The 49,827-nt window shown below is 61.0% G+C and carries 53 protein-coding genes and 3 tRNA genes; 43 read left to right on the top strand and 13 right to left on the bottom strand.

Annotated elements, in window-relative coordinates; genetic code table 11:
* The coding region (locus VEZ38_RS05645) for a CopD family protein (RefSeq protein ID WP_324892369.1) at positions 1 to 299 on the top strand (299 nt) is incomplete at its 5' end.
* Here the strand turns inward: VEZ38_RS05645 and VEZ38_RS05640 are convergent.
* The gene (locus tag VEZ38_RS05640) at positions 296 to 709 is read right to left on the bottom strand and encodes a hypothetical protein (RefSeq protein WP_324892368.1); all 414 of its coding nucleotides are present in this window, start codon (positions 707 to 709) and stop codon (positions 296 to 298) included. The genes VEZ38_RS05645 and VEZ38_RS05640 overlap by 4 nt on opposite strands.
* Positions 710 to 800: 91 nt before the next feature.
* On the opposite strand from VEZ38_RS05640, the gene VEZ38_RS05635 reads away from it, so the two are divergent.
* Positions 801 to 1,550 (top strand): hypothetical protein, encoded by a 750-nt coding sequence (locus tag VEZ38_RS05635; protein ID WP_324892367.1) that lies wholly within the window; start codon positions 801 to 803, stop codon positions 1,548 to 1,550.
* A 73-nt stretch (positions 1,551 to 1,623) separates the two neighbouring features.
* Here the strand turns inward: VEZ38_RS05635 and VEZ38_RS05630 are convergent, their stop codons facing one another.
* The 4 genes from VEZ38_RS05630 to VEZ38_RS05615 are packed head-to-tail and all read right to left on the bottom strand — an operon-like array spanning position 1,624 to position 6,655.
* The gene (locus tag VEZ38_RS05630; RefSeq protein ID WP_324892366.1) at positions 1,624 to 2,349 is read right to left on the bottom strand and encodes a hypothetical protein; all 726 of its coding nucleotides are present in this window, start codon (positions 2,347 to 2,349) and stop codon (positions 1,624 to 1,626) included.
* A complete protein-coding gene (locus VEZ38_RS05625; protein ID WP_324892365.1) occupies positions 2,346 to 6,014 on the bottom strand; it encodes a copper oxidase in 3,669 nt (1,222 codons plus the stop codon). Before VEZ38_RS05625 ends, VEZ38_RS05630 begins: the two co-directional genes overlap by 4 nt.
* 16 nt (positions 6,015 to 6,030) lie before the next feature.
* Positions 6,031 to 6,345, bottom strand: coding sequence for a hypothetical protein (locus VEZ38_RS05620; protein ID WP_324892364.1), 315 nt, complete (start codon positions 6,343 to 6,345; stop codon positions 6,031 to 6,033).
* Between the two features lie 16 nt (positions 6,346 to 6,361).
* Positions 6,362 to 6,655, bottom strand: coding sequence for a hypothetical protein (locus tag VEZ38_RS05615; protein WP_324892363.1), 294 nt, complete (start codon positions 6,653 to 6,655; stop codon positions 6,362 to 6,364).
* A 202-nt stretch (positions 6,656 to 6,857) separates the two neighbouring features.
* Between VEZ38_RS05615 and VEZ38_RS05610 the strand changes: the two genes are divergently transcribed.
* The 14 genes from VEZ38_RS05610 (at position 6,858) to VEZ38_RS05545 (ending at position 21,704) form a co-directional block, all read left to right on the top strand.
* Positions 6,858 to 7,526, top strand: a complete 669-nt coding sequence (locus VEZ38_RS05610; RefSeq protein WP_324892362.1) for a hypothetical protein — start codon at positions 6,858 to 6,860, stop codon at positions 7,524 to 7,526.
* A gap of 164 nt (positions 7,527 to 7,690) precedes the next feature.
* A complete protein-coding gene (locus VEZ38_RS05605) occupies positions 7,691 to 8,827 on the top strand; it encodes a glycosyltransferase family 4 protein (RefSeq protein ID WP_324892361.1) in 1,137 nt (378 codons plus the stop codon).
* Positions 8,828 to 8,914: 87 nt separating this feature from the next.
* Positions 8,915 to 9,550, top strand: coding sequence for a molybdenum cofactor guanylyltransferase (gene mobA, locus VEZ38_RS05600; RefSeq protein WP_324892360.1), 636 nt, complete (start codon positions 8,915 to 8,917; stop codon positions 9,548 to 9,550).
* 101 nt (positions 9,551 to 9,651) lie between these two features.
* A complete protein-coding gene (locus tag VEZ38_RS05595) occupies positions 9,652 to 9,894 on the top strand; it encodes a MoaD/ThiS family protein (RefSeq protein ID WP_324892359.1) in 243 nt (80 codons plus the stop codon).
* Positions 9,891 to 11,186 carry a gephyrin-like molybdotransferase Glp gene (gene glp, locus VEZ38_RS05590; RefSeq protein WP_324892358.1) on the top strand — a complete coding sequence of 432 codons (1,296 nt, stop codon included), beginning with the start codon at positions 9,891 to 9,893 and terminating at the stop codon, positions 11,184 to 11,186. Before VEZ38_RS05595 ends, glp begins: the two co-directional genes overlap by 4 nt.
* Positions 11,183 to 11,722, top strand: coding sequence for a molybdopterin-guanine dinucleotide biosynthesis protein B (gene mobB / locus VEZ38_RS05585; protein WP_324892357.1), 540 nt, complete (start codon positions 11,183 to 11,185; stop codon positions 11,720 to 11,722). Before glp ends, mobB begins: the two co-directional genes overlap by 4 nt.
* Positions 11,723 to 11,985: 263 nt before the next feature.
* Positions 11,986 to 12,819 (top strand): 5-dehydro-4-deoxy-D-glucuronate isomerase, encoded by an 834-nt coding sequence (gene kduI, locus VEZ38_RS05580; RefSeq protein WP_324892356.1) that lies wholly within the window; start codon positions 11,986 to 11,988, stop codon positions 12,817 to 12,819.
* 9 nt (positions 12,820 to 12,828) lie between these two features.
* On the top strand, positions 12,829 to 13,608 hold the full coding sequence (locus VEZ38_RS05575; protein WP_324892355.1) for a DeoR/GlpR family DNA-binding transcription regulator: 780 nt from the start codon (positions 12,829 to 12,831) through the stop codon (positions 13,606 to 13,608).
* Complete coding sequence (gene kduD / locus VEZ38_RS05570; protein WP_324892354.1) at positions 13,605 to 14,363, top strand: 2-dehydro-3-deoxy-D-gluconate 5-dehydrogenase KduD; 759 nt, start codon at positions 13,605 to 13,607, stop codon at positions 14,361 to 14,363. The genes VEZ38_RS05575 and kduD overlap by 4 nt, the downstream gene beginning before the upstream one ends.
* A 157-nt stretch (positions 14,364 to 14,520) precedes the next feature.
* On the top strand, positions 14,521 to 15,267 hold the full coding sequence (locus tag VEZ38_RS05565) for an ABC transporter ATP-binding protein (protein ID WP_324892353.1): 747 nt from the start codon (positions 14,521 to 14,523) through the stop codon (positions 15,265 to 15,267).
* Positions 15,227 to 16,327, top strand: a complete 1,101-nt coding sequence (locus VEZ38_RS05560) for an efflux RND transporter periplasmic adaptor subunit (protein WP_324892352.1) — start codon at positions 15,227 to 15,229, stop codon at positions 16,325 to 16,327. Before VEZ38_RS05565 ends, VEZ38_RS05560 begins: the two co-directional genes overlap by 41 nt.
* Positions 16,327 to 19,269: an ABC transporter permease gene (locus VEZ38_RS05555; protein WP_324892351.1), complete on the top strand. Its 2,943-nt coding sequence runs from the start codon at positions 16,327 to 16,329 to the stop codon at positions 19,267 to 19,269. Before VEZ38_RS05560 ends, VEZ38_RS05555 begins: the two co-directional genes overlap by 1 nt.
* 3 nt (positions 19,270 to 19,272) lie before the next feature.
* Positions 19,273 to 20,166 carry an ATP-binding cassette domain-containing protein gene (locus tag VEZ38_RS05550; protein ID WP_324892350.1) on the top strand — a complete coding sequence of 298 codons (894 nt, stop codon included), beginning with the start codon at positions 19,273 to 19,275 and terminating at the stop codon, positions 20,164 to 20,166.
* A complete protein-coding gene (locus VEZ38_RS05545; protein ID WP_324892349.1) occupies positions 20,163 to 21,704 on the top strand; it encodes an ABC transporter substrate-binding protein in 1,542 nt (513 codons plus the stop codon). The genes VEZ38_RS05550 and VEZ38_RS05545 overlap by 4 nt, the downstream gene beginning before the upstream one ends.
* An 89-nt stretch (positions 21,705 to 21,793) precedes the next feature.
* On the opposite strand, the gene VEZ38_RS05540 is transcribed toward VEZ38_RS05545, so the two are convergent.
* Complete coding sequence (locus VEZ38_RS05540; RefSeq protein WP_324892348.1) at positions 21,794 to 22,312, bottom strand: 2'-5' RNA ligase family protein; 519 nt, start codon at positions 22,310 to 22,312, stop codon at positions 21,794 to 21,796.
* A 113-nt stretch (positions 22,313 to 22,425) separates the two neighbouring features.
* On the opposite strand from VEZ38_RS05540, the gene VEZ38_RS05535 reads away from it, so the two are divergent.
* From VEZ38_RS05535 to VEZ38_RS05520, 4 genes are all read left to right on the top strand, one after another.
* Positions 22,426 to 22,974, top strand: coding sequence for a phosphatidylglycerophosphatase A (locus VEZ38_RS05535; RefSeq protein ID WP_324892347.1), 549 nt, complete (start codon positions 22,426 to 22,428; stop codon positions 22,972 to 22,974).
* Positions 22,975 to 23,054: 80 nt separating this feature from the next.
* Positions 23,055 to 23,219: a hypothetical protein gene (locus VEZ38_RS05530; RefSeq protein ID WP_324892346.1), complete on the top strand. Its 165-nt coding sequence runs from the start codon at positions 23,055 to 23,057 to the stop codon at positions 23,217 to 23,219.
* Positions 23,220 to 23,282: 63 nt separating this feature from the next.
* Positions 23,283 to 23,359, top strand: a tRNA-Met gene (locus VEZ38_RS05525).
* A 12-nt stretch (positions 23,360 to 23,371) separates the two neighbouring features.
* Positions 23,372 to 23,445 (top strand) — tRNA-Ile (locus tag VEZ38_RS05520).
* A gap of 476 nt (positions 23,446 to 23,921) precedes the next feature.
* Here the strand turns inward: VEZ38_RS05520 and VEZ38_RS05515 are convergent.
* From VEZ38_RS05515 to VEZ38_RS05505, 3 genes are read right to left on the bottom strand one after another with little or no spacing between them, the layout of a single operon-like run.
* Complete coding sequence (locus VEZ38_RS05515) at positions 23,922 to 24,077, bottom strand: hypothetical protein (protein ID WP_324892345.1); 156 nt, start codon at positions 24,075 to 24,077, stop codon at positions 23,922 to 23,924.
* Positions 24,078 to 24,116: 39 nt separating this feature from the next.
* Positions 24,117 to 24,305, bottom strand: coding sequence for a hypothetical protein (locus tag VEZ38_RS05510; RefSeq protein WP_324892344.1), 189 nt, complete (start codon positions 24,303 to 24,305; stop codon positions 24,117 to 24,119).
* Positions 24,306 to 24,341: 36 nt separating this feature from the next.
* Positions 24,342 to 24,563: a hypothetical protein gene (locus VEZ38_RS05505; protein ID WP_324892343.1), complete on the bottom strand. Its 222-nt coding sequence runs from the start codon at positions 24,561 to 24,563 to the stop codon at positions 24,342 to 24,344.
* A gap of 109 nt (positions 24,564 to 24,672) precedes the next feature.
* On the opposite strand from VEZ38_RS05505, the gene VEZ38_RS05500 reads away from it, so the two are divergent.
* The gene (locus VEZ38_RS05500; RefSeq protein ID WP_324892342.1) at positions 24,673 to 25,080 is read left to right on the top strand and encodes a thiol-disulfide oxidoreductase DCC family protein; all 408 of its coding nucleotides are present in this window, start codon (positions 24,673 to 24,675) and stop codon (positions 25,078 to 25,080) included.
* A gap of 73 nt (positions 25,081 to 25,153) precedes the next feature.
* On the opposite strand, the gene VEZ38_RS05495 is transcribed toward VEZ38_RS05500, so the two are convergent.
* Together VEZ38_RS05495 and VEZ38_RS05490 are read right to left on the bottom strand one after the other, a co-directional pair.
* Positions 25,154 to 26,197, bottom strand: coding sequence for an S-layer homology domain-containing protein (locus VEZ38_RS05495; protein WP_324892341.1), 1,044 nt, complete (start codon positions 26,195 to 26,197; stop codon positions 25,154 to 25,156).
* 80 nt (positions 26,198 to 26,277) lie between these two features.
* Positions 26,278 to 27,279, bottom strand: a complete 1,002-nt coding sequence (locus VEZ38_RS05490) for an S-layer homology domain-containing protein (RefSeq protein WP_324892340.1) — start codon at positions 27,277 to 27,279, stop codon at positions 26,278 to 26,280.
* A 92-nt stretch (positions 27,280 to 27,371) separates the two neighbouring features.
* On the opposite strand from VEZ38_RS05490, the gene VEZ38_RS05485 reads away from it, so the two are divergent.
* The 3 genes from VEZ38_RS05485 to VEZ38_RS05475 all read left to right on the top strand — a co-directional run bounded on the left by VEZ38_RS05485 (position 27,372) and on the right by VEZ38_RS05475 (position 30,155).
* Positions 27,372 to 28,751, top strand: a complete 1,380-nt coding sequence (locus tag VEZ38_RS05485; protein WP_324892339.1) for a Na+/H+ antiporter NhaC family protein — start codon at positions 27,372 to 27,374, stop codon at positions 28,749 to 28,751.
* Positions 28,752 to 28,924: 173 nt separating this feature from the next.
* Positions 28,925 to 28,997: transfer RNA gene (locus tag VEZ38_RS05480), tRNA-Val, on the top strand.
* A 279-nt stretch (positions 28,998 to 29,276) separates the two neighbouring features.
* On the top strand, positions 29,277 to 30,155 hold the full coding sequence (locus tag VEZ38_RS05475) for an EamA family transporter (protein WP_324892338.1): 879 nt from the start codon (positions 29,277 to 29,279) through the stop codon (positions 30,153 to 30,155).
* A 178-nt stretch (positions 30,156 to 30,333) separates the two neighbouring features.
* Here the strand turns inward: VEZ38_RS05475 and VEZ38_RS05470 are convergent, their stop codons facing one another.
* The gene (locus tag VEZ38_RS05470) at positions 30,334 to 30,498 is read right to left on the bottom strand and encodes an aspartyl-phosphate phosphatase Spo0E family protein (protein ID WP_324892337.1); all 165 of its coding nucleotides are present in this window, start codon (positions 30,496 to 30,498) and stop codon (positions 30,334 to 30,336) included.
* 275 nt (positions 30,499 to 30,773) lie between these two features.
* Between VEZ38_RS05470 and VEZ38_RS05465 the strand changes: the two genes are divergently transcribed.
* The 18 genes from VEZ38_RS05465 to VEZ38_RS05380 all read left to right on the top strand — a co-directional run bounded on the left by VEZ38_RS05465 (position 30,774) and on the right by VEZ38_RS05380 (position 48,625).
* Entirely contained in the window at positions 30,774 to 31,337 is a 564-nt protein-coding gene (locus VEZ38_RS05465; protein ID WP_324892336.1) for an XRE family transcriptional regulator, read from the top strand.
* 135 nt (positions 31,338 to 31,472) lie between these two features.
* Positions 31,473 to 32,453, top strand: a complete 981-nt coding sequence (locus VEZ38_RS05460) for a Gfo/Idh/MocA family oxidoreductase (RefSeq protein WP_324892335.1) — start codon at positions 31,473 to 31,475, stop codon at positions 32,451 to 32,453.
* 5 nt (positions 32,454 to 32,458) lie between these two features.
* Entirely contained in the window at positions 32,459 to 33,223 is a 765-nt protein-coding gene (locus VEZ38_RS05455) for a sugar phosphate isomerase/epimerase (protein ID WP_324892334.1), read from the top strand.
* An 11-nt stretch (positions 33,224 to 33,234) separates the two neighbouring features.
* On the top strand, positions 33,235 to 34,212 hold the full coding sequence (locus VEZ38_RS05450) for a Gfo/Idh/MocA family oxidoreductase (protein ID WP_324892333.1): 978 nt from the start codon (positions 33,235 to 33,237) through the stop codon (positions 34,210 to 34,212).
* A gap of 12 nt (positions 34,213 to 34,224) precedes the next feature.
* A complete protein-coding gene (locus tag VEZ38_RS05445) occupies positions 34,225 to 35,091 on the top strand; it encodes a TIM barrel protein (protein ID WP_324892332.1) in 867 nt (288 codons plus the stop codon).
* A gap of 33 nt (positions 35,092 to 35,124) precedes the next feature.
* Positions 35,125 to 35,487 carry a cupin domain-containing protein gene (locus tag VEZ38_RS05440; protein WP_324892331.1) on the top strand — a complete coding sequence of 121 codons (363 nt, stop codon included), beginning with the start codon at positions 35,125 to 35,127 and terminating at the stop codon, positions 35,485 to 35,487.
* Positions 35,488 to 35,525: 38 nt separating this feature from the next.
* The gene (locus VEZ38_RS05435) at positions 35,526 to 36,764 is read left to right on the top strand and encodes a Tm-1-like ATP-binding domain-containing protein (protein WP_324892330.1); all 1,239 of its coding nucleotides are present in this window, start codon (positions 35,526 to 35,528) and stop codon (positions 36,762 to 36,764) included.
* Positions 36,761 to 37,585 carry a phosphoenolpyruvate hydrolase family protein gene (locus VEZ38_RS05430; RefSeq protein WP_324892329.1) on the top strand — a complete coding sequence of 275 codons (825 nt, stop codon included), beginning with the start codon at positions 36,761 to 36,763 and terminating at the stop codon, positions 37,583 to 37,585. The genes VEZ38_RS05435 and VEZ38_RS05430 overlap by 4 nt, the downstream gene beginning before the upstream one ends.
* A gap of 264 nt (positions 37,586 to 37,849) precedes the next feature.
* Positions 37,850 to 39,604, top strand: a complete 1,755-nt coding sequence (locus VEZ38_RS05425) for a sensor histidine kinase (protein WP_324892328.1) — start codon at positions 37,850 to 37,852, stop codon at positions 39,602 to 39,604.
* Between the two features lie 16 nt (positions 39,605 to 39,620).
* Positions 39,621 to 41,264 carry a response regulator gene (locus VEZ38_RS05420; RefSeq protein ID WP_324892327.1) on the top strand — a complete coding sequence of 548 codons (1,644 nt, stop codon included), beginning with the start codon at positions 39,621 to 39,623 and terminating at the stop codon, positions 41,262 to 41,264.
* Between the two features lie 102 nt (positions 41,265 to 41,366).
* Positions 41,367 to 43,103 (top strand): extracellular solute-binding protein, encoded by a 1,737-nt coding sequence (locus VEZ38_RS05415; protein WP_324892326.1) that lies wholly within the window; start codon positions 41,367 to 41,369, stop codon positions 43,101 to 43,103.
* A 72-nt stretch (positions 43,104 to 43,175) separates the two neighbouring features.
* Positions 43,176 to 44,075 carry an ABC transporter permease gene (locus VEZ38_RS05410; RefSeq protein ID WP_324892325.1) on the top strand — a complete coding sequence of 300 codons (900 nt, stop codon included), beginning with the start codon at positions 43,176 to 43,178 and terminating at the stop codon, positions 44,073 to 44,075.
* A 21-nt stretch (positions 44,076 to 44,096) separates the two neighbouring features.
* Positions 44,097 to 44,984: a carbohydrate ABC transporter permease gene (locus tag VEZ38_RS05405; RefSeq protein WP_324892324.1), complete on the top strand. Its 888-nt coding sequence runs from the start codon at positions 44,097 to 44,099 to the stop codon at positions 44,982 to 44,984.
* 225 nt (positions 44,985 to 45,209) lie between these two features.
* On the top strand, positions 45,210 to 45,494 hold the full coding sequence (locus VEZ38_RS05400; RefSeq protein ID WP_324892323.1) for a hypothetical protein: 285 nt from the start codon (positions 45,210 to 45,212) through the stop codon (positions 45,492 to 45,494).
* Between the two features lie 130 nt (positions 45,495 to 45,624).
* Positions 45,625 to 46,629, top strand: coding sequence for an HD-GYP domain-containing protein (locus tag VEZ38_RS05395; RefSeq protein ID WP_324892322.1), 1,005 nt, complete (start codon positions 45,625 to 45,627; stop codon positions 46,627 to 46,629).
* A gap of 118 nt (positions 46,630 to 46,747) precedes the next feature.
* Entirely contained in the window at positions 46,748 to 47,119 is a 372-nt protein-coding gene (locus tag VEZ38_RS05390) for a hypothetical protein (RefSeq protein WP_324892321.1), read from the top strand.
* Positions 47,120 to 47,169: 50 nt separating this feature from the next.
* The gene (locus VEZ38_RS05385; RefSeq protein ID WP_324892320.1) at positions 47,170 to 47,730 is read left to right on the top strand and encodes a hypothetical protein; all 561 of its coding nucleotides are present in this window, start codon (positions 47,170 to 47,172) and stop codon (positions 47,728 to 47,730) included.
* A 127-nt stretch (positions 47,731 to 47,857) separates the two neighbouring features.
* Positions 47,858 to 48,625, top strand: coding sequence for a stalk domain-containing protein (locus VEZ38_RS05380; protein WP_324892319.1), 768 nt, complete (start codon positions 47,858 to 47,860; stop codon positions 48,623 to 48,625).
* Between the two features lie 43 nt (positions 48,626 to 48,668).
* On the opposite strand, the gene VEZ38_RS05375 is transcribed toward VEZ38_RS05380, so the two are convergent.
* Positions 48,669 to 49,493 carry an AraC family transcriptional regulator gene (locus tag VEZ38_RS05375; RefSeq protein ID WP_324892318.1) on the bottom strand — a complete coding sequence of 275 codons (825 nt, stop codon included), beginning with the start codon at positions 49,491 to 49,493 and terminating at the stop codon, positions 48,669 to 48,671.
* A 148-nt stretch (positions 49,494 to 49,641) separates the two neighbouring features.
* Here VEZ38_RS05375 and VEZ38_RS05370 point away from each other — a divergent pair.
* Positions 49,642 to 49,827 (top strand): hypothetical protein (locus tag VEZ38_RS05370; protein ID WP_324892317.1); only part of this gene is annotated, 186 nt, incomplete at its 3' end.

The following is a 49,827-nucleotide window of genomic DNA, read 5'->3' as shown; positions in this document are numbered from 1 at the left end:
GAGCGGCCTTGATTTGTATGGGCGTGTTGTGGGCGACGGGAACGGCGAAGACGTTGCTCGTCGCCGACCCGGGGACGATCGGAGCTTCCGTCTGGGGCGCTCTGCTGCTGGCGAAGGCCGCGTTGGTCGCAGGGGCGACGGCGATCGCCGCGACGATGCGCGCTCGTCTGCGCCGAGGAGCGCCGGGAGCGCCGGGGGTGCCGGGGGTGCCGGGCAAGGGCTGGCTGACGGCGGACTTCGCCGCGGCGGCCGCCATTGCGGCGATCGCCGCCGCGATGGCGCTTTCGTCCCCTTATTAGGAGCGCACGGAGTAGCACAAGAGGGAGAAACCGCCGTAAACGAGGACGGTGCAGAGCGCGATCGTCAAGTCGGGGTCGCTCGCCATAACGCCGAGCATCGGCCCCATCAGGCCGCTCATCACGCCGCTCGTCACGCCGGTCAGGAACGTCTGGTAATCGACCATGGCGCCGAAGAGGCCCCCGGCCACAGCGGCCGCCGCGGCGCTTAGGAGGGCCATCTCCGTGAAGGCAAGCGGGTAGAGCGTCCCGAGCAGCGCGCCGACCGAGATCCCCAAGACGCCGGCGGAGGTCATGGCCATATTCATGCCGAGATGGTATCCGATCAGCAATCGCCTTAAATATAGGAATCGGTATGCGGCCCCCGCCGCGACCGAATAGCTGATTAACAGCACCCAAGCCAGCGAAATCATAAGCGGAACGACCTCCCTTCCTTCCGATTTAATTCAACGTATGTTCGGGGTCGAACGCGTATGTCTATGACGGAATGGGGGAGGTTCGGACATGGAGAAGGAATTCACGCATCGGCTGAAGGATCAGGAAGGACTGACGTCGCCGGCAAGCAAACTGCCGTCCTTCGAGTTAAAGATGCTGCAACAGCACATCCACGGCGCGAATTTGCAGCGGCTCGGCGACAGCCTGCCGCATCGAAGGAAAGAGTTGATGTTAATTCGGTTTCTTAAGCACCGCCGGAATCAGCCGGTGGAGGTTTTTTATCGGGCAGGGGGCGAGCTGCAAGGCGTCATCGGGAAGGTTCACGCGATCGGCCGCGATTTCGCGGCGCTGACCACGCTCCGGGAGCGGATTTGGATTCCGTATGAGGCGATCGAATCCGCGCAGACGCCTTACGGGGTGCCGGAAGTATCGGGCTCGCATCAACACGTCCTTCTCGACGATGCGCTTCGCAGCCGGCTGCTGACGAATTTCGGGCGAACCGTCGCCGGACAGGAAGCGCTGCGGAGGCAGTTCTTCGAAGAGTCGTTGTGGGCGAACCTGAAGGACTGGAGGGGGACGCGAGTGCGGGCGGTGACGGACGGGGGAACCTACGTCGGCCGCATCGCAACGGCGACGCCGAAAGACATTACGTTAGTGCGGGGGTTCTGGGCATCGTTCCGCCGGACCCGTACGATCCCTCTTCGGGAGCTTCGCTGTCTTCGCACCGTTCGCGCGGCTTCCGCGCTCGTTCAGCTCGGCGAACGGCTCGCAGCGCTGGCGCGCCCCCGGGGGACGCCCGGTTCGCGGAAAGAACCATAGCGGCGTGAAGCAAAACAAGGAAGGGGCCGCGCGCGCAGCCCCTTCCTTGTGTGTCTCTTTTTCGTGCGTCCCCTTACTCCTCGTTCGACTTATGTCGGTTGCCCGAATCCGCGTGCACGACAATGACGCATGCCTCGTGCAACGAGACGTCCTTGCACTCGCGTTCCGCGCCGGTTTCGATACGGACGGCGTGCTCCTTCGCGTCTACAAGAACGCCTCGGACGTGCGGTTCCGACCGTTCCGTGCGGATCGCGACGCGGCAGCCGACGTATTGCAGCAGCTGGAGGAAGAGCGGAATGCCGAGGAACCGGTTCAGCAGCTCGGGTCGGCACGCCACCGTCTCGCCGAAATGCAGGACCAGCTGCATACGCAGGCAAGGATCGATCCCGCGCAAATCGTCCTCGTCCTCCCTCGGATTGGCATCGTGATGCTGCAGCGAGCAAATCCGCCCGTACGGGACGAGCAGCCGTTCCCCGACGGCATCCAACTGGATGAAATCCTTCCCGGCGGTCGTCAGCAGGCCGACAACCTCGCACTTGCCGGAAGGGTCATGCTCGGCCGCCGCCTCCGCAGGCTTGCAGTCGACTTCGACTCTGACGAGCGCCCCGCGCAGCGATGCGAAGTGCAGGCGCAGCTGGGCCAAATTTTCGTCGTCTCGCGGGTTGCCGAGCGCTCGCAGCAGCCGGTTCGCTTCCTCGATGCAAGCCCGAAGCCGCTCCAGCGCTTCCGGCGGCAGCCGGCCGTTCGGCGACCGGTAGCGAACGTTCTCCGCAGCGCGTTTTTCCTTCCGGCGCGTCATGGCTCGCACGCCTCCCGAACGTCTTGGCTCAGAGGCGCCAGCAGCGGGGTGTATTCGTCCAAGACGCGGAAGATGCCCCACACGCCAAGCTCGACGTCCCATCGAATGAGACCGGATCGGTACATGTAGTCGCCGGGAATCCCGAACATGCTGCCTGCGCCGAAATCCAAATAAAGATCGTCCGCGGTTCCGACCGAGATCGAATTGCGCACGGAGAGATGCCGCGAGTTCATATCGTCGGCCACGCGCTGCCAATGATGGCCGTGAAGCACGAAGGTGTGCGCCCTCGCCCGGTCGGCCGGGCAGACGAGACGGAAGACGATCGGGTCGCCGGGGTACGCAAGAAAGACGGGCGTCGCCGGATCCCCGTGGACCTTCGAACTGAACACCTTCGAGATATCCGGCTCTCGAAGCAGCCGGTGCCGGAACCGCTCCGACCGATAGTTGAAGCCTCGGCTGCCTTGGTCTTCGAAATCTTCGAGCTCGTCGACCGGCTCCTGAAAGACGGGCTCGGGATCGATAATGAGCCGGCCTTCCTTGTCGACGAGCCGAATCCCGTCTTGCATCGCGAGCACGAACTCCCGATATTCGCCGAGCAGCGGATTCGAGACGATGATCTGGCTGCCGGTCCGCACCTCCTCCCGCGTAACCGGGTCGAGGTATTTCGAGCCTCTGGGGGAGCCGACGAATACCCCGAACGCTCCGTGATGGCGATGGTTGCGCAGATCCGCCATGTCCCACAGGTTGCAAGCGCCCACTTCTACGTCGACATACCAACGATACGTAATGCATTCGCCCGGGCCGACGGTCTGATCGGGGTTGAAACCGACCGTCGCGCCGTCGGAGCCGTTCACGTCGTACAGCAGCAGCTGCGGGTGGAGCGAGATGCGATTCGATACCGGGAACGGCGTCTCGACGGGGACGAACGGATAACCATGGACGACGTCGTCCCGCAACGGCTCGAACAGGTGGTTGTACAGCGTAACTTCGATCAGCTCGCCTACGTTGCCTCGCAGGATCAGCGGCTCCGGATTCAGGGCGCCGGAGCGGATCGCCTCCACATCCTCCGCGAGCGCGAAGACGATGCCGTGAGGGTCGTGGTCGCCCGCCTCGTTATAGATAATCGGCGTCTGCATCGCGACGACCTCGTATTTGCGAACGGGCGCGTCCGCCGGAGCCGGGCAACCGGGATGCTCCGCGCGGGGCGGCGCTTCGCCGGTCGTCCGCGGCAGCGGCGTCGTCCGCGCCGGCGGGGGCGGTTGATCCCGCAGCGGCTTCAAGTGCGGCACCTCGCTCCCGTAGGTGCGAATCAGCCCCCAGAGCCCCAACCAAAGGTCGTCGACCGAGCCGAAGTGGTACAGCATATCGAAGTCGCCTTGACCGTCGATAAAGAACTCCAACGTATAATGCTCGGAGATGCCGATATGCTGGAACTGGATGAGGTCGGAGTCCAAATCCCGGCGCTCCTCGAACCAACGCTGTCGATGCAGGTTAAAGGAGTGCGACTCCTCGTGCGCGCCGTCCAGCAGCCGGATCCGAACGGAATCGCCGTTGTAGGTTTCCAGCATCGGCGTGACCGGGTCGCCGTGCATGTAGGAGCTAAAGACGTACGCGGGGTCGCAATCCGGCTTCCCGACGCGGAATTGCAGCGGCTCGTTCCGGTAGTTGATTCCCATGACGCCCGGATCCTCCTGGGAGCTGGGGAAGGGCGGCGGGTTCAGCGGGCACCCGTCCTTGTCGTACAGCAGCGCGAAGTCGTGTACGAACATCGTCAACTCCCGGAAGTCGGGGATGAGCGGGTTGGAGATGACGGCCTTCGTTCCGCATCGAATCGGCTTTTGCGTATACGGGTCCAGGTGCTTGGAGCCCCGCGGTTCGATGTTGATGGCGGCGAACACTCCGTGCTGCTGATGGGAATTCGCGAACATGTGGTCATGAAAGAACGTGCCGCGAAGCTCGACCTCGGAGTACCACTGGTAGGTGATCGTCTCGCCTGGCAGCACGGACGAATCGTAATTCCAGCCGACGTTGGCCCCATCGGACACGAGCGGATCGAACTTGACGAAGTGCACGTGCATCCCTGCCTCATAGGTGCGCTCCACGAGCTGGAACGCGTTGCCGCCGATCGTCTCAGGCAGCTTGTTCGTAAAGTGCAGGGTGACCCGCTCTCCCGCATTGGCGAAAATGACCAACGGCTCGGGCGACTTGCGCCCGGCCAGCACGTCCGCTTCGTCTTCGGCCAAGACGTACAACCGCCCTTGCGGATCGTGCCACCCCTCCTTGTTATAGACGATCGGCGTCTGAATCAGCGAGACGTGATATACCCGCTCGGGCGTCCCTATATCGGGGGCCGGATTGACGAATACTGCGCCGGGACGGGCGTTCGGCGCAAACTGGTTGATCTCCAGCTGCGTCGACTTCCGTCCTCCTTTAATTCCCAATGGAGGTCGAGGCGCCTTAAAGCCGACGATGCCCGGGATGAAGTTCGGAAAACCGGGCAATTCCCGCGTCGGCGCCGGCGGAGCCGGGCGGTCGGGCAGCGGCCGCAGCGGCTTGATCGGCGTCCCGTTCGGATAACACTGCCTGCCGTCCTGCAGCGTGTTGAACACGCGATGGAGTCCCCACATGCCTTCGTTGAAATGCGGGTACAGATGGCAATGAATGATCGCGTCCCCGAAAGCTCCTTGCAGGCTGCCCGCCCCGTAGAGCGGGGAAGCGGTGAAAGACGCCTGCGGCCCGATCGACAGCGAATCGACGACGTCCGAATCTTCGTCTTCTTGTTCGGCGAGCCATTGATGCACGTGATAGTGAAACACGTGCGTCTCCTTGACCCCACCGTGGATGACCCGAATCTTGACCGGATCTCCGACGTAGGACTTTAAGATCGGCGTGGCCGGGTCCCCGAACACCCAGGAATCGTGATGCACCTCTTCGCCTTCGCAATCCGGACAGACGACCCCTTCCTGCAAGAGGCGCATCCGATTTCGCATCGGCTCCGCCCGATAATTTATGGCGTGCGTAGCCTCGGGTTGGAGCGTATGCGGGTTGAGCGGTCGATCTCCGGTTAAGTCGTCCACTTCCATCTCGTCGTGAAAAAACCATGCATACTCCCGGTAAGACGGCAGCAACGGGTTATGCACGTCCGCATACAAACCGCTGCGAAGCGGACAGCCCGTCTCCGGATCGGTCCACCACGAGCCGCGAGGCTCCGCGATCAATGCGCCGAACAGTCCGTGGACATTGCTTCCCGCTTCGCTGGACAGCGTGTTCCCGAGGTCGGTGAACAGATAAATCCCTTCGTACAGAAGCTTCCACCGATACCGGACCGTCCCGCCGGGCGGGCAGGGCGGGGCGACCGAGCTCTCGTTGCAGCCGACCCATGCGCCGTCCGACGTCTGCACGTCGTATTCGGCTTTAACGATATGCATCGATGAGGCGAACGGAAGCTTGTTTTCGAACAGCACCTCGACCGTATCGCCGGCGTTGGCCCGAATCGTGAGCGGTTCGACCAAATCGACGGTGGAGAAGGGGTTGTCTGCCACGAGCTTGCAGACCAAATCCTCGTTTTCCTTGAGTACGTACATCATCCCGTTCGGATCGTGCTCGCCGTAATTGTTGACGACGATGCGAATCGGAATGGCCGCGATATGAAAAAACCGATGCACGTCCGTCCCCCCTTTCTTACCCTCGAATATCCGGGATGACGTGATGGCCGTCTTCGATAAAAAACACTTGCACCGTATCCAGATGGATGCGGAACCGTTCGCCGTCGAGCTCGTTAATGTTCGTGATTTCGACCTTCAGCTCCAAAAAATCGCCTTCCACTCCTTTAATCTTACCGACAAAGAGGAAGGGGAAAGATTCCTGCAGCAAAATTACCCGCTTGCCGATGCTTCGTTGAAACTTATCGCTGACGACGGTTTGCCGGATAGTATGGATATCCGGCCCTTCGTTCAGGTTTAATCGATTCGTCAAATCATCTCTGGATGCAGACATGGGCATGATCGCCTCCTTACGTTAACGGAATTTGCCGGTTGCAATCGAACGGAGCGAAATGGGTGATACGTTCGATCGGAAAGCTCAGCGGCGTCGGAAACCGGAAAAACGGGGCGTTCGTCATCTTGATGATGACCGGGTCGAGCGTGATGTACCCGTTCGTGACGGTCGAGACCGTGCCGCAAAACACGGGACGAAACGTCTGCCCCAATATGTTCAATTGCGTTGCGTTCGTAACGACCAGCACGCACCGGCCTCTTAAGTCCGCGAACATTTGGTTTTCAGGCAAAATGATATCGGTAGACGACATGCGGGCCCCCTCCTTTCAATGGTAAGTTATCTATCCATGATATGGAAAAGGGGGATTTAGGACTGTACTCCTATCCTCCCGAGTCCGTTTTCCGCGCGCGCCCTGTGCACGGGCATATTTCGAGCGGAGGGTACAGGTAGCCAGACCGGGAGGAAAACCGACGACATAAGGTAGGACATGACGAGGAAAGGAGGGGAAAAATATGTCGAATTGCGGTTGTAGAAAACAGCACGGCAGCCATCGCCGCCATCGCCACGGCGATCGCGGAGGCTGCGGGTGCGGGTGCGGCGGTCATGGGCACCACGGAGGCCATGGCCGCCATGGCGGCTGCGGCTGCGGGGGCCACCACGGCGGGCACGGGCACCACGGCGGTTGCGGTTGCGGCTGCGGGGGCCACCACGGCGGGCACGGGCATCACGGCGGTTGCGGTTGCGGCTGCGGGGGGCATCATGGGCACCATCGCCATTGCGGCTGTCGCAGTTCGTTCCCGATCCATTGCTCTCCGTTCGATCTTTGCGTTGATCGGCTGCGGGTTCGGCTTGCGCATCTCGGAGGAAATTTCGGCTTCGAGCTGCACCGTCACATCGGGTGCAACGTGGAGATCGAGGAAATGTGCGGAGACGCGGCACATACGCTGGAAGGGAAAATCTGCGGCGTCGGCGGAACCTTGGTGCACTTGAAGGTCAAATCGGACTCGTCCGGGAAGCGTCATGTCGTAAGCATCCCGATCCATCACATTTGTAAAGTGAAATGGTTGGATCGGAGATGCAACCCTTGTCATCGCGGCTGCGGCTGCGGGTGCTGCTGCGGCGACCACGACGACCACGACGACCACGACGACCACGACCACGACGACCACGACGACCACTGAGACGAACGCGGCGAAGAGGAGTAACGGCTGGAAAAAGGATTTGCGCTCGCCCCGGAACCGGGGCGGGCGCATTTCTTTTCGGCGATAGGCGAATGCCCGTGGTCCGGGGAGTAGCCCGGAATATGTTGTAATGTTCGCAAGTCGTTCATAGAAGGAGAGATCCTATGAAAATCCTCGTGGTGATGCCGGAGCAACTGCCGGTTCCGCCCATCCTGGGGGGCTCCGTCGAGTCGTGCGCGCATCACGTGTTTCGGCGAATGGCCCGGAGCGCGTCCGTGCGTCTCATTAGCCGAGCGCATCCGAAATTGCCGAGAATCAGCACTATGCAAGACGGCCGGTACACGATCGTCAGACTTCCGTACGGGAATCGCGGCACGTATCTACGAGCGGCGGTGCGGGAAGCGGCGGGTGGTTCGTACGATGTCATTCAAATCGAAAACCGGCCGACGTTCGTAGCGTCGTTCCGGAAAGCGTTTCCCCGTACCCCTCTGGTGCTGTCCCTTCACTCGTTGACGTTTATGTCCCGGCTCACCAAGAAGCAAGCGTACGACGTGCTGAGGCAGGTCGACGGCGTCGTGACGGTGGTGTCCTTCCTGGCGGATACGATGAAGAAGAGGTACCCGAAGTACGCGCACAAGTTTCATTCCGCCATCCTTGGGGTGGATACGGATCAGTTCCGCCCTCGGGACGAAGCGGTTCGAAGAAGGCTTCGCAGGAAGTGGAAGGTCGACGGGACGTACAACGTCTTGTTCGTCGGCCGGATCGTTCCCAAGAAGGGGCTGCACACGCTGGTGCGGGCCGTGGCGAAGGTGAAACGCAGTCACCCCCGCACCTGGCTTGTCGCCGTCGGCGCTTCCTGGCCGGGAAAACGCCGCGAGACGGCTTACATGCGTAAGGTGCGGCTGCTTTCGAAGCGGCTTCGCGTTCCGATTCGATTCACGGGGTACATCCCGCCTGCCCGGGTGCACCAAGCGTATCAATTAGGCGACGTCTTCGTCTGTCCCACCCAATACCGGGAAGGCTTCGCTACAGTAAACTCCGAGGCGATGGCCTCGGGGCTCCCCGTCATCGCTTCCAATCGGGGCGGTATTCGGGAAGTCATCCAAGGGGGACATACCGGGTTGCTTGTGTCGTCTTACAAGAGTCCGGGGGCGTTCGCGGCCGCGATCCTGCGATTAAGACGTTCTCCCGAGCTGGCTAGCCGTCTTGCGAACGCGGGACGCAAGGCCGTGGCCGAGAACTTAAGCTGGGACAGTACCGTCGGCTCGCTTCGAAGGCTGTACCAGACGCTGTTATATTGAAAGTTTATTCCTTAGTATTCTACTGGCGGAAGGAATGCTATTCTGGATAGAACAACGGGTTTAAAGCTTGGGGAGGAAGGGGCTAGGATGGACGTCGAAATCGTGCTGCTCGCGGGCGGACAAAGCCGGCGCATGGGCAAAGAAAAGTGGCTGCTCCCCCTCGGCGGGGAGCCGATGCTCGGCCGGCTGGCGGATGCGTTCGCCCCGCTGTCGGACGCGCTCTCGGTCGTGCTGCCTTGGCAAGCGGACGAGGCGCTTCGCGATCGGGCGAAGGCCGCCGTCGGGGCGGACCGGCCCGTACGGTGGCTTACCGATGCGGAGCCGTCGGCCGGGCCGCTCGCCGGCCTTGAGGCCGCGCTGGCAGACGCTCCCCGGACATGGACGTTCGCGGTCGCCTGCGATCTGCCGTTCGCGCGGCCGGCGCTGGCTCTAGCGCTGCTCGAGGCGGCGGCGGGGGCGAAGGCGGATGCGGCGCTGCCGCGGCGGGGCGGTCGTCTGCACCCGCTGTTCGCCGCGTATCGTACGGAAGCCGCAGCCCCGTCGCTTCGCGCTTACCGGGCGTCCGGCGGCCGGAGGGCGACGGAATGGGCGAGCATGCTGAAGCCTGTCGTCTTCGAGGAGGCCGACGTGGCCGTCTATGATCCGGACGAGCTGGCTTTGTTCAACATGAACACGCCGGAGGAGTACGAGCGCGCCGCGCGGTACGTCGACGGCCGGCGTTAAGCCGCTTGGAGCCGCCGCGTAGACGGCCTGCCAAGACCCGGGGAGTTATTGTATAATCGGACACATACACAACGCTTGCATCGGAGAACGGGGGACGAAACATGTTGCGCATTTTAGTTTTCGCGGGATTGGCCGAAGCGGTCGGCGCCCCGCAGGTTCGGCTGGAGCTGGCGCTGCCGGCTCGCGTCGAGGACGCGAAGCGCGCGTTCGCGCTCGCGTACCCGGCTGCGGCCGAGCGACTTGCGTCTTGCTTCGCCGCGGTCAATCACGAGTTCGCGGAGGACGGCGCTTGGATTCAAGAGGGCGACGAGGTGGCGTTCCTGCCGCCGGTAAGCGGCGGATGACGGCCTCTGGGGAAGGGCCGGATCGGTTTCGCCGCCGGGCGGTTTCCGTCGAGGAGGCGCGCCGGCGGGTGATGGACGCGGTGCGTTCGCTTCCCGCGGAGCGGGTCCCGCTGCTCGACGCGCTCGGCCGCTTCGCGGCGGAGCCCGTCGCCGCGCAGGAGCCGCAGCCGCACTTCCGCCGTTCTGGGGTTGACGGTTACGCGGTGCGCGCGGCGGATACGGCGGGGGCGACGAGCGCCGCGCCGGCGGCGCTGCGCGTCGTCGGCGCCGTCGCTTGCGGCGACGTGCCCCGCTTCGCGGTAAAGCGCGGAGAAGCGGCGCGCATCATGACGGGCGCCATGGTGCCCGAAGGCGCGGACGCGGTCGTGATGCTGGAGCAGGCGGACGAGGCGGCGTCCGCGCACCTTGGCGGCGACGCGCCGATCGTCAAGCTGCGTCGCGGCGCCGCGCCGGGCGCGAACGTCAGCGCGATCGGCTCCGACCTAGCGGCGGGGGCGGTCGTCGCCGCGCCCGGGGAACGCCTCGGGCCGGCGCGGCTCGCGGCGCTGGCCGCGGTCGGCCGCGCCGACATTGCCGTCCATCGGCGTCCGCGGCTTGCGATCGTGCCGACCGGCAGCGAGCTGCTCCCCGCGACGGCCCCGCTCGCGCCTGGGAAAATACGAAACAGCAATGCCGTATTGGTCGCTTCGCTGGCATGCGCCGACGGGGCGTTCCCGGTCGCTTACGATCCGGTGCCGGACGAGCCGGGCGCGCTCGCGCGGACGCTGGAGCGCGCCTTCGAGACGGCCGACGTCGTCGCGACGATCGGCGGCGCGTCCGTCGGCGATTACGACGTCGTCGGCGACTATTTGCTTTCGACGGAGGTCGAGCTGCTCTTCAATAAAGTGGCGATGCGGCCAGGCAGCGTGACGTCGGCCGGCGTCCGCGGCGGGAAGCTGCTCGTCGCGTTATCAGGCAATCCGGGCGCCTGCGCGGTCGGCGCCGAGCTGCTGCTCCGCCCCGCGCTGCGCGCGCTGCAGGGCAGCGCCGCCCCGGCGCCGGCGCGCTCGTCGGCCGCGCTGGCGGAGCCGTTCGAGAAGACGAACGCCTATCCGCGCTATGTGCGGGGGCGGTGCTGGAGCGAGAACGGGCGATTGTGGGCCGCGGCCTCGCCGGGGGACCGTTCGGATCGGCAGGAGCCCGGTCTCGGCGCGGATTGCTTCGTCGTCATCCCGCCAGGCGGGACCGGCACTCCGGCGGGAACGATCGTCGACATCGTTCCGCTCGATTGGGAAGGGAGGGGGCGCGCATGACCGCGCAGCCGCGGTGCCCGCGCGTCGTGCAAATCGTCGGGTACAAGAAGACAGGCAAGACGACGCTGCTTTGCCGCCTCATTGAACGGTTCGCGGCGGAAGGGCTGCGCGTCGGCGTCGCGAAGCACGACGGCCACGAATTCGAGCCCGACGTGCCCGACACCGACACCTGGCTGCTGCGTCGATCCGGCGCGGTCATGACCGCGATCGCTTCCGACGCCCGAACGGCCTTCTTCGAAAACCGCGGCGCGCCGCTGGACGAGTTGGTTTCCCGCATGGCCGCGTCGGACCTCGTGCTCGCGGAAGGGTGGAAGCGGGAACGATACCCGAAGCTCGCGCTCGTCCATTCGGACGCCGACCTTCCGTTGCTCGCGTCGCTTGACGCCCTGGCGGGCGTCGTCAGCTGGAACCCGGCGCTGCGCCGGGCGTGGGCGTCTTCGCAGGCTGCCCTCGAATACGCCGCGCTCCCGATCTTCGATTACGAGGACATCGCGGGCATCGCCGCCTTCATCCTTCGCCTTGCGCAAGGGGACTAGCAAGCCGACTTCATTCCGACCGTAGCTCCGCTGCCCTTTATCGCCTGTTTCCCTCAGCTCAGCGCTTCCGCTTCTACATCGAATTCGTCGCTGAGCAGAAGGAAACAGAATCGAAAGACGGCCCCCATACGCCCCCCGAAACCGCATGGGATCCCATGCGGTTTTTTTTGTCCCAAAACAAACAAATCTATACAAAATCAAACCGAAACGGTATTATAGATACAGGAGCGAACACCAAAACCTGATCGGGAGGCGTTAACATTATGGAATTTCGTCAAGCGGCCACGGCCGAGGCTACGAAGAGCTACGATACGGAGAAGCTGCGCAAGGAATATTTGGTCGAGTCGTTGTTCGTCCCGGGGGAGCTGAAGCTCGTCTACACCCACGTAGACCGATACATCCTCGGCGGCGCGGTGCCGACGGGCTCCGCCGTCGCGCTCGAGGTCGACCTGAAGCTGATCGGCGCGAACTTCTTCCTGGAGCGCCGGGAAATCGCGGTCGTCAACATCGGCGGCGCGGGCACGGTGACGGCGGACGGCGTCGATTACGCGATGGACAACAAGGATTGCCTCTATATCGGACGCGGGACGCAATCGGTTGCGTTCGCGAGCGCGGACGCGGCGAACCCGGCGAAGTATTACCTCGTCTCCGCGCCGGCGCATACGACGTACCCGACGGTGAAGGCGGCGATCAACGAGGCGGCGCCGACGCATCTCGGCAGCATCGCGAACTCGAACGAGCGCACGATCTATAAATATATTCATGACGACGGCATCAAGAGCTGCCAGCTCGTGCTCGGCATGACGCTGCTGAAGCCGGGCAATATGTGGAACACGATGCCGTCGCACACGCACGAGCGCCGCTCCGAAGTATATTTGTATTTCGACATGCCGGAGGACGGCGTCGTGTTTCATATGATGGGCGAACCGCAGGAGACGCGCCACCTCGTCGTCCGCAACGAGCAGGCGGTCATCAGTCCGAGCTGGTCGATCCATTCCGGCGTCGGAACGAGCAATTACACGTTCATCTGGGCGATGGCGGGAGAAAATCAGTCGTTCTCGGACATGGACATGATTCCGATGCAGTCGTTGCGGTAGCGCGAAGCGATGCTGGCCGTACAACGACACGAACATATTTTGCGCCAGCTGGAGCGGGATCGCACGGTGAAGGTGGCGGAGCTTTCCGCCGCCCTCGGCGTGACGGAGAAGACGGTGCGGGAGGACTTGGAGAAGCTCGAGGAGAAAGGGCTGCTCCGGCGCATCCACGGCGGGGCGGTAGCGGCGGAAGAGGGCGCGCCGATGCTGCCGCCGCCCGTGCCGAATACGGACTATCCGGCGGAAAAGGCGAGCATCGCGGCGCGAGCCGCGGCGGCGATCAAGCCGGACGACATCGTCGCGCTGGACGGCGGCAGCACGACGCTTGAAATCGCGCGGCTGCTGCCGAACGCGCCGCTCACGGTCGTAACGAACGATCTGTATATCATCGCGGAGCTCGCGCGCAAAGACCGGATCCGCCTCGTCGTGCCCGGCGGGTACCGCGAACGGAATTTGCTCGTCGGCGCCGAAGCGGTCGAATTCGTAAGAGGTCTCAACATCCATAAAGCGTTCATGTCGGCGACGGGCATCCACCCGACGTTCGGTTTGACGGTATTTACCGGCACGCAGCTGCCGATGAAGCGGGCGCTCGTGGAGACGGCGCGCATCGTGCATTGCGTGGCGGATCACAGCAAGTTCGGGCGCGGCGCGCTCGTTACGTTCGCGCAGCTGTCCGAGGTCGCTTCGATCTTCACCGACGACAAGCTGCCGCCGGACGTCGCGGCGGTGTACCGCGCGAGCGGCGTCGTCGTCGATACGGGAGATCAATCCAAGGGAGGAAGAGGGCAATGAGTTCGTTGTTCGATCTTACGGGGCGGGTCGCCGTCGTCACCGGCGCGGGCCGCGGCCTCGGCCAGGGGCTGGCGCTCGGGCTCGCCGAAGCGGGCGCCGATCTGGCGCTCGTCGTCAACAAGACGGCGCCGGACGAGACGGCGAAGGCCATCGAGGCGCTCGGGCGCAAAGCCGTCGTCATTACGGCGGATTTGTCGACGGAGGCGGGCGCGGCCCGCGTCGTCGCCGAGACGCTCGAAGCGTTCGGGAAGGCCGACATTCTCGTCAATAACGCGGGCATTATCCGCCGCACGCCGGCCGCCGAGCACGCCTATTCCGATTGGCAAGCGGTGCTGGACGTGAATTTGAATTCCGTCTTCCTGCTCAGCCAGTCGTTCGGGCGGGAGATGATCAGAGCCGGCTACGGCAAGATCGTCAATATCGCCTCGATGCTGACGTTCCAAGGCGGGATCAACGTGCCCGGATATACGGCGAGCAAGCATGCGGTCGCGGGGCTGACGAAGGCGCTCGCGAACGAATGGGCGGGCAAGGGCGTCAACGTGAACGCGATCGCCCCCGGTTATATGGCGACGGACAATACGGAGGCGCTGAGGAACGACGAAACCCGAAACCGGCAAATTCTCGAGCGCATCCCGTCGGGACGATGGGGGACGGCGGAGGATATGAAAGGGCCGGTCGTCTTCCTCGCCTCGCGCGCGTCGGATTATATGAGCGGACACGTGCTGTGCGTCGACGGCGGCTGGATGACGCGATAAGCAACGCGAAACCAATCGAATCGAGTCGATTTTCGGAAAGCGCCTTCGGGCGCTTTTTCCATTGCTTCCATTGTTTTTTTGGACGGGCGGTGTAACTTTTTGGCTCTCGGTTGCGTCTTAGATGTAGTGCAATCGGCATAGGAGGGACTAAATACAGATGGAGAAGGAAAATCCGGGACAGCGGGGACCGGCGCCCGGGGCGTCGGAGGCGGGGACGCGGGCGCCCGAGCGGCCGCTGCTCGCGGTGCGCGGCGCCGAGCGGACGTTCCAGGTCGGCGGACAGCGCATTCCGGTGCTGAAGGGCATCGATATGGAATTGCGACCGAACCAGCTCGTGATGCTAAGAGGCCGTTCCGGCTCGGGCAAGACGACGCTGCTGAATATGCTCGGCGGTCTGGACGTGCCGACGAAGGGCGAAATCATGTTTCACGAGCATGCCTTCCATCAGCTGGGCGATGAAGAACGGACCGCGATTCGGCGGGAGAAGATCGGATTCATTTTCCAAACGTACGCACTTATGCCTCTATTATCCGCATGGGAAAACGTGGAGCTTTCGCTTCGCATGGCGGGGACGCCCCGCGGCGAATGGAAGGAACGCGTCGCGCAATGCCTCGAGCTCGTCGGGTTGACGAAGCGGGCGGACCATCGCCCGTACGAGTTGTCCGGCGGCGAGCAGCAGCGGGTCGCCATCGCGAAGGCGATCGCGCATCGGCCGATGCTGCTGCTCGCGGACGAACCGACGGCGGAGCTCGACAGCCAGATGGGCGCGCAGGTGATGTCCGTCTTTCGGGAAATTATCGCGACGGAGAACGTCACGATCTGCATGACTACACACGATCCTACGATTTTGGAGGTTGCCGATCATGTTTACGAAATGGTGGACGGTCGATTCAAAGCGTCGTAATTTCGCGGGACGCGTCGCGTTGTCCGCATGCTTGGCCGCCGCGCTCGCCGCGACGTCGGGCTGCTCGCTCTTGCCCAAGGAGGATATGGAAGAGGTGCTGCCGACGATCACGCCGCCGAAGCTGTCCGAGAAGCCGACGTACGAGGTGCTCACCCAGACGATCGAGACGAAGTCGCAAGGGATCGGCAAAGTGATGTCGCTGCGCGAGGAAAATTTATTTTTCACCGGCAACGGCGGCGCCGCCGGCGGAAGCTTTCGGGTGAAGGAAGTCCACGTGACGTCCGGCCAGACGGTGGAAGCGGGAGAGCCGATCGCCGTGCTGGACGTGGCCGATAAGGAGCGGGAGCTGCGCCGGGCGCGGCTGGAGTTCCGCCAGGAAGAACTAAAGATGATCGAAATCCTTCGCAAATCCGACGAGTACGAGCCCGAGGAGCTGGAGCAGCTGAAGATCGACTTCGAGCTGAAGCGCACCACGATCGTGGAGCTCGAGGAGACGGTCGCGAACGCGCAGCTGACGGCGCCGTTCGCGGGCGTCATCGTCTCGCTGAAGGTGAAGGCGGGCGATACGGTCGAGCCGTATAAGCCGGTGGCCGTCATCGCGGATTTGTCGGAGCTGGCGGTGGCGGCGAAATTTTCCAGGGACGACCTGAAGAGCATCGCCGTCGGGATGGACGCGATCGTCGCGATCAGCGCCGCGGGCGAGCACCGGGGCAAGGTGTCGCGCCTGCCGACCGCGGAGGAGACGAACAACGGCGGCAATCCGAACGGCCAGCCGGCGGAGGATACGGTCGACAACTACTTGCTCGTGGAGCTCGACAAGTGGCCGGAAGGCGTGACGCGAGGTACGCCGCTGAGCGTGACGGTCATCACCGACCGCATCGAGAACGCCGTCGTCATTCCGCCGGCCGCGCTCCGGAGTTACAACGGACGCAGCTACGTGCAGGTCGTCGACGCGGAAGGGAACAAGGCGGAGATCGACGTCGAGGTCGGAAAACAAACGCCGACGCAAGTGCAGATCGTGAAGGGGCTCGAGCCCGGGCAGAAAGTAGTAGGTCGCTAATGGGACTGCTGCTGATTCGTTTTTTATATCGGAAAATGTGGAACACCCGCTGGCTGACGATTTCGACCTTGATCGGCTTGATCGTCGCGGTCGCCTTCACGACCAGCATTCCGATGTACTCGGACGGCGCGCTCAAGCGCGTCGTCTCCTCTTCGCTGCGGGAAAACAGCGACGGCTTCCCCGCCGGCTCGCTGCTGATGCGATACCAAGCCACCGGCAGCGATAAGGCGGACCTGGCGGCGTTCGCGGACGTGAAGCGATTCATAGAGGAGGACGTGCCGGCGCGCGTGGGCTTTCCGTTCGCTGCGTACGTGCAACAGCTGTCCATCCGCGGCGCGCAGCTGACGGTCGTCGATCCGACGAAGGTCGACCCGAGCAAGCGCCGGCAAATGACGATCGCCTCGATGAGCGACTTCGCGGCGCATGCCGAGCTCGCGAACGGCGTGCTGCCGTCGCCGACGCCGCAAAGCGGCGTCATCGAAGCGGTCGTGCTGGAGGAAGGCGCGTTCCGCAACGCGTTCCGGGTCGGCGACGAGTTCGACTATCCGGCGTTCGGCAGCAGGGAGCCCCTCCGGGTGAAGGTCGTCGGCACGTTCGTGCCGAAGGACGACACGAGCCCGTACTGGTACCAAGGCCTGGAAGGGCTCGTCAATACGCTCGTCGTCGACGAATCGCTCATGATGAACGAGCTGCTGACGAAGCGCGGGCTGCCGATCAACCTGGCGACCTGGTACTATGCCTTCGATTTGCGGGAAATTCAGACGAGCGACCTGGCGCCGCTCTCCGGCGCGTTGTCGCGGCTCGATATCGAGCTGTACCAGCATTTGCAAGGCACGCAGGTCGACCTGTCGTTCCGCGAGATGCTGCAGGATTTCCGTGCGCAAAGCTTGCAGCTGCAGCTGCTGCTCTTCACGCTGGCGGCGCCGATGATCGCGATGGTGTTTTATTACATCTCGATGAACGCCAAACAGGCGCTCGACCGGCAGAAGAGCGATATCGCGGTGCTGCGCAGCCGCGGCGGCGGAACGAAGCAGATTATCTGGATGTATATTTTGGAAGGTATACTATTGGGCGGCGTCGCGCTCGTAATCGGGCCGATGCTCGGGTGGTTCATGGCGAAGAGCATCGGTTCCGCGAGCGGCTTCCTGACGTTCGTCGATCGGCAATCGATCCCGGTCGGCTTCGGTCTGGAGGCGATGCTGTACGGCGTCGCCGCCGTGCTCATCGCGCTGGCGTCGACGGTTATCCCGGCGGTGCAGGCGGCGAGATCGTCGATCGTCGGCCTCAAGCAGCAGATGGCCCGCGCGAACAAACCGCCGGCTTGGCAGCGCTACTTCTTCGACGTGCTGCTGATCGGCGTCGCCGGCTACGGATGGTATTTGTTCCGCGAGCGGCAGATGATTTCCATGCAGACGGGGCTCACGTCCGATCAGCTGCAAGTGCAGCCGACGCTGTTTTTCGTGCCGGCGCTGGCGATTTTCTCGATCGGATTGTTTTGCCTCCGGTTGTTCCCGCTCATCTTGAAGCTCTTCAATTGGCTGGGACGTTCGTATTTGCCGGTGCCGCTGTACTTGACGCTTACGCAATTATCCCGTTCTTCCAAGTCGTATTATCCGCTCATGCTGCTGCTGATTTTGACGCTCGGCTTAGGCGTGTACAACTCGGCGGCGGCGCGGACGATCGACTTAAATTCGACCGAGCGGACGTTATACCAATACGGTACCGACGTCGTCGTGCAGACCGTATGGGAAGGCTTCGTCGAGTCGAGCGGGCCGCCGCCGCAATCGCAAAATCCGGGCGGGCAGCCCGGCGAACAACCCGGCGGGCAGCCCGGCGGTCAGCCGGGAGGCCAGCCCGGCGGCCAACCGGGAGGCCAACCGGGAGGTCAGCCGGGAGGCCAGCCCGGCGGGCAGCCCGGAAGCGGGGCGCCGCCGATGCAGCAGGTGTTTTACATCGAGCCGCCGTTCGAGGTGTTCGAGGAGCTGCCGGGCGTCGAGCATGCGGCGCGCGTCCTGCAGACGAGAGGCAACGTCGTCATCTCGGGCAAGTCGATCGGCCAAGGCAATATAATGGGCATCGACAACGACAAATTCGCGGAGGTCGCCTGGTGGCGGAACGACCTGTACCCGGCGCACCCGTACTTGTACTTGGATTTGATGGGGGACTATGAACAAGCGTTGATCATCCCGCAGAAGATCGCCGACAAGTACCAGCTCAAGCCCGGCGATCTGGCGTCCATCAGCATCCAAGGGCAGCTGGTCGAATTCGTCATCGTCGGCACGCTGCCGTATTGGCCCTCGCAGTATCCTGACGTGACGCCTTTCTTTATCGCGAATCTGGAATATATTTACGATCAGGTGCCGATCATCCCGTACGAGGTGTGGCTGAAGATGGAGGACGGCGCGCGCGTGACGCCGATCGTCGAAGAGCTGCAAGCGAAAGGCATCGCGCTCGCGTCGGTGAAGGACGTGCGGAACGAGCTAATCGTGCAGCAGAAGCATCCGGCGCGGGGCGGCGTTTTCGGGATATTGAGTTTAGGGTTCTTGGTTTCCGTCATCATTTCGTTGATCGGTTATATCTTGTACTGGTTCTTCAATTTATCGAGCAGGGTCGTGCAGTTCGGCGTGCTTCGGGCGATGGGCTTGTCGCGGCGGGGGCTGACCGGCATGCTGTTTCTCGAGCAGGCGTTCACCGCCGGGCTTTCCATCGCGCTCGGCCTTACGATCGGCCGGGTGGCAAGCCTCCTGTTCCTGCCGTTCCTGCAAACGACGGAAAGCGCCGCCAGCCAGGTGCCGCCGTTCCGCGTCGTCTTCGAGGCGGGCGATACGTATCAGCTGTACGGCGTCGTGCTCGTCATGGTCGCGCTCGGCGCGGGCCTGTTGCTGACGCATATCCGGAGGCTCCGGGTGCATCAAGCGGTGAAACTCGGAGAGGAGCGGTAACCGATGATTACATGCGAAGGACTCGTAAAAATTTACAAGACGGACGAGGTCGAGGTCGTCGCTCTGCAGGGCTTGAACTTAACGGTCGAGCGCGGGGAGATGATGGCGATCATCGGCAACTCCGGCAGCGGCAAGTCGACGTTCATGAACATTCTCGGGGGCCTCGACCGGCCGTCGGCCGGGACGGTGAAGGTCGGCGAGTGGGATTTGCTGAAAATCAGCGACGAGCAGCTCGTCGAATACAAACGAAGCACGGTCGGCTTCGTCTGGCAAAACAACGCCCGCAACCTGCTGCCGTACCTGACCGCGCTCGAAAACGTCGAAATGCCGATGATGCTCGGCGGCAAGCTCGACCGCTCGTACGCGAAGCAGCTGCTCGAGTGGGTCGGATTGAAGGAGCGGATGAACAATAAGCTCCATCAGCTGTCCGGCGGCGAGCAGCAGCGCGTGGCCATCGCGATTTCCCTCTCGAACCGGCCGAAGCTGCTGCTGGCCGACGAGCCGACCGGCTCGGTCGATTCCGCGACCTCGGATCGCATTATGGATATTTTCCGCACGTTCAACCGCGAGCTCGGGGTGACGATCGTCATCGTCACCCACGACCTTGAGCTGGCGGGCAAGGTGGACCGGGTCGTCGCGATTCGAGACGGTTTAACGAGCACAGAATTTATTAAGCGCAACCCTGAGCTCGATTCCGCCGTCTATAATAGCGATACCGTTCGACGGCGCACGGTGAAGGAAGAGCACGAAGCGTACGTTGTCATCGACCGTGCCGGTCGATTGCAAATTCCGAAGGAATATTTGGAAGCGCTCGGGATCGGAAATAAAGCGTCGCTGGAGTTCGACGGAGAGAAGATTGTCATTAAAGCACCTAAAGTATTGGAGGGGAAAGTATGAAGCTTCAACCAGGCAAGTCGAAGCTTACCCGCGGGCTCACGGCGACGATGGCGGGCGTACTCAGTTTGTCGGCGCTGGCTGCGTGCACGCCGAAGGAATCGCAAACCGATAACACGGAGCGCGTATTGCGCATCGCGACGCTGCAAGGCTACGGCGCGGACGACGAATGGTTCCGCCAGCAGTTCACGGAGTTGTACGAATTCGCGAACCCGAACGTAAAGATCGAGATCATTCCTGCGGTCGATCACAACATGTACCGGTATTCCGCGCCTCCCGAGGGGGAAGAGCAGAAGGATCCTCTGGAGGAGCTTAAGAAGCTCATGCAGGGCGACAACCCGCCCGATCTCGTCATGATGGAGTTCAACAATCTTGCCGAGCTCGTGAACGAAAATTTACTTATGCCCTTGGACCCGCTCATTACGGCGGATAAGTTCGACACGAGCAAGATCGTGCCGACCGTGCTCGACGGGATCAAAGAATCCGCGCCGGACGGCAAGCTGTATGCGCTCGCGCCGCTGTTCAGCTCCTCGGCCTTGTTCTACAACAAGAAGATGTTCCAGGACGCAGGCGTCGCGTTCCCGACCGACGGCATGACATGGGACGACATGTTTAACTTGGCGCGCCAATTGTCTGGCGGCGAGGGCGAAAACCAAAAATACGGCTTCTCGTTCTCGACGTACCAGGGCGGCGACTCGTTCTTCGAAATGCAGATGTACACGCAGCCGCTGCAGCTGAGCTACTACGATCAGACGGGCGATAAGATGGCCGTCGATTCGGACAGCTGGGAGAAGGTGTGGCGGACGATAGTCGAGCTGCGCGACGAAGGAGTCCTCCCGGGACCGCCGAACTACGAGCAGATGCCGATGAAGGAGCCGGGACCGTTCGATTGGGATAACTTCTTGTCCGGCCGCACGGCGATGGCGATTTCGAGCTATTATTATATCAACGAGCTGATCAATGCGAATCGGATGGCGGAGACGAACGACAATCTCGACCCGATCGAGTGGGACGTCGTTTCGATCCCGACGCATCCGGAAGCGCCGGGCATCGGCGGCCAAATTTATTTGCAAGGCATGATGGGCATCAACGCGAAAGCGCAGAACGACAAGGACGCTTGGGAGTTTCTCAAGTTCGTCAACGGCGACGATTGGGCGCGCCTGAAGTCGCGCAGCCAAAGCACGCTCGTCGCGAACAAGGATTATTTGCAGCCGAAGGAAGGCATGAGCTATAACATCGAAGCGTTCTACCAGCTCAAGCCGGCGCCGATCTTAGACGAGATGGAAATGTACCGGAAATACCCGAACATCTATATGGTGCAGTCGATCGGACAGCAGAAATTCCAAGAGGTGCTGAACGGGGACAAAGACGTGCGGCAGGCGCTGAAGGAATGGCAGACGGAGGGCGACGCGATGCTGCAGCAGATGCGCGACGATCCGAACTTCCAGCCGAACTGGGGCGAGCCGATGCCGATGCCGATGCCGATCGACCCGCCGATGATCAAGGGCGCGGTAGAAGGGGAAGTCGTTCTGGAAGAATAATTAAATGGGAAGAAAGCTGCTTCGCCCCTCGCGGGCGGAACAGCTTTTTTTTACCCATGGCGGCCGGGCGCGGGATAGGCGCGTAGCGCTCACCCCTGCCCCTGCAGCAGGAACGTCTGATGCGCGGTCCAAGCGCCGTTGTCGGTTTGATACAGCAGATGGAGCCGATCGACGACGAACGGGAAATCGAGCGGGACCGGGCGCAAGCTGGCGTAAATATCGTGCATCTCGTCGCCCCCGACCTCCTGCGCGACGGTCAGGTGCGGCGCGAAGGTATACTTGCGTTCGCTCAGGGCGAGCGGCCCCTGGCAAACCGCTTCGTGCAGCTTCGCGAGCGGCTCGGGACGCTCCGGCGCCATGTAGACGACGTTCGACACCGGGTAAAACGTCGAAAAACGGTTCAGCCGCACGGAGAACGGCGCGTGCTTCGCCGAGACGGCCGTCAGCCAGGACACCGCCTGCTTGAGCGACTCCTCGTCCCAAGCTTCCGCTTCCCGGATCGTAAGATGCGGCTGGATGAGGGTGTAATGCGGGTCGAATCGCTTGCGGTAGCTGTTCGCCGCGTCCTGCACGGCCTTCGGAGGGAAGACGACGATACCGAAATTCATGAGCGCGCCTCCTTCGCAGTTTTCCTTATTATACCGCAACCCTTCACTTTCATAAGGAGAAAATTCAGACGCCGTGATATAATGGTTCGTACGAACGAGAGGAGGATATCCGCATGAAACAGACCGTGCACAGCCGGGTCATTCACGAAGCGGTGCTGCGCAAGCTGGAGCGCCGCGGCGTTCGATTGGAGGATATCGCGGAGATCGTCCTGGAGATGCAGCGCCCGTATCACCCCGACCTAACGATCGGGAGCTGTCTGGACAGCGTCGCGGCGGTGCTCGAGAAACGCGAGATGCAGCATGCGCTGCTCGTAGGCATCGAACTCGACGAGCTGGCGGAGCAGGGGAAGCTGTCCGAGCCGCTGCTGTCCCTCGTACGCGCCGACGAAGGGTTATTCGGCTGCGACGAGACGCTGGCGTTAGGCTCCGTCCTAGGATACGGAAGCATCGCCGTGACCACGTTCGGACATCTCGACAAGCATAAGATCGGCATCATCAAGAAGCTGGACACGAAATCGGGGCAGGGCGTTCATACGTTCCTCGACGATCTGGTCGCGAGCGTCGCCGCATCGGCGGCGGGGCGCATCGCCCATCGCGCGCGAGACGAGGAGGAGCGGTCCGCGGACGCGGAAGCGGCGGCCGGCGCGGAGGAGAGCGCGTAAACGAACGCAAGCCTAATGCATGGAAAGACGGCTTCGGGGGCACCCTGAGAACACAGCATTATCATCGGGAGCGTGTTCTCATGGCATGGGTGTACTGGGGCCGTCTTTATAATACGAAGTTTCAAGCGAGCTGCCTCGCGAAACGGATGGAAGAAGATTGGTGGATTTACGGCTACGAAAGCCCGCAGACGGTCGAAATTTTTTGTTCGAAAAAGGGTCGCTACGGCGTCCGATATATGCTCTGAGGCTTGACGGGGCGAACGCGATCGGGTATATTAATTTATGGTTCACTTTTTTATAGAAGATGGCGCGGGGTGGAGCAGTCCGGTAGCTCGTCGGGCTCATAACCCGAAGGTCGCAGGTTCAAATCCTGTCCCCGCAACCAATTTTTTTGTAAGGGCCTTTAGCTCAGTTGGTTAGAGCGGTCGGCTCATAACCGATTGGTCACAGGTTCGAGTCCTGTAGGGCCCATAAACCCGTAAATCCTGTCCCATAAGGGAATCCGAACTTATACAACCCGCCTTCGGGTGCTCGCTGCGAGCTCCCGAAGGCGGGTTTATTCGTAAAGAAAAAGCCCGTCGTTTTACGACGAGCCGTATCGATTCAAGATGTCCGATAATTGCTTCTTTAAAGAAAGTAATACGTCCATATTTTCGTGAAGCAGCGCTCTCTCGTTCCTAAGTTTTCTTCTATTCCTTAGAAGCTGAATTAATAATGTTCTCTGCTCATTCGTTAATTCCAGAGCACGTTTGGCAAGGTGATAAGTCTCTTTACGCTCTACCATGTAGGCGATCTCCCTTCTAAGACCGGAAGGGAAGATCTCACTTACTAGTCTAACACAGATTCAAGAATATTCATAATTATCAATAATTAACGTATTGCTTGGCAAACGAAACCCACCGCCCGGCGGCAAGCCGTCCGTACGGTGGGTTGGTCGAAACAAACTGCTATTTGCGTTGCTTCGGGCTGCCGGAACCGTCGGGCATCAGCTCGCGGTCCAGCTTATCCTCCTCGCCGACGATGCCGAAGTCGTTCTTCAGCTCGGGAGGGCGATTATTCATCAACTGATCGTCCTCGCCGTCCTTGATCGGTTTCCCTGCCATGCGGCGACGGCCTCCTTCGCATACATAATGGATTCCCGGCTATTCGGGCCGCCGCGGCGGCTTCGTCTTCCCGTCGACGGACCTGCCCGTGAAGGACGCCTCGATATTGTCCATGATGCCCTCCACGGCGCCGGCGATCCCGTCGGTCGATGCGATATGCTCTTGTCCGACGGGCGTCGGGATGCCGCCGGTTTCGAACGCCGTCTGTTCGGCGAGCTCCTTTTCCATACGTCGGTTCCTCCTCGGCGCCTTCAAGGCGCTGCTTTACCGGTCGTCTTCGGCTTCGTCCAAACGGTCTTCTTGCTGCTCTTGCTGGTACTCGACGCCCGGCGAATTCAGCTGCTCGTCTTCGCGCTCGTCGATGATGTCCTCTTGACGCTCCTGACGCATCTCCTGCTGCATATCCATATCGTTGCCGCCGCAAGCCGTCAGGCCGCAAGCGAGGGCGATCAACAATGCCCATACCGCGAATGCGTTCTTTCTCATGCGAACCATCCTCCTTTGGATTATCGAGGTATGCTTAGGGTTCGCCGCGGCGGCGTTTTTATACGGAACGATTCGCGTTATAATGAAACCAGAGGAAGGGGAGAGAAACATGAGCGGGAACGAAACCGGGATCGTGCTCTACGACGGCGACTGCAACCTGTGCGCTGCCGTCGTCCAATTCGCGATCGTTCGGGACCGAAGCGGCGCGCTGCGGTTCGCGGCGCTGCAGTCCGAGACGGGCCGCCGGCTGCTGGATACGCATGGGTTGGCGCGAACTGCGACCGATACTTTCGTGTATGTGGAGCGGGGAAAGGCCTATGTACGCTCGACGGCGGCGCTTCGGCTCGTTCTACGGCTCCGCGGCGGTTGGCCGCTATTGTCCGCCCTGCTCGCCGTACCTAGCGTGCTGCGGGATCCCGTGTATACGTTCGTCGCGCGCCGCCGTTATCGGTGGTTCGGGAAGCGCGAAGTCTGTATGCTGATGAAGCCGGAATATCGGGAGCGGTTCTTACCTTAAGAGCTAGGGGCTATGGAACAAATAAAAAGCAGCCCGCGCAAAACGCGCGAGCTGCTTAGTAGAGGAACTGAGGTTATTTCTCTTCGGACGGCTCCGTACCGTCCGCGGCGCCTTCCGAGCCGTTGATTCCGCCGCCGTCCGAGACGTCGGCGTCGGGGTCCGGAATGCGATCGTACACGCCGACGCACTCGTATTGCAGGTCCGTATAAGATGCGGCGACGTACGCCTCGGCCTTCGGATGCGCGATGACCATCGGGTACAGCGCCGCCGGGTCCGGGTACGTGACGGTATATCGGACGACGGCCGAATCGTCGTCAAGGAAGTCGATGCCTTCGATCTTCACGTTCCAGCCCGGGTGCGGCCGTTCGCCCATGTCGAGCACGATTTTCGTAATGTCGTCGTTCACCCGCACCGTCGATGGCTTCACTTCGCCGGATTGGATCGGATCCTCGTACGGCGGGAGCTCCTGCACGTTCCGATGGTCCTCGACGAATTGGATCGCGCCGCGGGCCATGACGGCGGCCTCGGCTCTTGTGATCGGCTCCTGCGGACGGAATTTCGCATCTTCCGGCAGCTCGACGACCCCGGCGATGATCGCCTTCTGGATCGAATCCATGTAGCCCTCCGACACCTGCTTCTCGTCTTCGATCATGTGGTACAATTCGATCCACGCGTATTCGCCCGTCGTGTGCAGGGCGCTCATGAGCCAATGGACGAATTGCTCCCGTGTGACCGGCGCGTTCGGGTTAATATCCTTCTCCAGCGGAACCCCGTTCAGGTGCGCGACGATGAACGCTTCCGCATACCACGCGTCGTTCGGGACGTTCGTAAAATAGTCGGTCGCTTCGGGCGCTTTGATGAAGGTCATATGCGCAAGACTGAGCTGCATGCTCTTCACGATCAGCGGGATCGCTTGCTGCGCCGTCAGTTTCTGATGCGGGACGAATTTATCCTTGCTCACGCCGCTGACGATGCCGCGGTCGCGCATGTCTCTGATTTTATCGGCGTGCTCGACGCCTTCGAGGTCGTCGAACGCCATCGCGCCGGAGGACATCGTACCGAGCAGCAAGGCCGTAACCGCTGCGCCGGCGAACCATTTGAAAGTTGTCGTTTTCATGATTCGATCACCTTTTTTCTTAGAATGTTGGTTTTGCACTTTTTAACGAAGCTCCGAATCGGAATGTTGCAGGTCTGGCCTTAGGATTCGAGCGGAACGGACTCGGGTTCTTTTTGGACGTTCGGCTCCGTCGGTTCCCCGCCGAATCGGGCGACGAGCCGATATTGTACGTCGGCGTATTGCATAGGCACGTACGTCGTCGCTTTCGGTTCCGTGATGACCTGCGCGTACAGCGCGGTCGGATCCGGAGAGTAAAGACTGTAGCGGACGACGGCCGAGTCCGAGTCGACGAAGTCGATCCCTTCGATACGGATCGACCAGCCGGCATGCGGCTTTTCGCCCCAGCTGAGCGTAATTTTTCGGATGTCCTCGTTCACCGCTTCGGCGGAAGCCGTCACTTCGCCGGTCGTCACCGGGTCGGACGCCGGGGGTTGGTTTTCCAGCTCCCGCTGCCGATCCTCGATCAAGCGAATCGCGTTGCGGACCATGACGGCGGCTTCCGCGCGCGTCACCGTCTCCTGCGGGCGGAAGTTGCCTTCCTTGTCGAGCTCGGCGATGCGGAGCAGGAGCGCCGCTTGGATGTCGCCTGCGTATCCTTCGGAGATGCGGTCCTCGTCGCCGACGATGATCAGCATCTTGATCATCGGGTAATCTCCGGTAGTGAACACGGCGCGCACCAGCCATTGCGCGAATTGTTCGCGGGAGACGGGAGCAGCCGGGTCGATGTCGGTATCGATCGGCAGTCCGTTCATGTGCGCGATAACGAACGCTTCGGCATACCAGGCGTCGTCGGCGATTTTCGTAAAGTAATCGCTGGCGACCGGAGGCTTCATGAACCGGAACCGATCGAGGTTGAGCCCGATGCCCTTGACGATCAGCGGAATCGCGGTTTGAGCGGTCATCCGCTCGTGCGGGGCGAATTTGCCGTTTCCGACGCCGGTAACGACGCCGCGTTCCTTCAGTTCCATAATGTTTTCGCGCTGGGCGACGCCGTCGAGGTCGTCGAACGCGAGAGCGGAGGCGCCCGTGCCGATGAGCAGCGTCGCGGCGAGCGCGGAAGCGATGAGTGGTTTCATTTTCATAGGTTTCACCTTTCTCTCGGGATGTTATCGGATATCCTGATTACTAAACGGCGCTGCGGCGAAGGTTGTTGCAGAACGAGGAGAATTTCAACATGGGTTTATGGCGGATGACGGGAATTGTCGGCATAACGGCGGCGGGACTCGGCGCGGCCTATGCGGCGGAGCTGCCGCTGGCGGCCGGTTTTAGCTTGGGGCTCGCGGCGTTGATGGCGGGCGCGCTCCGCTCCCGCGCGGTCCCCGGCTGGGCGGCGCTGGGGCGCATGATGCGAGAAGGCGTGGCGCATACGAAGGAAGTCGTTTGGATTTTACTGCTGGTCGGTCTGCTGATTCCGGCTTGGACGGCCGGCGGCGTCGTCGAATACTTGGTGGCGGCGGGGCTCTCCCTGCTCGATCCGGCGTGGATCGTCACGTTCGGCTTCGCGTTCGCGTCGGCGATCGCGATGGTGCTGGGGACGTCGACAGGAACGCTGAGCGCGGTCGGCATTCCGCTCATGGGGATCGCGGCGCATCTCGGCGTGCCGCTGCCGCTCATGGCGGGCGCGCTCGTCTCGGGCGCCTTCGTCGGCGATCGGACGTCGCCGTTCTCGAGCGCGCATCAGCTTGTCGCTTCGTCGGCCGGCGTGCCGGAGCGCGCGCTGTTCCGGCTGCTTCGTCCGACGACGTACGCGGGTTTTGCGCTGGCGCTGGCCGTCTTCGCCGCCTTCGACCGGATCGGCGCGTGGGGGCGCGGCGGCGAGGCCGGCGTCGGAGTCGCCTACTCCGGCGGCGGCGATGAGCACTGGCTGTTGGCGGTCCCGCCGGCGCTGCTCCTGATTTGTATTTTGGTACGACTGCGGACGCGGCACGCCTTCGTCGTAGGCATCGTATCGGGGGTGGCGGTCGGCGCATATGTACAAGGGGGAACGGTTCAAGAATGGATCGGCTGGCTGTGGCACGGCTATGCGGAGCCGGGCGGTAGCGGCGCGGGAACGTCCGCGGCAGCGCACGGGAAGGGGCTCGCCGCCATGATTGAGCTCGTGGCGCTGATCGCGCTCGCGGGGGCGTACAACGGCATCATGGAGAACGCCGGGCTCGTACGGCCGATCGCCGCGCGGGTGCTCGGCGCGAAGCCGACGCTTGCCGGCGCCACCGCGCGTACGGGCTTGTTCGGCCTTGGCCTAAGCCTCGTCTCCTGCACGCAGACGCTCCCGATTATGATGACGGCAAGGAGCTTAAGCGCCGTCTGGGTCGAGCGGTTCCCGCGCGAGCACCTGGCTCGGGTGACCGCCGATACCAGCCTGCTGCTCGCCGCGCTCGTGCCCTGGAATATGATCGCGGTGCTGTGCGGCACGATTCTCGGCGTAGGAGCGGAGCGGTATGCGCCATACGCGCTTTTTCTGTGGGTGCCGCCGCTGCTCACGGTAGGCTGGAGCGCTTGGAGTGGCTCGCGTCGTCAGGAGGAGCAAGTCGGCGGGAGCGCAATGGGCCGTTGAACGAATGACGACGGCAGGGGCCGAAACTCTGGAACGTCAAGCGGACACGCCGATAGTTCGTCCGCTTGACGGATTCGTGGGCGGAATTTTTTTTAGATACGTGTTGACATGTCCCTTCGGACCGTGTTATTATCTTACTTGTCGCCGCGAAAAAACAGCGACGCTGAATATGAGACCTGTTAGCTCAGCTGGGAGAGCACCATCTTGACAGGGTGGGGGTCAGTGGTTCGAGCCCACTACAGGTCATTACGCAAAAAACCCTTGTGAATCAAGGGTTTTTGTTTTGTACGGACATGGATCCCCGCCGGCGAACTAAGCTGGCGGGGATTTTTTGCGAAGCGAATCCATCTCCCTGCGGATCCGGTGGCGGGCGCGACGCAGGTATGCCGTCATTCGGCGTCGGCCATACAGAGGTTTGCCTCTCATTTCGAAAAAAGGCTTGCCGCCGCCGCGAACTGCCGTTATTATTAAATTTTTGACCGACATCTTTGCGTAAGAAACATGTGGACAGGAGTTTTGGTTTTTATGTGGATGGCGTTTGCATTGCTTGCGGCGGTCAGCTTCGGATTGCGCGGCATTTTGTATCACTGGACGTCCCAGCAAGGATTAGATCGCAATCTCATGCTGTGCGGCGTATTTTTTACGGGTCTCGTCGTCTCCGCCGCGTTAAGCGTCGCGACGGCGCAAGTCTGGTCTCCGTCCGCGTTCATCGGCGTCGGCATGGGGGCGTTCTCTTATGCGGCGAATGCGAGCTTGTACAAAGGGTTCGCGGTCGGGAAAGCTTCGATCATCGCGATATTGACCAGTCTGCCGGCCGTACTCGTCGCTGCGCTCGCTTACGTGTTCTGGGGGGAGACGTTGACGCCGTGGCAGTTGGCCGCGTTCTGCGTTATCCTCGCGAGTATCGTCATGATCCGGTACTCGAACGACATTTCCTTGAAAAACTTGCAAGGAGCGCACTGGGGGCTTCTCGCCTTGTTTTTCTTTGCGATGAACGACCTGGCCGGCAAACAATCGACCTTGTCCGGCGCCGACACGTTCCCGACCTTATTCTTTATGTTCCTGACCGGCTCGGCTTTATTCGGATGGAGCTGGCGGGTCGAACGCCGAAAAGCGGAGCGCTCGCACGACCCGACCGAGCGGGGGAATCGAAGGCCATGGGGCGAGAGGAAGGTTTTCCTGTGGGGCATGACGGTCGGTCTCACGAACGCGATCGGGATGATACTGCTCTTCGAAGCTTTCGAACGCGGGGTGACAGGCCTCGTCTCGGCGGTGCTCGCTTTGAACGTCCTGCTGATACTCGCGTACTCCCGATTCTTTCTAAAGATTTCGTTTCAACGGTTGGAGATCGCCGGCATGGCGCTCACGATGGCGGGGATCCTGATGCTCGAAGCTTTGGGGTAGCAGGGAGGTTCGGCTGAAATTCGGAAAAAGGCGTGCTCTTCTAGCAATTCCGCTGCTAGGAAAGCACGCCTATTCGGGCTTGTAAAGCGTGAACATAGTTACCCGTTGCAAGAAGTCGATCGAGTCGCACGAAGAAAATGATGCAATATGTAACGGATATCCGATTGCTTTCTAATAGTTAGCTGGCAGCATATTTCGGCTGCACCCGCATCGCCAGCAGGATCGCTTGATCCAGCTCTCTCGAGGCCGCGAGGACTTCGGGGTTTTGCAAGTTAAACCCGTGCTTCTCCGCGGTAGAGACCATGATGTGGCGCAAAAATTCGACTTTCTCTGCGATACCCACGATGGATCCCTCCGTTTCGATAAACTGGAAACAGTTTACCCTTTGTGGACTGTTTTGTAAATGAAAGTTCGCGCGCGCGAATTGTTGGATTTTGACTAGACATGCTGTGGTTTTGTCGAAATCTCTTTTCGTGTCGGCGTAAGCGGCGTGGGATTACGCGCGTTAGGACAAGAGAAAGGAAAACACCGGTCGAGGCGGTATTCGGAGGAAGGTGGATTTTTTGTCGAGATTCTACTATATTGAATACGACGACATACCCTCGAACGGAGGACCCCATGGAACTAGGGAAACGGATTCGTCTCCACCGGAAGCAGCAGAAGCGAACCCAAGACGAAATCGCAAGCCGCTGCGGGTTCACGGTAAGCCTGCTGTCGAAAATCGAGAACGGCCAAACGACGCCGCCCGTCGCGACGCTCATGAAAATCGCGAACGCGCTCGGCCTGAAAGTATCGGACTTGCTCGAGCCGGATCATCATGCGAGCACGGTATACAACGCGGACGCGGAGAAACGCGATCCCGAACGATGGATTAAGACGGATAAGGGATATTCCTTCTTCGCCTTCGCGACGTCACGCAGCGACAAAGCGATGCAGCCGTATTTGTTCACGGCCCGCAAGGACGAGGTCGGCGGCAGCTTGCTGTCCCACGAGGGAGAGGAATTCATCTTCGTGCTGGAAGGCGAGATGCGGTATCGGGTCGGAGCGATCGAATATACGCTGCGCGCCGGAGATTCCTTGTATTTCAATTCTTTGGAGGAGCACACGCTGGCCGTCGTCTCGGACGAGGTCAAGTATTTGGCCGTCTTCACGGAGGCGTCCGCGAATCGCCATAAGGCATAGGGAAGACGAACGAAAAACGGCAAACGGCGCGCGGAGCGGGCGCCCGACGGCCGCTTTTTTTCGATTGACGGTTCAACCTACTTGAACTATATTAAAGTTGGCAACAACAAAATATGGTTTATGGGAGGGTCCGACTTGTCCGACCTGCTGAAGCTTTGCATTATTGGCGCCGGAAGACATGCGAGCTGGAACGTGTACCCGAGCTTTCAATTTTTGAAAGACGCTTATGTGGCGGCGAATTGCGACCTCGACCTCGAACGCGCGCGGACGGTCGCGCGCAAATTCGGCATCGAGCATTCGTACGACGATTACCGATTGATGCTGGAGGAGCAGCGCCCGGACGGCGTTCTGATCGTCATCGGGCCGGATCATCACGCGAAGCTCGGAATGGAACTGATGCGGCTTGGCTATCACGTTTATACCGAGAAGCCCCCGGCGATGTCGTACGCGCAAGCGAAGCAAGTGGTCGCGGTGATGAAGGAGACGGGGAAGATTTGCATGACGGGAATGAAGAAGCGATTCGCGCCCGCCTACCGGAAAGCGAAGGCGATCCTCGACGATCCCGCTTACGGCAAGCCGGAAATTATGTCCTTCATCCGCACGACGGGCAATTATACGGCGACCGACGACCCTCTGACGCAATATTTGTTGGAATCGGCCGTACATCCGATCGACCTTTGCAATTATTTCTTCGGGAAAGTGGAAAGCGTTTACGCCGTGAAGAAGGAACCCTCCACCTATTCGGTGTCGCTTCAGTTCCGGAACGGCGCCGTCGGCAATATGACGCTCACCGACCGCGTGAACGGGCCGCGCAAGACCGAGCTCGTGACGCTGATCACGAGCGACAGCACGATCGTCGAGATCGACAATTCCGTCGAGATGACGGCGTTCAAGGACGGCGTGCCGTTCGCGGCGCATAAGCCGGACTTCTCGACCGGGGGCTCGCACTCGACGGTAGAGCAAGGCTTCGCCGGCGAGCTGAACGAATTCGTCGCCGCGATCCGGGAAGGCCGCCTCCCGGTATCGAACGTCGAGGAGACGGCCCATTCCTCTCAGCTGTACGAAGCGATTAAACTATCGTCGGAGACGAAGCAAGTCGTCTTCTTGGAGGATTGAGGCGGATGCGCATCGGCATTTCCCGACCGTCGTTCGAGGAAGGGGATAACGAGGAAATTTTTCGGCTCGCGGCGGCGATGGGCTTCGAAGGCGTGCAGGTGAAGCCGCACCAATACGATCCGCTCGGGATCGAACCGGAGCGGTTCCGAGCCGCGTACGGAGAATTGGCACCGCTCGGGCGCGGGGGCGCGATCGTCTATCCGGGGCACGAGTACCGGACCTGGCTGGAGAAGCTGCCGAGATATCTCGAATTCGTGAAGGGCATCGGCGGCGAGCAGCTTTGCATCTGCGCGGGCATTCGGCGGGAGCACGTCGACGCGGAAGGCGTCCGCGGCATCGCGAACGTGCTGAACGAGCTGGGCAAGCGGGCCGTGGAAGCGGGCGCCGTCATCTCGCTGCATAACCATGCGGATACGATCGTCGAAACCGTGGAAGACATCGCCGCGTTGTTCGAACATATCGACCCGCAATATTGCGGTTTGACGTTCGACACGGCGCACGCCGCGAAGGGCGGCGTGAAGGACCTGGCCGGCACGCTCGAGCATTACCGCGCCTTCGTGAATAACGTTCATTTGAAGGACGTTACCGCGGACGGCGCCTTTTGCCCGATCGGCACGGGAACGCTCGACTTGCCGGCGGTGCTCGCGAAGCTTCGGGCATGGGATTACAAGGATTGGCTCATCGTGGACGAGGAATCGAAAGGCGTTCCGGTCCGGGAAGCGTTCGAGGCGTCGGTCGGTTTTCTTCGTCGGCACGGAGTCATGATTTAGGGGGTAAGGTCATGGGGGAGCTCCGCGTGTGCATGATCGGGGCCGGACAACTGTCCACGAGACGCATTTACCCGTATATCGGCGCCGCCGGCGCGAGGCTCGTTGCCGCGTGCGACCTGGACGAGGAGCGAGCGGTCCGGAATACGCGTCTGTTCGGCGGGAAGCCGTACACGAATTACGTGGAGATGCTGGAGGCGGAGCGGCCGGACGCCGTTATCGTTTGCATCGGTCCGCAGCAGCACTACGAGCTGGCTATCGATATGATGAAGCGCGGCTACCCGGTGTACACCGAGAAGCCGCCGGCGCCGACCGCGGCGCAGGCGCTCGAGATGGCTCGAGTCTCGAAGGAAACCGGGCGGCTGTGCAGCATCGCCTTCAAGAAGCGGTATAACGTGGCGAACAACCGGGCGAAGGAGTGGATCGCGAAGTTCGACCCGAGCGACCTGTATTCGATCTCGGCCGACTATTGCTCCGCGCAGTATTCGAACGACTCGCTCCGCCGGGATTTCCTGCACGATTTCACGATCCATATGATCGACCTGGTGTCTTACCTGTTCGGGGACGCGTCCGAAGTGTTTTGTTTCTCCAAGGGCAAAGATGCGTACGCGGTCAGCGTGAAATTCGCGAACGGCGCCGTCGGCTCCCTGAACTTTAACTGCGGTCGTACGTTCGCCCTGCCGACCGAGGAAGTGGAAATTACGATTCGCGGCGGCAACTTCATGACGATTCACAACTCGTCCGCTTGGCGTATCTCCGAGAACGAGCGCGGCGTCGAGTGGAGGGAGCCGCCGACGTTCATCAGCGCCGGCGACAGCGGCAACGAAACCGGCCATCTGGCCGAGCTCGTCGACTTCTTCCAAGCGGTCCGGGAAGGACGAACGACGCGGTCGAACGTCTACGAAAGCTATAAGAGCGTGGTACTGTACGAGGCGATCCGCGATTCGGCCGCGACGGGCCGGGTGGTGAAAGTGCAATACGAGGCTTTATAAGGAGGGGCGGATTTGGCAACGGTCACGATTTTGAACGACATCGTCCATGCCGACTTTCCGACCTCGCTCGATATCCAGAAAGCTTGGGGCATCGAGCAGCTCGACCTAAGGGGCGCCGTCTTCGGCAAGTCGTTCCTCGACTTGGACGAGAACGAAGCCGGAGCCGCCGTCGAAGCGATTCGCTCTAGAGGGCTGTTGGTGTATTGCTTGTCGTCGGGCTTATTTTTCGACGATCTCGAGAAGGGCGAGGCGCATTTCCGGGAAAGCCATCTGGGGCAGGTCGATCGGCTGATCGAAGCCGCGAATCGGTTCAAGCCGAAGGTCGTACGCCTGTTAAGCGCTCGATTCGCGGAGCGGGCGAGCGTCCCGGACAGCGTGGCATATATCGCAGAGCGGTACCCTTGGCTCCTCGCGTTGTATCGAGAGGCGATCGACCGAATCCGGGCGGCGGGACACCGCGCGACGATCGAAAACGAAGTGCATAACTGCATCCTATCGAAGCCTCGGGAAATTATCGATTTTTTCGACGCGCTCGAGCGTAAGGACGGCGTGACGTTCACGTACGACGTGCAAAACCTGTGGGTGATGGGGACGTTCCCGACGATGGACGTCTACCGGGAACTGGCCCCTTTAATAGGGTACTACCATTTGAAGGGCGGCATGGCCGGGGAAGACGGCAAGACGCTTCAGTGGAGCAGCTCGCTCGAGGACGCGTCGTGGCCGGTCGTCGACATGACGGCAAGGCTCGTCGAAGACGGACGTTCGCCCGTCATCTGCTTGAACCCTTCGCACGGGGCTTTGAAGGACGGGTACGACTATCGCGATTTGCATAAGCGGAACTTGGATTTTCTCCGGGAGCGCATTCCCGGGGTGCGGTAGCGGGTCATTTTCAGAAGAGGAGTGTTTCCAATCATGGCGACGATTACGGATTTGCGGGAACCGAATTCCGGGCGCGTGCTCGATATGGACTGGGGCAAGATTCAATGGCTGTGCGGCAAGGAAATCGATCCGGCGTGCGAGATGACGTTCGGCATGGTGTATATCAACGCGGGGACGGAAAATCCGCGCCATCTTCACCCGAACTGCGAGGAGGTTATCTTCGTGTTATCCGGCTCGTGCGACCATACGCTCGGCGACGAGACGTTCCATCTGGAGCCCGGCATGATGCTCCGCATTCCGCGGGGCGTGCCGCATAACGCGAAGGTGACGAGCTGGGAGCCGTGCCGCATGATCATCGCATACTCCGCGCCGGATCGGCAGACGATCGGGGAGTAGCCTGAGGTCCATATTTTCTTGAAAAGGGAGAGGTTCGCATGGCCGGCAAAGCGATTCTCATCGGAGCGTTGGACACCAAGGGCGTGGAATTCGGGTTCGTGAAGTCGAAGCTGGAGGGCATGGGCGTGGAGACGCTCGTCGTCGACGTCGGCGTGCTCGGCGACCCGGCGTTCCCGCCGGATATCGGCAGCGGCGAGGTGGCGCAAGCAGGCGGCACCTCGTTAGAGGCGCTGCGCGAGGCGAACGACCGCGGCGCCGCCGTCGCCGCGATGACGAAGGGCGTCTCGGTCGTGATGGAGCGGCTGCTCGCGGAAGGCGTCGTCGGCGGCGTGTTCGGCATGGGCGGCACTGCCGGCACGACCGTCGGCGCGGCCGCGATGCAAGCGGCGCCGATCGGCGTGCCGAAGCTGCTCGTCTCGACGGTCGCTTCGGGCAATACGCGTCCGTACGTCGGCGTGAAGGACGTCGTCATGATGCATTCCGTCGTCGATATCGCGGGCCTCAATAAGCTGTCCAGCCGCATCTTGGCGAACGCGGCGTACGCGCTCGGCGGCATGATCTTGGAGAAGGCGAAGGAGCCGGCGGCGGCGGCCGAGAAGCCGACGCTCGGCATGACGATGTTCGGCGTCACGACGCCTTGCTGCAACGTCGTGCGGGAGCTGCTCGAAGCGCGGGGCTACGACCTGCTCGTCTTCCATGCGACGGGCGCCGGCGGCCTTGCGATGGAGGAGCTGATCCGCGCGGGGTATATTCAAGGCGTTGCCGACGTGACGACGACCGAGCTGGCCGACGAGCTCGTCGGCGGCATCTTCAGCGCGGGTCCGACGCGCCTCGAGGCGGCGGCGGACGCGGGCATCCCGCAGGTCGTGTCGGTCGGAGCGCTCGACATGGTCAACTTCGGACCGCCCGATACAGTGCCGGAGCGGTTCAAGGGGCGGAAGTTTTACCAGCATAACCCGACGACGACGCTGATGCGCACGACGGTCGAGGAGAACGCGGAGCTCGGCAAGCGGCTTGCGGAGAAGCTGAACCGCTGCCGCGTCGCGCCGGTCGTCGTCTTTCCGAAGGGCGGCGTCTCGCTGCTCGACCGGCCGACGTTCGCTTTCGACGGGGCGGAGGAGCGGCAAGCGTTGTACGACGGCATCAAGCGGCATCTGCGGAGCGACATTCCGTTCCTCGAGGTCGACGGCGACATCAACGATCCGGCGACGGCGACGCTTATCGCGGAGCAGCTCTTGGAGCGGCTGGAAGGCACGAGGAGAGGAGCGACGGCATGACGATCGCAAGAGAAGAAGCGCTGCGCCGGCTGCGCGCGCAGATCGCCGAGGGCAAGCCGCTCGTCGGCGCCGGCGCGGGCACGGGGCTGTCGGCGAAGTGCGCCGAGGCGGGCGGGCCGGATTTAATCATTATTTACAACTCGGGACGGTATCGGATGGCGGGCCGCGGCTCGCTCGCGGGGCTGATGCCGTACGGCGACGCGAACCGGATCGTCGTCGAGATGGGCGGCGAGGTGCTGCCGATCGTCAAGGATACGCCCGTGCTGGCGGGGGTATGCGGCACGGACCCGTTCCGGCTCATGCGACCGTATTTGAAGCAGTTACTGGACATGGGCTTCTCGGGGGTGCAAAACTTTCCGACCGTAGGCTTAATCGACGGCGTATTCCGCGCGAATCTCGAGGAGACGGGCATGGGATACGATCTGGAGGTCGAGATGATTCGCGAGGCGCACGAGCTCGGCATGCTGACGACGCCGTACGTGTTCGACGAAGCGCAAGCGGCCGCGATGGCGCGGGCGGGAGCGGACGTACTCGTCGCGCATGTCGGCCTTACGACGAAGGGAACGATCGGCGCGAAGACGGCGCTGACGCTGGACGAATCGGCGGCGCTCGTGCAGCGCATCCACGACGCGGGCAAGTCGATCAACCCAGACATCATCGTCATCTGTCACGGCGGGCCGATCTCCGAACCCGAAGACGTGGAGTACGTGCTGCGGCGCACGAACGGCATCGCCGGGTTTTTCGGCGCGTCGAGTGTCGAGCGGCTGCCGACGGAAGTCGCGATTACGGAGCAAGTGGCGGCGTTCAAGCGAGTGCAATAGTCGAAACGAACCGACGGAGCGCCTCCGTCGGTTTTTTTATAATCTTTCCTTTCCTTGTCATCCCTTTCCCCTTCATATCTACTTCATTAGGTTCCTATATTCAAGCGTCGGCTCCCGTGATATATTGAGGCAAAACCCGAAATACACCGCATCCTACCCAGGACCTGCGCGCATGCGCCAAGGTCCATGAGGCGTTCGGCTCCCGGCCGAACTTAAGTGGGAAATAGATTGTAAGCGAATTCAAGGGGGAGGAGCGGAGCGACGATGTCTTCGGCACCCAAGCGTTGGAGATTGACGATATTCCCGAAGCTGTTCCTTGCGTTCACGCTGTTGGTCGCGCCGCTGTACGGCATCGCCTTGCTTATGAATAAGCTGGGGGAAGCCCGGCTGCTCGACGAGCTGTCGAAATCGCTCAGCGCCAAGGTCGATTTCTACTCGGATCATCTCGAGGTAGAGAACCAACATATGGTCAGCTTGCTGGAGCAGTATTTGCTCGACAAGGACATTCAGCATCTGACCTACTTGCACGAGACGATGTCGCTGTCGGAATTCACGGGCACGATCAACCGCGTGCAGTCGAAGCTGGAGCAGCTGACCCGCTCCAGCATCTACGCGAAGGAGGCCGGCGTGCATATTTTGACGCTCAACCGCTCGCTCTCGAGCTTGGCGGCGATCAGCTCCGAGCTGAGCCCGGACTTCGAGGCGCTGCGCTCGCTCGCGTCGGGCGGCGGAAGGGGATTTTTTTATTGGCAGCAGCGTATGTTTTTGGCGATCGCGCATCCCGGCATCGAGACGGTGCGCGTTCCCCCGGGCTTCATCCTGTTCGTCGAGCTCGATATGCAGGCGCTGGAGCGGACGCTCTCGACGTTCGAGGTGCACGAGCAATCGGGCGTGGCGCTCGTCTACATGGAGCACGACGCGAGATTGTCCGACCGAAGCGACCCCGAGATGCTGGCGCTGTTGGAGCCGATGCTGCAGCAGAAGTACGAAGCAGAAATTTACGAAGGCGCCGAGCGCTTGACGCAGGGCGGAAAGCAATATTACATCGCTTATAACTATTCGCATACGATGGACCACTATCTCGTTGCGTATATCCCGATGGATCAGATGCTCGGACCGATTCAAATGTACAGCAGCCTGCTATGGGCGTTATCGTTGCTTAGCTTCGTCGTCATTATCGCTTATTCCTATTGGATCTATCGGCTGATCCATAAGCCGCTGCAGACGCTGACGTCGGCGTTCCGCAAGGCGGAGCACGGCCAGCTGTCGCCGGTGCGGCTGCCGAAGCCCGACGACGAATTTTTGTATTTGTTCCAACGCTTCAACATGATGATGGAGAAGCTGGACGTGTTGATTCATCAGGAATACGAACAGCGGCTGCGCGCGCAAAGCTCGGAGTTAAAGCAGTTGCAAGCCCAAATTAACCCTCATTTTCTATATAATACTTATTTTATTTTGTACCGGCTGGCCAAGCTCAACGATAACGAGAGTATCGCCCATTTCAGCCAATACTTGGGCGAGTACTTCCAATACATAACGAGGAACGGCTCGGAAGAGGTGCCGCTCGAGATGGAAGTGCGGCATTCGCAAACGTACGCCGAAATCCAAAGCATCCGATTCAACGGCCGCATTCGCGTGGAATTCGAGCCTCTGCCGAAGGAGGTCGGGGGCTTGTTCGTTCCCCGGCTCATCCTGCAGCCGATTATCGAGAACGCCTACAAACACGGGCTCGAGGCGAGAAGGAAGAGCGGGTTGATCGCGGTGCGCATTCGCATCGAGGGCGGCGAGCTGCTCATCTCGGTCGAGGACGACGGCGGTCAGCTGACCGACGAGCAGCTTGCGAAGCTCGCGAGCAGCTTGCGATTGCAGGGCAACGAGATGGAGTATACCGGATTGCTGAACGTCCATCGACGGCTGCAAATCCGCTTCGGCGGCGACGCCGGGGTCATCGTGGAGCGAGGCGATCTTGGGGGCCTGCGGGTGACGCTGCGTCTTCCGATGAAGGAAAACCGATCGTAACGAGAGGAGAGTTTTCATGTTTCGCATGTTAATCGTCGACGACGAGCCGATCATCGTCGAAGGGCTCGTCGAGTTGTTTCAGCAAACCAAGCACCTCGAGCTGGAAATCCATCAAGCGTACGACGGGAGCGAAGCGCTCGAGAAGGCGAAGGGGCTGCGGATGGATATCATCTTAACCGATATCGAGATGCCGGAGATGAACGGCATCGAACTCCAGAAGGAGGCGCTTCGTCTGTGGCCGCGCTGCAAAATCATTTTCCTGACCGGGTACAACGACTTTGACTATATTCAAGAAGCGACGCGAAGCGGCGCGGTCGATTTCGTGCTGAAGACGGAAGGCGACGCGCCGATCGTGCATGCGGTGGAGAAAGCGATCGGCAAGCTGAACGAGGAGCTTACGTATGAGCAGCTCATTCGCAACACGAGGGCGCAGATGGAGAAGGCGCTGCCCGCGCTGCAGAAGGAGTTTTTATCGTCGCTGCTGCATGGGGAGGACGTCGCCGAGAAGCAGCGTAAGGCTCGGTTCCGGGAGTTGAGCATACCGCTCGACGCCGAGGCTCCGGTCATCGTCGTCATGGGGCGGATCGACGAGTGGCGGGCCGATATGAGCGGCGACGATAAATCGCTGTTTTTGTATTCCGTAGCGAACATTATGGAGGAATTTTTCGCGAAGCATTTCTCGCTCGTTCATCTGACGACCGACCGCGATCGAATGATTTGGCTGCTGCAGCCGGCGGCCGATATGGCGTCCGTTCGTCCCGAAGCGGCCGGGAAAGGGCTGTTTCCCTTCGTGCTCGGCACGATGGAAGCGGTGCAAAACGCGTGCAAGCAATACTTAAAGCTCGTATGCTCCTTCGTCGTCTCGAGCGAGTCGTATGCCTGGGAGCAGTTGTCGCTGAAATTCGACCGGCTTTCGCTCCTGTTCGAGCGCGGTCTCGGGCTCGGGAGCGAAATGCTCTTGTCCGACGAGCGTATGTTCACCGGGGATCGGGAGCAGGTCCGCTCGCGCGTCATCCGGGTGCGGCTGCTCGACCGGTATATGGCGCAGAAGGAGAAGGAAGCGTTCTTCGAACACTTCGCGCAAGTGATGGAGGCGGTCGGCGAGCAGGAGGCGCTGCACGCCGGCTTGTCGCTGGAAATTTTTTACGAATTGACCGCCATCTTCATCTCGCATATTAACCGCTTGGAGCTGTTCCCGACGCTGTCGGAGCGGATGAACGTCAGCAAGCTGCTTTCGATCCGCGAGCACAGCACCTGGGGGGAAGTGACCGAGTTTTTCCGCCGACTGGCCGAGTGGATCTTCGAATCGTCGGACGAGGAGGTCGAGCAGGAGACGAACGACGTCGTTCGGCTGATTCACGAATACGTCGAGAAAAACATCGACGGCGATTTATCGCTGAATCGGTTGTCGGAAATCGCGTTTTTGACCCCGTTTTATATTTCCCGGCTGTATAAAGCCAAGACGGGCGTCAGCATCAGCGACTACATTACCGAAACGCGCATCAACAAAGCGATGAAGCTGCTCGGGGAAACCCAAATGAAAGTCCATGAGGTCGGAAAATGTATCGGGTACGATTCCGCGCCGTACTTTACCCGATTTTTCAAGAAGATCACGAAGTTGACGCCGCAGGAGTACAGGGATTCTCTAAAGAGGATATGAAAGGGTAAGGGTTTATATATAGTTCATATTTCCGCCGTGCGTCCCGGGTTCCATAATGAAGATGTAGGATAAACCTAACGCACAAAGGGGAGGAAAATATTTATGGTACGTAAGAAAACGAAAGTCGCAGTCGCGGTGACGCTGCTTTCGGCGATGCTCCTTGCAACCGCTTGCAGCGAGAACGCCGCCACTACCGAACCGGACGCGAGCGATCGGCCGGCGGAGACGAACAACGAAGCGCCCGCGGAGTCGAAGCCTTCGACGCCGGCCGTGCCGGAGGGGACGGCCGGGAAATACGATCCGCCGATCGACGTGACGACCGTTCGCAAGCAGACGCCGAACACGAAGTTTTTGCCGGATCAGACGCTCGACGACAACGTTTGGTACCGCGAGTTCGCTTCGGAGCTCGGCATCAACTTGAAAAACGAGTGGGTCGTAAACAGTCAACAGTACGCGAGCAAAATTACGGTCACGATGGTATCGGGCGATTTGCCGGATTTCTTCGAGGTCGATATGCAGCAGTTCCAGACGCTCGCCCAGGCGGGGCAGCTTGCGGATTTGACGGAGATCGTAGATCAATACGGCAACGACATCGTCAAAGCGTCGCTCGCGCCTGACAGCGCGAAGCGCAAGGCCGGCACGGTCAACGGAAAGCTGCTCGGCATCGCGCTTGACGGCGGCAATCAGGACGATGCGCATATGCTGTACATCCGGGAAGATTGGATGAAGAAGCTCGGACGGACGGCGCCGAAGACGATGGACGAGTTCATCGATCTTGCGATCGCCTTCGCGAAAGAAGACCCGGACGGCAACGGGAAGGACGATACGTACGGCTTGCTCTTGTCGAAGAACTTGTACGACGGCTTCGCGGCCATCGACGGCTTCTTGAACGGATACGGCGCTTACGGCTACAACCCCGCCAACGGCTCGGGCACGAACTTGGTGTTCTTGAAAGACGCCTCGGGCAAAGCCGTGTTGGCCGATACGCAGCCGGAGATGAAGACGGCGCTCGAAGCGTTGGCCCGCTTGTTCAAGGAAGGCGCGATTCATCCTGAATTCAGCGTACAGGACGGCGGCGTGGCCGGCGAGCAGCTGACCTCCCACAAGGTAGGCATGACGTACGGCGCGTTCTGGGTGCCGACGTGGCCGATCAACAATATGCACAACGAAAATCCGGAAGTCGATTGGGGCGTATACGAGGTGCCTAGCGTCGACGGATCGCCTGCGGTCGTGAAGAGCACGAGCGTACCGTCCCGCTTCATGGTCGTAGCGAAGGATTCGAAGCATCCGGAAGCGCTCTTGAAAATTATGAACTACGCGACGGACCGCCTGACCGGCGATTTGAAGGATCCGGGCAAATACCACACCATCAAGCAAGGCGAAGAAAACTACCAAATTCATACGTTGGCGCCGATCTACGCAAGTACGCCGGACCGGAACCAAAACTACCACTACCAGTTGATGGATGCGCTGAAGGCCGGCAGCGACGCGGGCTTGGACGAAGAAGCGAAGCAGTACTACAAGCAAGTCACGGATTTCCGGAACGGAGACAGAACGCAATGGGTCGCGCATAAGCTGTGGGACGAGAACGGCGTATTCGCGACGCTCGGCAAATATAAACAGGGCAAGCGGATCATCATGACCGCCTATGCGGGCGCTCCGACGCCGACGATGCTTTCGAGAGGCCCGGCGCTTCGCGACCTCGAGGTGAAGGCGTTCACCGACATCATCATGGGCGCGAAGCCGATCGAGCACTTCGACGAGTTCGTGAAGCAATGGCATGAGCAAGGCGGCAACGATATCCTCGAGGAAGTCAACGCCACCGGTCAAGTCCAATAAAGAAGAGGAGGGGATAGGGGCGTTCCTCTATCCCCTCCTATATATTCGGCTTACGGCATAGGAGGATAGGCGATGAACCGAAACAGCTGGAAGCTGGAGCTCCCGTTGCACCTAATGATTTTGCCGGGGCTGATCTTTGTCTTGATTTTCGCGTACGGACCGATGGTCGGCCTCGTCATCGCGTTCCAAAATTTCAACATCGGCAAGGGCATGTTCGGCTCCGATTGGGCGGGCCTCGACAATTTCCGTTACGTATACGGCCTGCCGGAGACGATGAAGGTCATTCGCAATACGGTGTTCATCGCGGTGATGAAAATTATCGCGGGATTGATCGCGCCGATCATTACGGCGTTGCTGCTGAACGAGCTGCGCAAGCAGCTGTTCAAGCGGACGGTGCAGACGATGATTTATTTGCCCAATTTCTTGTCTTGGGTCATCCTGTCCGGCATTCTGATCGAAGTGCTGTCGCCGACCACGGGCATCGTGAACGACTTTCTCGCCTGGCTCGGCTTCGAACGCATCTTCTTTCTCGGCAATGCCAAATGGTTTCCATTCGTCATGGTCGGATCGGACGTCTGGAAGGAGTTCGGCTTTAATACGATCGTGTATCTGGCCGCCTTGACGGGCATCAGTCCCACCTTGTACGAGGCGGCGGTCATCGACGGCGCCAGCCGCTGGAAGCAGACGCTGAACGTCACGCTTCCCGGCATGATGCCGATCATCGTGTTGCTGACGACGCTAAGTTTGGGACAAATCTTGAACGCCGGCTTCGATCAAATCTTTAACCTGTACAGCCCTTCCGTTTACGATACCGGGGATATTATCGACACGTACGTCTATCGCATCGGCCTCGGCAACGGCCAGTTCGGCGTGGCCACCGCGGTCGGATTGTTTAAGTCCGTCATCTCGTTATGCGCGATTTCGTTGTCCTATGTCCTTGCGTATCGTTACGCGAATTATCGAATCTTCTGACGCCAAGGGAAGGGGAACGCCATGGTAGAACAAAAGACGGCCGGCCGCGCGATGTTCACCGGCTTCAATTATATGTTTTTGTCCTTCTTGTCCGTCATTTGCGTACTGCCGCTCGTCAACGTGCTGGCGATCTCGTTCAGCTCGAAGGGCGCCATCGAAGAAGGGCTCGTGACCTTTTTCCCCGTGGAATTTACCGTCTACGCTTATCAACACATCGCGAACAACCAAGTGTTTCAAGCGTCCATGCTTGTTTCCGTGGAGCGGGTGCTGCTCGGCGTGGGGTTGAATTTTCTGCTGACGATCTTAACGGCGTATCCGCTCTCCCGCGAGGTTTCGCAGTTCCGATTCCGTACGCCGTACGTGTGGGTATTCGTCTTTACGATGTTGTTCAGCGGCGGGTTGATTCCTTCGTACGTGCTCGTCAAAGAGCTGGGACTGCTCAATTCGATTTGGGCGCTCGTCCTGCCCGGGGCCGTCCCGGTCTTCAACGTCGTGCTGCTGCTCAATTTCTTTCGCAATTTGCCCAAGGAGCTGTCGGAAGCGGCCTTCATCGACGGCGCCGGCCACTGGTCCATTCTATGGCGGATCATGATTCCGCTTTCGTTGCCGGCGCAGGCGACCGTTACGTTGTTCGCGACGGTCGGCCATTGGAACGAATGGTTCAACGGATTGATTTACATGAACAACCCGGAGAATTACCCGCTGTCCAGCTACCTGCAGACGATCATCATCCGTTTCGACCTGTCGTCGATCACCGACCCCGCGCAGCTCGAAGCCATGAGCAAGCTGAACGACCGCGCGCTGCGCTCCGCGCAAATTTTCCTCGGCGCGCTGCCGATTCTCGTCATTTATCCGTTCTTGCAGCGCTACTTTATGACCGGCATCGTGCTCGGGAGCGTGAAGGAGTGACGCCGCGGACAATCCGCCGCGCGGCTTCGGGATAGAACGGTGTCGACGGTTCGCCGCCTCGACGTTATAAACGTTAACCTCTCCCATGCGCCGAATGTCGGCGGCAGGGGGGAGGTTTTTTCGGTTCATGACGGGTGGAAATTAATGCCTTAAACCTTCGACAACGTCCCTCTCGATTCGGTACAATGGTAGAGGAAAAGATACTAGGATCGGGGAGGCGTACGGATGGCGCAAATACGCAGCAAGAAGGATGCGGAGTTGTTTTTGGAGCGGTTCGAGGAGTTGTCGGCTTGGGACGAGACGGGCGGCAAGCGGTATTTCGTATTCGCGGATCGCGAACGGGGCGGCATCTGGACCCTCATGCGGTACGAGGACGGCGCCTTCACCGTTCACGGCAAAGGCGAGACGTATTGCGACGAAGGGGAGACGCCCTTATCCGCGCAGGAAGCGATCGCCTTCGTATGGAAGCACCGCTCCGCGGTTAACCGGGCCGCCGGAGAAGCGGCATAATCGGAAGTCGGGACATCCGCGGTCGCAGCGCCGCGGATGTTTCGTTCGGTAAAACTTGCCTAAGCGTCTAGCGCATACTGGGTTTATTTCATATAATTAGTAATATTTTAAATAGAGAGGGAGTACCGCGATGGAGGAGAGGGAGGATCAGGCCCCGTTGAAGGCCTGCATGAAGGAACCGCAATTTTGTCCGGTGTCCCTGCCGAAGCGGGCCTCTTGGTTTTGGATCGCTTTCGCGGCCGCGTCGGCGGCGGCCGCCGCGATCAATGTGCTGCGCCCGGACCCGGCGCTGCTCGCGCTTTTTGCGATTCCCGCCATCTACATCGGGTTGGTACGGGTGCCGGCCGCGGGCTTCGCCCTCGCGAACGCGGCGCTGTGCGCGCTGATCGCGGCCGTCTCCGGCTGGGAGACGGAATCCGCGATTCCCGCGGCGGCGTTCCTCGCCATCGCCTGCCTCGCGAGGCGGGTGTCCGCGGTATCGCAGCGTCACTTCGCCCGGCATCGGCAATACGAGGAGCTGTTCATGGATACGATGCTGTCGTTCGCCAAGAGCATCGATACGCGCGATCCGTATACGGCCTTCCATTCTCGCAACGTCGCGTCGTACGCGAGAAGCATCGCAGCCGAGCTGAAGCTGCCGGGCGAGCAGACGGAGGCGATCTATTTGGCCGGTCTCATCCACGATATCGGCAAGATCGGTACGCCGGAGCATATTCTCGGCAAAGAATCGCGGCTGACCGAAGAGGAATACGAGATTATGAAGCAGCACCCGGAAGCGGGCTACGAGATCGTGAAAAACATCGCGCGTCTTCAGGAGCTGGGCATTACCGACATGGTGCGCCACCACCATGAACGCGTGGACGGCAGAGGCTATCCGCTCGGGTTGAAGGGCGACGCGATTCCGCTCGGCGCGCGCATTCTCGCGGCGGCCGACGCCTTCGACGCGATGACGACGAATCGGTCGTACCGCCAGAAGCTGGCGACGGAGACGGCGGCCGAGGAGCTGCGTCGGCACAGCGGCACGCAGTTCGACAAAGACGTCGCCGACGCGTTCCTGCGCGTGCTGACCCGATCCGGCAAGCTGGCGGCGGAGCGGGGCGAGCGGCCCGGCGTGACTGCGCCCAGCGCCGTGTGAACGAACGGCGGAAGGTAGCGATTCGCCGATGTACGATGCCGGGTTCCGGCATCGTTTTTCTTTCCCTTGCATATAGGTAGTAAGAATTTACTAGAATGCTAGGGAGGATGAGGCGACGATGTTGGACAAGGATACGAGAAATGCGATTCGACGGGGCTTTAACCGGGCCGCAGCCGAGAAGGAGGCCGTCTTCGTCCCGCTGCCGGACGCCGATCTGCTCTTGATCGTCGCGGTCGACGCGCGGCGCGGCGCGTTCCAGGCCGGACTCGTGCGCCGGTTGGCCTGCCGGTTCGACGGACCGGATCCGGCCGTTCCGACGGAGCTGCCGCCGGCGAAGCTGTACGCCGCCGCCTTCGACGCGCTGCAAGGCATGCGGACGACGCCCCGCGAGACCGGCGGGGACGCCGCGCTGGAGGCGAGCATCGCGGACGTGCATGGCGAGCTGAAGGACATTTTCGACGAAATCGCAAGGAAGCTGCTCGGGGCGTAACGCGATTCCCTTCCGGGCATACTGGTGGGTGAACCGAAAGGGGGATGCGCATGGATCGGAACGCGCAAACGGTGCCGTACGGCTTCCGGGCGAAGGAGAACGGCGCGCAAGCGGCTCGGGGCACGTTGATTTACTATGACGCGTTCGCGCAGGAGGACGAAGCGGCGCTCGGCGAGGCGCTGGATCAGGCGGCGGCGCTCGCGCGGCGGCGAACGTTCGCGAAGCTGGTGCTGTACCCGCTCCACGAGGAAACGATCAAGCGGATGCAAGGGCGCGGCAGCTCGGTCGCACCGTATTACAAGCGGGAGGAACGGTTGTTCGAATGGCGGCACGAACGCGGCGAAGGGCTGGCGACGGTCGAGACGTGGGAGGGCAAGCGTAAAAAATACACGCCGATGGAGGCCGCGCTGCGTCACCTCGCGGACACGTATGCGGCGCCGCTGTTTCTGCTGCTGTCGCCGGACAACGCGAACGCTTTCGCGTCGTACGCCTCCTTCGACGAGTGGATCGCGAAGCTGCGCCTTGTGCTGACCGAGCCGCCGGCGTCGATTCATCCGAAGCTGGAGCGGCACCGCTCGCGCTGGGACGTCGCCGACGCAGAAGAAGAATAAAGCGTTTCGCCTTCCGTCCGGACGAGTCCGGGCGGTTTTTTTATCACCCATCTTGTCAAAATTTGTCGATATGGTAGAATGAATCGTCTTTACTAGATTCGTAGGTACATAAAAGGGAGAATGCGACATGAAAATGACCATGAAAACAAAGCTGGCCACCGTTCTCGCGGCATCGATGCTGTTCGCGGGCGTCGTCAGCGCGGCGGGCCTGCACGGCACGTTCGAGGGCAGTCCGATCGTGAAGGTGACGTCCGGCGGGCAGGAGCTGCAGGCGCTCGACGTGCCGGCGATCAACTACAAAGGGCGCACGATGGTGCCGATCTATATGCTTCGCGAACTCGGGGCGACCGTGGAGTGGGACGGCGCGAACGAAACGGTGAACGTCTCGCTCGGCGGCGGAAGCGACGGCTATACCGCCGAAGAAATTGCGGTGCTGTGGATGCAGTTTTACGGCAGCATCGCGGATCAGTACCGGGATTTGCAAAACTACGGCGACTGGCTCCTCGCCCACGCGGAGGATCAGAAGCAAGCGTTCCTCAGCGTGAAGGCGGGGTACGAGGTCGACGCGCATGTGCGGGACGCGAAGGCGTCGCTGCTCGAGGTGAAAGACATCTACGACGTGTATGCCGACGATGCGTTCTACCATCATGACTTAGTGCTGGAGAACGATTACGAATCGGATTTGAGCGCGGTCGCGCTGTATTACGCGGACGCGCTGGAGCTGTACGAGAAGGCGCTGGCATCGCTCGAGCTGTACCGTCAGCACAAGCAAGAGAAGGATGCGGAGGCGTTCTTGGCGACGCTCGGCGAGGCGCGGACGTTGACCGAGGAGTGGCGCGCTGTCGCGATGAACGGGTACGACGTGTTTTACGGGTATATCGAATTTTATCAATAAAGCTGCAGGGTTGGAAAACGGGTCGCGGTCGCGGCCTGTTTTTTTATGCGTCTTTCTTCCCTTGCACGCGCCGGCGGTACGCCGACGGACTTTCTCCGTACGCCTCGCGGAATTTGCGCGTGAAATAGAAGGGAGACGGGAAGCCGACGTCGGCGGCGACGTCCGCGATGCGCAGGGAGGTCAGCTCGAGCAGGCGGCAGCTCTTGCGCAGCCGCATATCGAGCAGCGTCTGCATGATCGTGCTCCCGGTACGCTCCTTAAAGAGGTGGCTTACGCGCGACACGGACAGTCCTGCCGCCCGGCCGAGCTTCTCCAAGGGAAGCTCCTCGTGCAGATGCCGCGCCATATATTCGAGCAAGTCCGCGATCCGTTCGTCCTCGATTTCGCTTGCGCGCCGCGCGTGCGAGAGGCGGAGCAACGCCAGCGCCTCCGACAAGGCGATCATGGCGAGCTCGAGCCGCTCCCCGCCGGGGCTCTTGCCGTCGTCGACGCAGCGGCGGAGCGCGTCGCGGCACCGGTCGCGCAGCCCCTCCTCCAGGCGGTGAATCGCGACGCCTTCCGTCCGGGGCAGCCGCAGCCAAGCGGCCCAATGCGGCTCCGGGACGAAGTGCGCCCATAAGAAGCTCCATGGGCCCCCTTCGGCGGTTTCGTAGTGCTGCGTGACGCCCGGCGGATACAACGCCGCGTCTCCCGGTTGCAGCGACGTCCATTCGTCGCCGAGCCGAAGACGGCCCCGCCCCGCGACCGTATACAGCAGCAGCCAATCCTTGGAGCCTTCGTGGCGGTAGCCGTAGTAACCCGCATCGACGACGAAGTGATCCGCCAGCAGCATGCCGTGCGGGGGCGTATAGCTTTCCTCGTATCGCATCTCATTCCTCCGCGCGAAGATTTGAAAACAATAGCAAGATCCGATAGGGATTGCAGCAGGTTTCTGACTCTCTGCTTGCGATATATATGATTATAATAGAGAAAGGCTGAATTCGAAACAGCAAGAATCGATAGGGGGAGATGGTCGTATGGCGCATTACGGGATCGAGCTTCGCAGCGGGAACCGCAACTGGGGGCATGTCTGGGAGGAGATCGGCGAAGGAGGGGTTTCTTGGGACGCCGGGAAGGAGCTGCCCGGCGGCCTGCGGCTGCGGCTGACGCCGGAGCGGGACGGAGCGATGCGCCTGGAGGCGGAAGCGGCCGGCGCTTTTGCG

Source organism: Paenibacillus sp. (genome assembly GCF_035645235.1).
Lineage (GTDB): Bacteria > Bacillota > Bacilli > Paenibacillales > YIM-B00363 > Paenibacillus_AE.
The sequence above is the reverse complement of the archived record's forward strand: the minus strand, read 5'-3'. Positions and strand labels throughout refer to the sequence as shown.

Excerpts from the sequence above, each read along its gene's own strand:
- VEZ38_RS05640 (WP_324892368.1), bottom strand. The coding sequence starts at position 709 with ATGATTTCGCTGGCTTGGGTGCTGTTAATCAGCTATTCGGTCGCGGCG.
- VEZ38_RS05635 (WP_324892367.1), top strand. The coding sequence starts at position 801 with ATGGAGAAGGAATTCACGCATCGGCTGAAGGATCAGGAAGGACTGACG.
- VEZ38_RS05630 (WP_324892366.1), bottom strand. The coding sequence starts at position 2,349 with ATGACGCGCCGGAAGGAAAAACGCGCTGCGGAGAACGTTCGCTACCGG.
- VEZ38_RS05620 (WP_324892364.1), bottom strand. The coding sequence starts at position 6,345 with ATGTCTGCATCCAGAGATGATTTGACGAATCGATTAAACCTGAACGAA.
- VEZ38_RS05615 (WP_324892363.1), bottom strand. The coding sequence starts at position 6,655 with ATGTCGTCTACCGATATCATTTTGCCTGAAAACCAAATGTTCGCGGAC.
- VEZ38_RS05610 (WP_324892362.1), top strand. The coding sequence starts at position 6,858 with ATGTCGAATTGCGGTTGTAGAAAACAGCACGGCAGCCATCGCCGCCAT.
- VEZ38_RS05605 (WP_324892361.1), top strand. The coding sequence starts at position 7,691 with ATGAAAATCCTCGTGGTGATGCCGGAGCAACTGCCGGTTCCGCCCATC.
- mobA (WP_324892360.1), top strand. The coding sequence starts at position 8,915 with ATGGACGTCGAAATCGTGCTGCTCGCGGGCGGACAAAGCCGGCGCATG.
- VEZ38_RS05595 (WP_324892359.1), top strand. The coding sequence starts at position 9,652 with ATGTTGCGCATTTTAGTTTTCGCGGGATTGGCCGAAGCGGTCGGCGCC.
- glp (WP_324892358.1), top strand. The coding sequence starts at position 9,891 with ATGACGGCCTCTGGGGAAGGGCCGGATCGGTTTCGCCGCCGGGCGGTT.
- mobB (WP_324892357.1), top strand. The coding sequence starts at position 11,183 with ATGACCGCGCAGCCGCGGTGCCCGCGCGTCGTGCAAATCGTCGGGTAC.
- kduI (WP_324892356.1), top strand. The coding sequence starts at position 11,986 with ATGGAATTTCGTCAAGCGGCCACGGCCGAGGCTACGAAGAGCTACGAT.
- VEZ38_RS05575 (WP_324892355.1), top strand. The coding sequence starts at position 12,829 with ATGCTGGCCGTACAACGACACGAACATATTTTGCGCCAGCTGGAGCGG.
- kduD (WP_324892354.1), top strand. The coding sequence starts at position 13,605 with ATGAGTTCGTTGTTCGATCTTACGGGGCGGGTCGCCGTCGTCACCGGC.
- VEZ38_RS05565 (WP_324892353.1), top strand. The coding sequence starts at position 14,521 with ATGGAGAAGGAAAATCCGGGACAGCGGGGACCGGCGCCCGGGGCGTCG.
- VEZ38_RS05560 (WP_324892352.1), top strand. The coding sequence starts at position 15,227 with ATGTTTACGAAATGGTGGACGGTCGATTCAAAGCGTCGTAATTTCGCG.
- VEZ38_RS05555 (WP_324892351.1), top strand. The coding sequence starts at position 16,327 with ATGGGACTGCTGCTGATTCGTTTTTTATATCGGAAAATGTGGAACACC.
- VEZ38_RS05550 (WP_324892350.1), top strand. The coding sequence starts at position 19,273 with ATGATTACATGCGAAGGACTCGTAAAAATTTACAAGACGGACGAGGTC.
- VEZ38_RS05545 (WP_324892349.1), top strand. The coding sequence starts at position 20,163 with ATGAAGCTTCAACCAGGCAAGTCGAAGCTTACCCGCGGGCTCACGGCG.
- VEZ38_RS05540 (WP_324892348.1), bottom strand. The coding sequence starts at position 22,312 with ATGAATTTCGGTATCGTCGTCTTCCCTCCGAAGGCCGTGCAGGACGCG.
- VEZ38_RS05535 (WP_324892347.1), top strand. The coding sequence starts at position 22,426 with ATGAAACAGACCGTGCACAGCCGGGTCATTCACGAAGCGGTGCTGCGC.
- VEZ38_RS05530 (WP_324892346.1), top strand. The coding sequence starts at position 23,055 with ATGGCATGGGTGTACTGGGGCCGTCTTTATAATACGAAGTTTCAAGCG.
- VEZ38_RS05515 (WP_324892345.1), bottom strand. The coding sequence starts at position 24,077 with ATGGCAGGGAAACCGATCAAGGACGGCGAGGACGATCAGTTGATGAAT.
- VEZ38_RS05510 (WP_324892344.1), bottom strand. The coding sequence starts at position 24,305 with ATGGAAAAGGAGCTCGCCGAACAGACGGCGTTCGAAACCGGCGGCATC.
- VEZ38_RS05505 (WP_324892343.1), bottom strand. The coding sequence starts at position 24,563 with ATGAGAAAGAACGCATTCGCGGTATGGGCATTGTTGATCGCCCTCGCT.
- VEZ38_RS05500 (WP_324892342.1), top strand. The coding sequence starts at position 24,673 with ATGAGCGGGAACGAAACCGGGATCGTGCTCTACGACGGCGACTGCAAC.
- VEZ38_RS05495 (WP_324892341.1), bottom strand. The coding sequence starts at position 26,197 with ATGAAAACGACAACTTTCAAATGGTTCGCCGGCGCAGCGGTTACGGCC.
- VEZ38_RS05490 (WP_324892340.1), bottom strand. The coding sequence starts at position 27,279 with ATGAAAATGAAACCACTCATCGCTTCCGCGCTCGCCGCGACGCTGCTC.
- VEZ38_RS05485 (WP_324892339.1), top strand. The coding sequence starts at position 27,372 with ATGGGTTTATGGCGGATGACGGGAATTGTCGGCATAACGGCGGCGGGA.
- VEZ38_RS05475 (WP_324892338.1), top strand. The coding sequence starts at position 29,277 with ATGTGGATGGCGTTTGCATTGCTTGCGGCGGTCAGCTTCGGATTGCGC.
- VEZ38_RS05465 (WP_324892336.1), top strand. The coding sequence starts at position 30,774 with ATGGAACTAGGGAAACGGATTCGTCTCCACCGGAAGCAGCAGAAGCGA.
- VEZ38_RS05455 (WP_324892334.1), top strand. The coding sequence starts at position 32,459 with ATGCGCATCGGCATTTCCCGACCGTCGTTCGAGGAAGGGGATAACGAG.
- VEZ38_RS05450 (WP_324892333.1), top strand. The coding sequence starts at position 33,235 with ATGGGGGAGCTCCGCGTGTGCATGATCGGGGCCGGACAACTGTCCACG.
- VEZ38_RS05440 (WP_324892331.1), top strand. The coding sequence starts at position 35,125 with ATGGCGACGATTACGGATTTGCGGGAACCGAATTCCGGGCGCGTGCTC.
- VEZ38_RS05435 (WP_324892330.1), top strand. The coding sequence starts at position 35,526 with ATGGCCGGCAAAGCGATTCTCATCGGAGCGTTGGACACCAAGGGCGTG.
- VEZ38_RS05430 (WP_324892329.1), top strand. The coding sequence starts at position 36,761 with ATGACGATCGCAAGAGAAGAAGCGCTGCGCCGGCTGCGCGCGCAGATC.
- VEZ38_RS05425 (WP_324892328.1), top strand. The coding sequence starts at position 37,850 with ATGTCTTCGGCACCCAAGCGTTGGAGATTGACGATATTCCCGAAGCTG.
- VEZ38_RS05420 (WP_324892327.1), top strand. The coding sequence starts at position 39,621 with ATGTTTCGCATGTTAATCGTCGACGACGAGCCGATCATCGTCGAAGGG.
- VEZ38_RS05415 (WP_324892326.1), top strand. The coding sequence starts at position 41,367 with ATGGTACGTAAGAAAACGAAAGTCGCAGTCGCGGTGACGCTGCTTTCG.
- VEZ38_RS05410 (WP_324892325.1), top strand. The coding sequence starts at position 43,176 with ATGAACCGAAACAGCTGGAAGCTGGAGCTCCCGTTGCACCTAATGATT.
- VEZ38_RS05405 (WP_324892324.1), top strand. The coding sequence starts at position 44,097 with ATGGTAGAACAAAAGACGGCCGGCCGCGCGATGTTCACCGGCTTCAAT.
- VEZ38_RS05400 (WP_324892323.1), top strand. The coding sequence starts at position 45,210 with ATGGCGCAAATACGCAGCAAGAAGGATGCGGAGTTGTTTTTGGAGCGG.
- VEZ38_RS05395 (WP_324892322.1), top strand. The coding sequence starts at position 45,625 with ATGGAGGAGAGGGAGGATCAGGCCCCGTTGAAGGCCTGCATGAAGGAA.
- VEZ38_RS05390 (WP_324892321.1), top strand. The coding sequence starts at position 46,748 with ATGTTGGACAAGGATACGAGAAATGCGATTCGACGGGGCTTTAACCGG.
- VEZ38_RS05385 (WP_324892320.1), top strand. The coding sequence starts at position 47,170 with ATGGATCGGAACGCGCAAACGGTGCCGTACGGCTTCCGGGCGAAGGAG.
- VEZ38_RS05380 (WP_324892319.1), top strand. The coding sequence starts at position 47,858 with ATGAAAATGACCATGAAAACAAAGCTGGCCACCGTTCTCGCGGCATCG.
- VEZ38_RS05375 (WP_324892318.1), bottom strand. The coding sequence starts at position 49,493 with ATGCGATACGAGGAAAGCTATACGCCCCCGCACGGCATGCTGCTGGCG.